52 protein-coding genes (1 of these 52 running past the window's edge) are annotated in these 56,126 nt (G+C 70.3%); 31 read left to right on the plus strand and 21 right to left on the minus strand.

Annotation, left to right across the window (positions count from 1 at the left end; translation table 11 throughout):
• Window positions 1–234: 234 nt before the first annotated feature.
• Complete coding sequence (locus tag KHC27_RS02775; protein ID WP_213334768.1) at window positions 235–438, minus strand: DUF1737 domain-containing protein; 204 nt, start codon at window positions 436–438, stop codon at window positions 235–237.
• An 11-nt stretch (window positions 439–449) separates the two neighbouring features.
• Entirely contained in the window at window positions 450–1,358 is a 909-nt protein-coding gene (locus KHC27_RS02780; protein WP_213334770.1) for an HpcH/HpaI aldolase/citrate lyase family protein, read from the minus strand.
• A gap of 200 nt (window positions 1,359–1,558) precedes the next feature.
• Between KHC27_RS02780 and KHC27_RS02785 the strand changes: the two genes are divergently transcribed.
• Window positions 1,559–2,296, plus strand: coding sequence for a DUF429 domain-containing protein (locus KHC27_RS02785; RefSeq protein ID WP_343210815.1), 738 nt, complete (start codon window positions 1,559–1,561; stop codon window positions 2,294–2,296).
• A 44-nt stretch (window positions 2,297–2,340) separates the two neighbouring features.
• Here KHC27_RS02785 and cysC read toward each other — a convergent pair whose 3' ends face one another.
• Window positions 2,341–4,272, minus strand: coding sequence for an adenylyl-sulfate kinase (gene cysC / locus KHC27_RS02790; RefSeq protein ID WP_213334774.1), 1,932 nt, complete (start codon window positions 4,270–4,272; stop codon window positions 2,341–2,343).
• Window positions 4,273–4,282: 10 nt separating this feature from the next.
• A complete protein-coding gene (gene cysD / locus KHC27_RS02795) occupies window positions 4,283–5,089 on the minus strand; it encodes a sulfate adenylyltransferase subunit CysD (protein WP_213334776.1) in 807 nt (268 codons plus the stop codon).
• A 148-nt stretch (window positions 5,090–5,237) separates the two neighbouring features.
• On the opposite strand from cysD, the gene KHC27_RS02800 reads away from it, so the two are divergent.
• The 7 genes from KHC27_RS02800 (at window position 5,238) to cysW (ending at window position 11,591) form a co-directional block, all read left to right on the plus strand.
• Window positions 5,238–5,546, plus strand: a complete 309-nt coding sequence (locus KHC27_RS02800) for a DUF2849 domain-containing protein (protein ID WP_213334778.1) — start codon at window positions 5,238–5,240, stop codon at window positions 5,544–5,546.
• A 33-nt stretch (window positions 5,547–5,579) separates the two neighbouring features.
• Entirely contained in the window at window positions 5,580–7,235 is a 1,656-nt protein-coding gene (locus tag KHC27_RS02805; RefSeq protein WP_213334780.1) for a nitrite/sulfite reductase, read from the plus strand.
• A complete protein-coding gene (locus tag KHC27_RS02810; RefSeq protein ID WP_213334782.1) occupies window positions 7,222–7,737 on the plus strand; it encodes a DUF934 domain-containing protein in 516 nt (171 codons plus the stop codon). Before KHC27_RS02805 ends, KHC27_RS02810 begins: the two co-directional genes overlap by 14 nt.
• Window positions 7,737–8,444 (plus strand): phosphoadenylyl-sulfate reductase, encoded by a 708-nt coding sequence (locus tag KHC27_RS02815; protein WP_213334784.1) that lies wholly within the window; start codon window positions 7,737–7,739, stop codon window positions 8,442–8,444. The genes KHC27_RS02810 and KHC27_RS02815 overlap by 1 nt, the downstream gene beginning before the upstream one ends.
• 158 nt (window positions 8,445–8,602) lie before the next feature.
• Entirely contained in the window at window positions 8,603–9,613 is a 1,011-nt protein-coding gene (locus tag KHC27_RS02820) for a sulfate ABC transporter substrate-binding protein (protein WP_213334786.1), read from the plus strand.
• A 155-nt stretch (window positions 9,614–9,768) separates the two neighbouring features.
• Entirely contained in the window at window positions 9,769–10,689 is a 921-nt protein-coding gene (gene cysT / locus KHC27_RS02825) for a sulfate ABC transporter permease subunit CysT (protein ID WP_213334788.1), read from the plus strand.
• The gene (cysW, locus tag KHC27_RS02830) at window positions 10,686–11,591 is read left to right on the plus strand and encodes a sulfate ABC transporter permease subunit CysW (protein ID WP_213334790.1); all 906 of its coding nucleotides are present in this window, start codon (window positions 10,686–10,688) and stop codon (window positions 11,589–11,591) included. The genes cysT and cysW overlap by 4 nt, the downstream gene beginning before the upstream one ends.
• Window positions 11,592–11,638: 47 nt before the next feature.
• Here cysW and KHC27_RS02835 read toward each other — a convergent pair whose 3' ends face one another.
• Both KHC27_RS02835 and hisE read right to left on the minus strand, forming a co-directional pair.
• Window positions 11,639–12,220 carry a YqaA family protein gene (locus KHC27_RS02835; protein ID WP_213334792.1) on the minus strand — a complete coding sequence of 194 codons (582 nt, stop codon included), beginning with the start codon at window positions 12,218–12,220 and terminating at the stop codon, window positions 11,639–11,641.
• 60 nt (window positions 12,221–12,280) lie between these two features.
• Entirely contained in the window at window positions 12,281–12,742 is a 462-nt protein-coding gene (gene hisE / locus KHC27_RS02840) for a phosphoribosyl-ATP diphosphatase (RefSeq protein ID WP_213334794.1), read from the minus strand.
• An 84-nt stretch (window positions 12,743–12,826) separates the two neighbouring features.
• Here hisE and KHC27_RS02845 point away from each other — a divergent pair, with 84 nt between their 5' ends.
• The 3 genes from KHC27_RS02845 to KHC27_RS02855 all read left to right on the plus strand — a co-directional run bounded on the left by KHC27_RS02845 (window position 12,827) and on the right by KHC27_RS02855 (window position 17,681).
• A complete protein-coding gene (locus KHC27_RS02845) occupies window positions 12,827–14,614 on the plus strand; it encodes a glucan ABC transporter ATP-binding protein/ permease (protein ID WP_213334797.1) in 1,788 nt (595 codons plus the stop codon).
• 139 nt (window positions 14,615–14,753) lie between these two features.
• Entirely contained in the window at window positions 14,754–16,283 is a 1,530-nt protein-coding gene (locus KHC27_RS02850) for a D-alanyl-D-alanine carboxypeptidase family protein (RefSeq protein ID WP_213334800.1), read from the plus strand.
• A gap of 276 nt (window positions 16,284–16,559) precedes the next feature.
• Window positions 16,560–17,681, plus strand: coding sequence for a CobW family GTP-binding protein (locus tag KHC27_RS02855; RefSeq protein ID WP_213334803.1), 1,122 nt, complete (start codon window positions 16,560–16,562; stop codon window positions 17,679–17,681).
• 20 nt (window positions 17,682–17,701) lie between these two features.
• Here the strand turns inward: KHC27_RS02855 and KHC27_RS02860 are convergent, their stop codons facing one another.
• The 3 genes from KHC27_RS02860 to KHC27_RS02870 all read right to left on the minus strand — a co-directional run bounded on the left by KHC27_RS02860 (window position 17,702) and on the right by KHC27_RS02870 (window position 21,785).
• Complete coding sequence (locus tag KHC27_RS02860) at window positions 17,702–18,340, minus strand: CAP domain-containing protein (protein ID WP_213334806.1); 639 nt, start codon at window positions 18,338–18,340, stop codon at window positions 17,702–17,704.
• Window positions 18,341–18,460: 120 nt separating this feature from the next.
• Window positions 18,461–21,025, minus strand: a complete 2,565-nt coding sequence (locus KHC27_RS02865) for a DUF3772 domain-containing protein (protein ID WP_246518770.1) — start codon at window positions 21,023–21,025, stop codon at window positions 18,461–18,463.
• A gap of 127 nt (window positions 21,026–21,152) precedes the next feature.
• Window positions 21,153–21,785: a GNAT family N-acetyltransferase gene (locus KHC27_RS02870; protein WP_213334812.1), complete on the minus strand. Its 633-nt coding sequence runs from the start codon at window positions 21,783–21,785 to the stop codon at window positions 21,153–21,155.
• A gap of 213 nt (window positions 21,786–21,998) precedes the next feature.
• On the opposite strand from KHC27_RS02870, the gene KHC27_RS02875 reads away from it, so the two are divergent.
• On the plus strand, window positions 21,999–22,652 hold the full coding sequence (locus tag KHC27_RS02875) for a glutathione S-transferase family protein (RefSeq protein ID WP_213334814.1): 654 nt from the start codon (window positions 21,999–22,001) through the stop codon (window positions 22,650–22,652).
• A 42-nt stretch (window positions 22,653–22,694) separates the two neighbouring features.
• On the opposite strand, the gene KHC27_RS02880 is transcribed toward KHC27_RS02875, so the two are convergent.
• Window positions 22,695–23,591: a S1 family peptidase gene (locus KHC27_RS02880; RefSeq protein WP_213334818.1), complete on the minus strand. Its 897-nt coding sequence runs from the start codon at window positions 23,589–23,591 to the stop codon at window positions 22,695–22,697.
• A 266-nt stretch (window positions 23,592–23,857) separates the two neighbouring features.
• Between KHC27_RS02880 and zapE the strand changes: the two genes are divergently transcribed.
• From zapE to lpdA, 8 genes are all read left to right on the plus strand, one after another.
• Complete coding sequence (gene zapE / locus KHC27_RS02885) at window positions 23,858–25,072, plus strand: cell division protein ZapE (RefSeq protein WP_213334820.1); 1,215 nt, start codon at window positions 23,858–23,860, stop codon at window positions 25,070–25,072.
• Between the two features lie 170 nt (window positions 25,073–25,242).
• A complete protein-coding gene (locus KHC27_RS02890) occupies window positions 25,243–26,031 on the plus strand; it encodes a DUF1003 domain-containing protein (RefSeq protein ID WP_213334824.1) in 789 nt (262 codons plus the stop codon).
• 231 nt (window positions 26,032–26,262) lie between these two features.
• A complete protein-coding gene (gene mdh / locus KHC27_RS02895; protein WP_213334825.1) occupies window positions 26,263–27,228 on the plus strand; it encodes a malate dehydrogenase in 966 nt (321 codons plus the stop codon).
• Between the two features lie 247 nt (window positions 27,229–27,475).
• Window positions 27,476–30,430 (plus strand): 2-oxoglutarate dehydrogenase E1 component, encoded by a 2,955-nt coding sequence (locus KHC27_RS02900; RefSeq protein ID WP_213334827.1) that lies wholly within the window; start codon window positions 27,476–27,478, stop codon window positions 30,428–30,430.
• 65 nt (window positions 30,431–30,495) lie between these two features.
• Complete coding sequence (gene odhB, locus KHC27_RS02905) at window positions 30,496–31,761, plus strand: 2-oxoglutarate dehydrogenase complex dihydrolipoyllysine-residue succinyltransferase (RefSeq protein WP_213334829.1); 1,266 nt, start codon at window positions 30,496–30,498, stop codon at window positions 31,759–31,761.
• 26 nt (window positions 31,762–31,787) lie between these two features.
• Entirely contained in the window at window positions 31,788–32,183 is a 396-nt protein-coding gene (locus tag KHC27_RS02910) for a hypothetical protein (protein ID WP_246518772.1), read from the plus strand.
• On the plus strand, window positions 32,183–32,497 hold the full coding sequence (locus tag KHC27_RS02915) for a pentapeptide repeat-containing protein (protein WP_213334830.1): 315 nt from the start codon (window positions 32,183–32,185) through the stop codon (window positions 32,495–32,497). The genes KHC27_RS02910 and KHC27_RS02915 overlap by 1 nt, the downstream gene beginning before the upstream one ends.
• A gap of 6 nt (window positions 32,498–32,503) precedes the next feature.
• Window positions 32,504–33,907: a dihydrolipoyl dehydrogenase gene (gene lpdA, locus KHC27_RS02920; protein WP_213334833.1), complete on the plus strand. Its 1,404-nt coding sequence runs from the start codon at window positions 32,504–32,506 to the stop codon at window positions 33,905–33,907.
• Window positions 33,908–34,222: 315 nt separating this feature from the next.
• Here lpdA and KHC27_RS21825 read toward each other — a convergent pair whose 3' ends face one another.
• Window positions 34,223–34,351, minus strand: a complete 129-nt coding sequence (locus KHC27_RS21825) for a hypothetical protein (protein ID WP_281416954.1) — start codon at window positions 34,349–34,351, stop codon at window positions 34,223–34,225.
• Between the two features lie 284 nt (window positions 34,352–34,635).
• Window positions 34,636–35,646 carry a tyrosine recombinase XerC gene (locus KHC27_RS02925; protein WP_343210817.1) on the minus strand — a complete coding sequence of 337 codons (1,011 nt, stop codon included), beginning with the start codon at window positions 35,644–35,646 and terminating at the stop codon, window positions 34,636–34,638.
• Between the two features lie 94 nt (window positions 35,647–35,740).
• Here KHC27_RS02925 and KHC27_RS02930 point away from each other — a divergent pair, with 94 nt between their 5' ends.
• Window positions 35,741–37,957, plus strand: a complete 2,217-nt coding sequence (locus KHC27_RS02930) for a primosomal protein N' (protein ID WP_213334838.1) — start codon at window positions 35,741–35,743, stop codon at window positions 37,955–37,957.
• Window positions 37,958–38,046: 89 nt separating this feature from the next.
• Here the strand turns inward: KHC27_RS02930 and KHC27_RS02935 are convergent, their stop codons facing one another.
• Window positions 38,047–38,247, minus strand: coding sequence for a hypothetical protein (locus tag KHC27_RS02935; protein WP_213334841.1), 201 nt, complete (start codon window positions 38,245–38,247; stop codon window positions 38,047–38,049).
• A gap of 585 nt (window positions 38,248–38,832) precedes the next feature.
• Here KHC27_RS02935 and KHC27_RS02940 point away from each other — a divergent pair.
• Window positions 38,833–39,156, plus strand: coding sequence for a hypothetical protein (locus tag KHC27_RS02940; protein ID WP_213334844.1), 324 nt, complete (start codon window positions 38,833–38,835; stop codon window positions 39,154–39,156).
• Window positions 39,157–39,162: 6 nt separating this feature from the next.
• Entirely contained in the window at window positions 39,163–40,107 is a 945-nt protein-coding gene (locus tag KHC27_RS02945) for an AEC family transporter (RefSeq protein ID WP_213334847.1), read from the plus strand.
• A gap of 8 nt (window positions 40,108–40,115) precedes the next feature.
• Here the strand turns inward: KHC27_RS02945 and gluQRS are convergent, their stop codons facing one another.
• The 5 genes from gluQRS to sdhC are packed head-to-tail and all read right to left on the minus strand — an operon-like array spanning window position 40,116 to window position 44,523.
• The gene (gene gluQRS, locus KHC27_RS02950; protein ID WP_425514854.1) at window positions 40,116–40,985 is read right to left on the minus strand and encodes a tRNA glutamyl-Q(34) synthetase GluQRS; all 870 of its coding nucleotides are present in this window, start codon (window positions 40,983–40,985) and stop codon (window positions 40,116–40,118) included.
• Between the two features lie 50 nt (window positions 40,986–41,035).
• A complete protein-coding gene (locus KHC27_RS02955) occupies window positions 41,036–41,818 on the minus strand; it encodes a succinate dehydrogenase iron-sulfur subunit (RefSeq protein ID WP_213334850.1) in 783 nt (260 codons plus the stop codon).
• Between the two features lie 44 nt (window positions 41,819–41,862).
• Window positions 41,863–43,707: a succinate dehydrogenase flavoprotein subunit gene (gene sdhA / locus KHC27_RS02960; protein ID WP_213334852.1), complete on the minus strand. Its 1,845-nt coding sequence runs from the start codon at window positions 43,705–43,707 to the stop codon at window positions 41,863–41,865.
• Window positions 43,708–43,712: 5 nt separating this feature from the next.
• Window positions 43,713–44,111 carry a succinate dehydrogenase, hydrophobic membrane anchor protein gene (sdhD, locus tag KHC27_RS02965; RefSeq protein WP_213334854.1) on the minus strand — a complete coding sequence of 133 codons (399 nt, stop codon included), beginning with the start codon at window positions 44,109–44,111 and terminating at the stop codon, window positions 43,713–43,715.
• 10 nt (window positions 44,112–44,121) lie between these two features.
• Complete coding sequence (gene sdhC, locus KHC27_RS02970) at window positions 44,122–44,523, minus strand: succinate dehydrogenase, cytochrome b556 subunit (protein ID WP_213334856.1); 402 nt, start codon at window positions 44,521–44,523, stop codon at window positions 44,122–44,124.
• 245 nt (window positions 44,524–44,768) lie between these two features.
• On the opposite strand from sdhC, the gene KHC27_RS02975 reads away from it, so the two are divergent.
• From KHC27_RS02975 to KHC27_RS02995, 5 genes are all read left to right on the plus strand, one after another.
• On the plus strand, window positions 44,769–45,938 hold the full coding sequence (locus KHC27_RS02975; protein WP_246518774.1) for a CE1 family esterase: 1,170 nt from the start codon (window positions 44,769–44,771) through the stop codon (window positions 45,936–45,938).
• Window positions 45,939–46,243: 305 nt separating this feature from the next.
• Complete coding sequence (locus KHC27_RS02980; RefSeq protein ID WP_213334858.1) at window positions 46,244–48,196, plus strand: M23 family metallopeptidase; 1,953 nt, start codon at window positions 46,244–46,246, stop codon at window positions 48,194–48,196.
• The gene (locus KHC27_RS02985; protein ID WP_213334860.1) at window positions 48,196–48,855 is read left to right on the plus strand and encodes a DNA-3-methyladenine glycosylase family protein; all 660 of its coding nucleotides are present in this window, start codon (window positions 48,196–48,198) and stop codon (window positions 48,853–48,855) included. The genes KHC27_RS02980 and KHC27_RS02985 overlap by 1 nt, the downstream gene beginning before the upstream one ends.
• Window positions 48,856–48,928: 73 nt before the next feature.
• Entirely contained in the window at window positions 48,929–49,594 is a 666-nt protein-coding gene (locus tag KHC27_RS02990) for an alpha/beta hydrolase (protein WP_213334862.1), read from the plus strand.
• Window positions 49,595–49,739: 145 nt separating this feature from the next.
• Complete coding sequence (locus tag KHC27_RS02995) at window positions 49,740–50,297, plus strand: HNH endonuclease (protein WP_213334864.1); 558 nt, start codon at window positions 49,740–49,742, stop codon at window positions 50,295–50,297.
• Here KHC27_RS02995 and KHC27_RS03000 read toward each other — a convergent pair.
• Window positions 50,270–50,797, minus strand: coding sequence for a disulfide bond formation protein B (locus tag KHC27_RS03000; RefSeq protein ID WP_213334867.1), 528 nt, complete (start codon window positions 50,795–50,797; stop codon window positions 50,270–50,272). The two genes, KHC27_RS02995 and KHC27_RS03000, sit on opposite strands and share 28 nt — an antisense overlap.
• 127 nt (window positions 50,798–50,924) lie before the next feature.
• On the opposite strand from KHC27_RS03000, the gene KHC27_RS03005 reads away from it, so the two are divergent.
• Complete coding sequence (locus KHC27_RS03005) at window positions 50,925–51,974, plus strand: esterase-like activity of phytase family protein (protein WP_213334870.1); 1,050 nt, start codon at window positions 50,925–50,927, stop codon at window positions 51,972–51,974.
• Window positions 51,975–52,079: 105 nt separating this feature from the next.
• On the opposite strand, the gene KHC27_RS03010 is transcribed toward KHC27_RS03005, so the two are convergent.
• Both KHC27_RS03010 and rpmB read right to left on the minus strand, forming a co-directional pair.
• Window positions 52,080–52,703 carry a queuosine precursor transporter gene (locus tag KHC27_RS03010; protein WP_213334873.1) on the minus strand — a complete coding sequence of 208 codons (624 nt, stop codon included), beginning with the start codon at window positions 52,701–52,703 and terminating at the stop codon, window positions 52,080–52,082.
• A gap of 14 nt (window positions 52,704–52,717) precedes the next feature.
• Window positions 52,718–53,017, minus strand: a complete 300-nt coding sequence (gene rpmB / locus KHC27_RS03015; protein WP_213334876.1) for a 50S ribosomal protein L28 — start codon at window positions 53,015–53,017, stop codon at window positions 52,718–52,720.
• Window positions 53,018–53,280: 263 nt separating this feature from the next.
• Here rpmB and KHC27_RS03020 point away from each other — a divergent pair, with 263 nt between their 5' ends.
• The gene (locus KHC27_RS03020; protein ID WP_213334878.1) at window positions 53,281–54,093 is read left to right on the plus strand and encodes a DUF3108 domain-containing protein; all 813 of its coding nucleotides are present in this window, start codon (window positions 53,281–53,283) and stop codon (window positions 54,091–54,093) included.
• A 66-nt stretch (window positions 54,094–54,159) separates the two neighbouring features.
• Window positions 54,160–56,126, plus strand: partial view of a helicase-related protein gene (locus KHC27_RS03025; RefSeq protein ID WP_213334879.1) — the 5' portion only. It continues 1,303 nt past the right edge of the window; the window shows 1,967 of its 3,270 coding nt (coding positions 1–1,967); its start codon is at window positions 54,160–54,162; its stop codon lies beyond the right edge, outside the window.

Genomic DNA, 56,126 nt, shown 5'->3' on the forward strand with positions numbered 1-56,126 from the left:
TATAGGAGCACCCCCCCAGCCCTGTCAACTCCGCTCGCAACAGAAAAATGACGGGGTCGGCGGGGCTGTTGATAAGCCCGCCGAAAATGGGCCTTTCGTCTTTTCAGATCAACGGGTTAGCTTTCGCCCTCCCGCCGCCGCCCGGGTGCCGCCGGGCCGCTTCCCGGCCGGATCGGCCGAAAACGCCCCGAATTTTTTGCGTTCGCCGCCGCGTCGCCGCCCGGCAGGCGCCCCTCAATAGTCTGACAGCACCACGTCCTCGTGCCACTCCCCCGGCACTTCCTTGACGATGGCCTGGCCGCAGATCACCCGCCCGCGGCTGGCGTCATAGGTCAGCGTCGGGTTGCCCTCGAGCCGCCAGCCCTTGTTCAGGGCGGCCGACACCCGCTTGCAGAAGGCGGAATCGTCCACCCCGGTGAGATAGCGGTAGAGTTTCATGCCTCGTCCTCCTATGCCGGCCCGCCTTCGGACCCGTGTTCCGGCGTGGCGATCGCGTCGGCGAGCGCCACGGTCCTGCGGGCGATGTCGGCGTGCATCCGCTCGACCATCCGCCCCTCTCGCTGCACCACGCCCTTGCCGGCATTCTCCGGCCGCTCGAACAGCGCGATCACCGCCCGGGCCTCCGCCACCTCGTCGGGCGGCGGGGTGAAGGCGGCGTTGCAGGGCGCGAGCTGGCCGGGATGGATGCAGGACTTGCCGTCGAAGCCCATCGCCGCCGCCTCTGCGCACTCCTGCGCGAAGCCCTCGACATCGCGGAAATCGTTCCACACCGCGTCGAGAATGCCGATGCCCGCCGCCCGCGCCGCCAGCACGCAGTGGCCGATCCAGCCCAGCATCGGGGCGCGGCCTGGCACCACCTTGGCCCCGGTCTCGCGGGCGAGGTCGTTGGTGCCGAGCACCAGCAGCGCCAGCCGGGTCGCGGGGTCGCGCGCCGCCGCGGCGATGTCGGCGGCCCGCAGCACCGCGGCGGCGGTCTCGATCATCGCCCACAGCGCCAGGCCCGGCGGGGCGCCGAGCGCCTCCAGCCGGCGGCCGATCACCCGCGCCGTCTCCGGGTCGGAGAGTTTGGGCACCAGCACGGCGTCCGGCCGGGCCGCGGCGGCGGCGGCAAGATCCTCGGCGAACCACGGGGTGTCGGGCGCATTGGTGCGGATCACCACCTCGCGGCGGCCGAAGCCCCCGGCGCGCACCGCCTCGGCCACCCGGGCGCGGGCCTGCGCCTTCGCCTCCGGCGCCACCGCGTCCTCGAGATCGAGGATGACGACGTCGGCATCCAGCGTGCGGGCCTTCTCGATGACACGGGGATTGGCGCCGGGCATGAACAGCGCGCTGCGGCGCGGGCGGATCGGGGCGGGCATCGGCTTCTCACGCGGTGGGCGCGGGCATCCCCGCGCGAACGGATGGGCACGTCGGGCCATGGGGCCCGGTTAGGTGCAGCCTAGCCCATTTGCGCCGCCCCGCCAGCGTGGCAGAGTCCCGCGGCGGGGTTTTCCCGGCCGGAGGCCGGCGAGCGCCCTGTTCAACAGGGCGGGGGCGTGGAAAGATGCGGGTCGCGGGGGTGGACGGGTGCCCGGGCGGCTGGGTCGCGGTCGTCCGCGAGATCGAGGGCCCGGTGGTCTTCATCGGCCGCATCGTCCACCTCACCGCACTGACCGACCAGCCCGATCCGCCGGCGATCCTCGCCGTCGACATGCCCATCGGCCTGCCCGAACGCACCGGGCCGGGAGGCCGCGCGCCGGAACGGCTGGTGCGCCCGCTGCTGGGGCCGCGGCAGTCCAGCGTGTTCTCGATTCCCGCCCGCGCCGCCGTCGAGGCCGGGGTCGCGCCGGGGGTGCCGGAGGCGGAGCGCTACCGCGCCGCCTGCGCGCTCGCCCGCGCCCGCTCGGCCCATGGCAGGGCGGTGTCGCGGCAGGGCTTCCACATTTTCCCGAAAATCGTCGAGATCGACGCGCTGCTGCGGGCACGGCCGGAGCTGGCGGGGAAAATCCACGAGTGCCACCCGGAAGTGAGCTTCCGCTTCATGCAGGGCGAGCCGGTGCCGGTGGCGAAGAAGATCGCCGGCCGGCCCAACCCCGAGGGGCTGGACCACCGGCGCAAGCTGCTGGCGGCGCAGGGTTTTCCGGCGGAGGCGATGAGCGGGGTGCGGGCCCGGGCGCTCGGCGTCGGCCCTGACGACCTGATCGACGCCTGCGCCGCCGCCTGGACCGCGCAGCGCATCGCGCGCGGGAGCGCGACCAGCTTCCCCTCCCCGCCCGAGCGCGACGGGCATGGCCTGCCGATCGCGATCTGGGCCTGACGGCGTGGCGTGGGACGAGCCACCACCCGCCCCACGTTCCGCCGTCAGATCACCGCGTCATCGGCGGAGGTGGCGGGCACGGCGAGCACGCCGGCATTGGCCAGCAGCAGCTCGACGCGGGCGACCCCCCCGGCGAGGTCGAGCCGGTCGGTCTCGATCAGCAGTTCCGGTGCCGCCGGGGCCTCATAAGGCGCGTCGATGCCGGTGAAGCCCTTGATTTCACCGGCCCGCGCCTTGGCATAGAGCCCCTTGGGGTCGCGCTGCTCGCATAGCTCCAGCGGCGCCGAGACATGCACCTCGAAGAAGTTCTCGCCGACGATCTCGCGCACCCGCGCCCGCGCCGCCGCCGAGGGGGAAACCGCCGCGACCAGCACGACATGCCCCAACCCCTTGAGGAATTTAGCGATTTCGCCGAGGCGCCGGTTGTTCTCGGCACGGTCCGCCTCGGAGAAGCCGAGATCGGCGTTCAGCCCGGTGCGCAGCGTGTCGCCATCCAGCAGGGTCGGCAGCCCGCCGGCGGCGAACAGCCGGCGCTCCAGCTCGGCGGCGATGGTCGACTTGCCCGAGCCGGACAGGCCGGTGAGCCACACCACCGCACCGTGGTGGCGATAGCGCGCCACCCGCTCCTGCGCCGCGACCGCGGAGGCCACCGCGGTGACGTTGCGCTCCACCCGCGCCGCCGCCTCGCGCTTGACGATGGAGATGACGAGCCCGCCGCCGGCGATGCGGCCGCCAAACTCCAGCGCCACCCGCCCGGTACGGGGGTTGACGCCATAAGGGTCGGCCGCGATGGGGCGGGAGAGGGTCAGCTCGATCTCGCCGACCTGGTTGCGCTCGATCCGCCGCCCCTCGAAGGCCGAGAGATGGCCGGGGTCGATGACGTCGTGGATCGCGGAGACGGTGGCCCGCACCTCGGAGGTCGCCAGCCGGGCGATCAGCACCGAGCCGATCTCCAGTGGCTCGTCGGCGAGCCAGAACACCCGGACCCGAAGCTGCCGCGCCGCATGCGGGCGCAGCGCCGGGGTGCTCAGCACCTCGCCGCGCTCCACGAAGATCTCGCGGTCGAGCGTGATCGCGGCGGGCTGGCCGGCGGCGAGCGACGTCGGCCCCTCGCCCGGCGCCGGGACCGGCCAGACCTCGATGGAGCGGACCCGCGCGGTCTTGCCGGAAGGCTGGAACACCACCTCGTCCCCGAGCGCGAGGGCGCCGGTCTCGATGCGGCCGGCGACGATGCGGCGGTCGTCGAACTTGTAGACCGCCTGAACCGGCAGGCGCAGCGCAATCTCCTGCGCCGCCCGGGCCGGCTGGAAATTGTCGAGCGCCGCCAGCACGGTCGGCCCGCGATACCACGGGGCGCGGGTGGAGGCCTGGGAGACGCCGTCGCCCTCCCGCGCGGAAATCGGGATCACCACCTCGACCCGCAGGCCGAGATCGCCGAGATAGGCGGTTATCTCGTTCTCGATGGCGCGGAAGCCGGCCTCGGCGAAGCCGATGCGGTCCATCTTGTTCACCACCACCGCGACCTGCTTCACCCCGAGCAGGTGCAGGAGATAGCCGTGGCGCCGGGTCTGGTCGCGCACGCCCTCGGCGGCGTCGATCAGCAGCAGCGCGGCATCGGCCTGGGCGGCACCGGTGATCATGTTGCGCAGGAATTCCGCATGGCCGGGCGCGTCGATCAGGATGATGTCGCGCGAGGGGGTGCGGAAGCGGATCTGGCTGGTGTCGATGGTGATGCCCTGGTCACGCTCGGCCTGGAGGCTGTCGAGCAGGAACGACCATTCGAAGGGCATGCCGCGGCGGGCGGAAATCTCCCGCAGCGATTCCAGCTTCTGCGGGGTGATGCCGCCGGTCTCGTGCAGCAGGCGGCCGATCAGGGTCGACTTGCCGTGATCGACATGGCCGACGATGACGATGCGCACCAGCGGGCGGTCGGCGGCGGCGACCGGCAGGGCGGTGACGTTGGAGGGGGCGCTCATCGGTGCTGCCTCACAGATAGCCGGCGACGCGCAGCCGCTCGAAGGAATCCTCGGATTCGTGGTCCATCGCCCGGCCGGAGCGCTCCGGCACCCTGGTGGTGGCGAGTTCGAGCAGGATGTCGTCGATGGTGGCCGCCTCGGACGCCACCGGGAAGGTGATGTCCTGGTCGCCGAGCGAGCGGTAGCGCTTGCCGTCCCTGGCGAAATAGAGCGGGATGACCGGGATGCCCTCGCGCTTGGTGTAGGCCCAGATGTCGAGCTCGGTCCAGTGCAGGATCGGGTGCACGCGCAGATGCGCGCCCTGCGGCAGGGTCGCGTTGAAGTGATCCCAGAACTCGGCCGGCTGCTCGCGCACGTTCCAGTCGCCTTCCAGCCCGCGCGGGGAGAAGACGCGCTCCTTGGCGCGGGTCGCCTCCTCGTCGCGGCGGATGCCGGCGATGAGGGCGTCGAAGCCGTATTTCTCCAGCGCCAGCTTCAGCCCCTCGGTCTTGCGGGCGGCCGAGCGGGTGGCCGGCGGCAGGGTGGGGTCCATCTGCTCCAGCGGCGGGCACGGGTCGACGCGCAGGTCGAGATTCCACGCGCGGCTGTAATGGTCGCGGAAATCGTACATTTCCCGGAACTTCTTGCCGGTGTCGACATGCAGGACCGGGAAGGGCACATGGCCGAGAAAGGCCTTGCGCGCCAGCCAGATCATGACGTTCGAATCCTTGCCGAGCGACCAGAGCAGCGCCACGCGCTTCATTCTGGCGAACGCCTCGCGCAATATGTAGATACTCTGGGCCTCAAGCTCATCGAGGCGCTGGTCGGCTGTCGACATGGCGGGACCTGGCTGTCTCGGGCGCGCCGTCGTTGCGGCGTGCCTCCGGTGTATTACACGTTAACTTCGTGCAATTATTTATTTTGCACGTTCTAATTTGGTGTTATGTAGGAATGCCCATGCCGTCAACAGGAAATTGGCTCCGCCCATGACCTCGCCGCTCCAGCAGAAGATCAAGGTGACCGGCCCGGTGGTCGTCACCGCGAACCGCCTGGCCGATGGCGTCGTGGTGTGGCGCACCGCCGGCAATACATGGTCGACGCAGCTCGCCGACGCCGCCGTCGTCACCAACGCCGCCGATGCGCTGGCGCTGCTCGAAGGCGCCCAGAAACGCGACACCGACGCCGTCGGGCCTTATATAGCCCCGGTGGAGCGCGACGCCGAGGGTCTCATCCACCCCGGCAATCTGCGCGAGCGCATCCGGGTGGCCGGCCCGACCTTCGACCTGCCCGCCTGAACGGCGGCACGCACTTCAGACCGAGAGCGCCTCATGTACGTCTATGACGAGTTCGACCGTACGTTCCTCGCGGAGCGGGTCGCCGAGTTCCGCGACCAGGTGGAACGCCGGCTGGCCGGCGCCCTGACCGAGGACGAATTCAAGCCGCTCCGGCTGATGAACGGCGTCTATCTGCAGCTTCACGCCTATATGCTGCGCGTCGCCATTCCCTATGGCACGCTCTCTTCCGACCAGCTGCGCCGGCTGGCCCATGTCGCGCGCACCTATGACCGCGGCTACGGCCACTTCACCACCCGGCAGAACATCCAGTTCAACTGGATCAAGCTGGAGGACCTGCCGGAGGCGATGGCGGCGCTGGCGGAGGTGGGTGTCCACGGCATCCAGACCTCCGGCAACTGCATCCGCAACGTGACCACCGACCAGTGGGCCGGCGCCACCCCCGAGGAGGTCGACGACCCCCGGCTGTGGGCGGAGATCCTGCGGCAATATTCCACCGCGCACCCGGAATTCTCCTACCTCCCGCGCAAGTTCAAGATCGCCATCACCGCGGCGGACCACGACCGCGCCGCCACCAAGGTGCACGACATCGGCCTCCGGCTGCACCGCAACGCGGAAGGCACGCTCGGCTTCGAGGTGCTGGTGGGCGGCGGGCTCGGGCGCACGCCCTTCATCGGCAAGCTGGTGAAGCCGTTCCTGCCGGCCGAGCACCTGCTGAGCTATGTCGAGGCGATCATGCGGGTCTACAACCGCTTCGGCCGCCGCGACAACATCTACAAGGCCCGCATCAAGATCCTGGTCCATGAGATCGGGGCCGAGGCCTTCGCCGCCGAGGTGGAGAAGGAGTGGGAGGCGATCCGCGAGGGCGTGCTGCACCTCGATTCCGACGTCGTCGCCGACATCCGCTCCCGCTTCGTCTATCCCGCGTTCGAAACGCTTGCCGACAACCCGCCGGAGCTGGCGGCGGCGCTGGAAAACCCGGCCTTCGCCACCTGGCACCGCAATTCCGTGCACCCCCACAAGGTGCCGGGCCATGCCATCGTCACCATCTCGCTTAAGCCGGTCGGCGCGCCTCCGGGCGACGCCACCGCCGACCAGATGGACGAGATCGCGGCGCTGGCCGATGCCTATGGCTTCCGCGAGATCCGGGTCGGCCACGAGCAGAATCTCTGCCTGCCCAATGTCGCGCAGAAGGACCTGCCGGCGCTGTGGCAGCGGCTTGAGGCGGCCGGGCTCGCCACCCCGAACGTCAATCTCGTCAACGACATCATCGCCTGCCCCGGGCTGGACTACTGCTCGCTCGCCAATGCCCGCGCCATTCCGGTGGCGCAGGAGATCGCCCGGCGCTTCGCCGATCTCGACCGCGCCCGCGGCGTCGGCCGGCTGCACATCAACATCTCCGGCTGCATCAATGCCTGCGGCCACCACCATGTCGGCCATATCGGCATTCTGGGCGTGGAGAAGAACGGCCAGGAATTCTACCAGATCACGGTGGGCGGCCGGGCGGACGAGCATGCCCAGCTCGGCACCCTGCTCGGACCAGCCGTGCCCTACGAGCAGGTCCCGGAGCTTATCGAGGACATCGTGGATGCCTATCTGGAGCTGAGGCAGAGCCCTAAGGAGCTTTTCGTGGACACGGTGGCACGGCTGGGGATCGACCCCTTCAAGGAGCGCGTCTATGCCGCTCATTGAGAACGGACGGATCGTCGAGGACCGTTTCCGCCGGCTTGCCGACGACGAGGCGGTGCCGGCCGAGGGCGCGGTGCTGCTGCCGGCCGAGCGCTTCCTGAAGGAAGCCGAGGCGCTGAAGGGCCGTGCCGCGCCGGTCGGCGTGCTGTGGCCGAACAACCGTCGGATCGAGGAGATCGCGCCGCATCTGCCGGCGCTGGCGCTGGTGGCGCTGCATTTCCCCATCTTCCGCGACGGCCGCGCCTACAGCCAGGCCCGTCTCCTGCGGGAGCGGCTCGGCTGGCGCGGGCCGCTGCGCGCCACCGGCAATGTGCTGCGCGACCAGTTCGTCTTCATGCTGCGGGCCGGCTTCGACCAGCTCGAGCCCAGCAAGGCAACCGATGCCGCCGCCTTCGCCGAGGAGGTTGGCAGCCATTCGGTGTTCTACCAGCCGACCGGCGACGGCCGGCCGAGCATCCTGCGCGCCCGGCTCGGCCGGGTGGCGCCGGCGGGGGCCGCCGGCTGATGAGCGCGCTCCTGGAGGATGTCGACATCGGACGGCTGGAGGCGGAGCTGGCGCAGGCAAGCCCGCAGGCGGTCATCCGCGCGGCGGCCGCGGCGGTGGCGCCGGGACGGCTGTGCGTGGTTTCCTCCTTCGGCACGGAATCGGCGGCGCTGCTCGCCTATGTGGCGGAGGTCGACCGCTCGATCCCCGTCGTGTTCCTCGACACCGGCTGGCTGTTCGAGGAGACGCTGGCCTATCGCGACGACATCGCCGCCCGTCTCGGCCTCACCGATGTGCGCTCGCTTCACCCGGAGCCGGCGGCGCTGGCGGCGCAGGACCCCGAGAAGGACCTGTGGTTCACCGATCCCGATGCCTGCTGCCGCATCCGCAAGGTGGAGCCGCTCGCCCGCGCCCTCGCCGGCTTCGACGGCTGGCTGAACGGGCGCAAGCGCTATCACGGCGGCACCCGGGCGGCGATCCCGGTGGTGGAGGCGGACGGCGCCCGGCTGAAGTTCAACCCGCTCGCCAATGCCGATCAGGCGGAGGTGGAAGGCGTGTATGACCGGCTGGGCCTGCCGCGCCACCCGCTGGTAGCGAAGGGTTTCTCTTCGGTGGGCTGCATGCCCTGCACCAGCCGCGCCGCCGCTGGGGAAGGTGTGCGCGACGGGCGCTGGCGCGGCCGCGCCAAGACCGAATGTGGCATCCACACCATGGCGCTGAAGGCGTGAGAGGCGGCTGCCACCGCGCGGCCGCAACCTTATTCCACAGCAGTTCTCTGGCGAATTGATATTGTCTATAGATTTTGTGTTTTTTAGATTGACACCCACCGGCCTGCCGTGAAAACTCCCTCCGACATCGCCGCGACGCTGCGGCAAGGGAGAGCACCATGTCCTTCAGTTTCCGCCGGCTGGCCTTCGCCGCCCTGGTCGCCGCCGTCGCCGCGCCGCTCCCGGTGCGGGCGGCCGACGTAAACCTGCTCAACGTCTCCTACGATCCCACGCGCGAGCTCTATGTCGCCGTGAACAAGGCGTTCGGCGAAAAATACAAGGCCGAGACCGGCAAGACCATCGAGTTCAAGCAGTCGCATGGCGGCTCGGGCAAGCAGGCCCGCTCGGTGATCGACGGGCTGGAGGCCGACGTCGTCACCCTCGCCCTCGCCTATGACATCGACGCCATCGCCGACAAGGGCCTGCTCTCGCCGGAATGGCAGAAGCGCCTGCCGGACAATTCCTCGCCCTACACCTCGACCATCGTGTTCCTGGTCCGCAAGGGCAATCCGAAGGGCATCAAGGACTGGAACGACCTGATCAAGCCGGGCGTCAAGGTCATCACCCCCAACCCGAAGACCTCGGGCGGCGCCCGCTGGAACTATCTCGCGGCCTGGGCCTATGCGCTGAAGCAGCCCGGCGGCTCGCCGGCGACCGCCAAGGCCTTCGTCGCCGACATCTACAAGAATGTGCCCGTGCTCGACACCGGCGCCCGCGGCTCCACCGTCACCTTCACCGAGCGCGGCGTCGGCGACGTGCTGCTGGCCTGGGAGAACGAGGCCTTCCTGTCGAAGAAGGAATTCGGCGACGACAAGTTCGACATCGTGGTGCCCAGCATCTCCATCCTCGCCGAGCCCCCGGTGGCGGTCGTGGACAAGGTGGTGGACCGCAAGGGCACCCGCGCGGTCGCCGAGAGCTACCTGAAGTTCCTCTACACCAAGGAAGGCCAGGAGATCGCGGCGCAGAACTTCTACCGCCCGCGCGACCCCGAGGTGGCGAAGAAGTACGACAACGTCTTCCCCAAGCTCGACCTCGTCACCGTCGACGACCCCGCCTTCGGCGGCTGGCGCAACGCCCAGAAGACCCATTTCGCCGATGGCGGCGTGTTCGACCAGATCTATTCCAACTGACCTCCTCCCGCGCACCCCGGGGTTCCTGGCGGGGCCGACGGGACGCGGACCCTGAAGCGCCGGGCCTCCTCGGGAGGGCCGGCGCTCTTTTTGATGACGGGATTCACCCGGCGATGGAGACTGGATGACAACCCTTCACCTGGGGAAGAGCTGAGATGACCCCCGCCCCCGCCGCCCCCGTCCTTGCCGGCGCCCCTGCCGCCCGCCCGCCCGCGGCGCCGCCGGCACCCGGCGCCCCCCGCCGCCACCCGCAGCGCCGCAGCGCCCTGCCCGGCTTCGGGCTGACGCTCGGCCTCACCGTCCTCTGGCTGTCGCTGATCGTGCTGCTGCCGCTGGGCGGCCTGTTCCTCAAGACCGCCGAGCTGACGCCCGAGCGCATCCTCGCCATCCTCACGGCGCCGCGCACGCTGCACGCGCTGCAGATCTCGTTCGGCCTCTCGCTGGCCGCGGCGGCGACCAACCTCGTCTTCGGCGCCGTCATCGTCTGGGCGCTGGTGCGCTACGAGTTCCCCGGCCGGCGGGTGCTGGACGCGCTGGTCGACATCCCCTTCGCGCTGCCCACCGCCGTGGCCGGCATCGCGCTGACCGATCTTTATTCCACCAATGGCTGGGTCGGCCGCTGGCTGGAGCCGCTCGGCATCACGGTGGCCTTCACCCCGCTCGGCATCTTCATCGCGCTGGTGTTCATCGGCCTGCCCTTCGTGGTCCGCACGGTGCAGCCGGTGATGGAGGACCTCGACCGCGACCTCGAAGAGGCCGCCGCCACGCTCGGCGCCGGCCGCCTCACCACCATACGCCGCGTCATCCTGCCGGCGGTGGTGCCCGCCTTCCTCACCGGCTTCGCCCTCGCCTTCGCGCGCGCGGTGGGGGAATACGGCTCCGTCATCTTCATCGCCGGCAACCTGCCCAACGTGTCGGAAATCGCGCCGCTGCTGATCGTGATCCGGCTGGAGGAGTTCCGCTACGCCGACGCCACCACCATCGCCTGCGCGATGCTGCTGGCGTCCTTCGCGCTGCTCTTCGTCATCAACGCCCTGCAGCGCTGGTCGCAGCACCACACCGGGAGGCTCGGATGAGCGTCATCGCCCCCACCGAAGGCGTGCCCTACGCCGTGGAGCACTTCCACGCCGCCACCGCGCCGCCGCCGCCGCTCGAGGACATCCATTCCGAGCCGCGCCTCGTGCGCGCCGTCGTCATCGCCCTCGCCATCCTGTTCATGGGCCTGTTCATCCTGCTGCCGCTGGCCAATGTCTTCGTGCAGGCCTTTTCGAAGGGCTGGGCCGCCTATGGCGCGGCGCTCGTCGACCCCGACGCGCTGGCCGCGGTGCGGCTCACCCTGCTGATCGCGGCGATCTCGGTCGCCACCAACACGGTGATGGGCCTCGTCATGGCCTGGGCCATCACCAAATTCGAGTTCACCGGCAAAAGCCTGCTGATCACGCTGGTGGACCTGCCCTTCTCGGTCTCGCCGGTCATCGCCGGCCTCGTCTTCGTGCTGCTGTTCGGCGCGCAGGGCTGGTTCGGGCCGTGGCTGATCGACCATGGCTGGAAAATCATCTTCGCCTGGCCGGGCATCGCGCTGGCGACGATCTTCGTCACCTTTCCCTTCGTCGCCCGCGAGCTCATCCCGCTGATGCAGGAGCAGGGCACCCAGGAGGAGGAGGCCGCCGTCACGCTCGGCGCCTCGGGCTGGCGCACCTTCCTGAAAGTGACGCTGCCCAACGTGAAGTGGGCGCTGCTCTATGGCGTGCTGCTGTGCAACGCCCGGGCGATGGGGGAATTCGGTGCGGTGTCGGTGGTGTCGGGCCATGTGCGCGGCGAGACCAACACCATGCCGCTGCACATCGAGATCCTCTACAACGAGTACCAGTTCCAGGCCTCCTTCGCGGTGGCCTCGCTGCTGGCGCTGCTCGCGGTGGTCACGCTGCTGGCCAAGACGCTGCTGGAGGCCCGGCTCGGCCGCAAGGGCGGGCACTGAAGCCGGAGGGGAGACGGGCGCAGCGCGCCCCGTCTCCCGCCACCCCGTCAGAACAGATAGAGCGCCGCGATAAAGCCGCCGATCACCAGCACGGCGAAGACCGCGGTGACGAGGCCGAGCCGCTTCTCGATGAAGTCGCGGGCGCTGGGGCCGATCCAGTACAGCAGCCCGGCCACCAGGAAGAAGCGCAGCCCCCGGGTGATGATCGACAGCACCACGAACCAGAACAGGTTGTAGTGCGCGAAGCCGGAGGTGATGGTCACCACCTTGAAGGGGATCGGCGTCAGCCCCTTCAGCAGGATGATCCAGTGGCCATAATGGTTGTAGGCGGCGGTGAAGGCGTCGACCTTGTCGCCATAGCCGTAGAGCTGGATGAGGAACAGGCCGACGCTCTCATAGAGCAGGGCGCCGATGGCATAGCCCACGAGCGCGCCCACCACCGAGGCGACGGTGCAGACCGTGGCGTACCACCATGCCTTCTTCGGCTGCGCCACGCACATCGGCACCATCATCACGTCCGGCGGCACCGGGAAGAAGGAGCTCTCGGCGAAGGAGACGGCCGCCAGGGCCCAGGTGGCGGAAGGGCGCTCGGCGAGAGCGATCACCCAGTCGTAGAGACGGCGCAGCATGGAAACTCCGGGGGCGGGCACGCGGCGGAAGGCCGGCCGCGCGGGAAGGGGTGAGGGGCCTCAGCCGCGGCGGGGGCGCAGCGGCGGCAGGGGGTGGTCGGGCGCGCGGTGCAGCTCCGGCGGCTCGACCTCGGCCAGCCCGCCGGCGAACGCGCGGGCAACGGCCGGCTCGTCGGCGGAAGGGACGGCGGCCCCCGCGGGGTCGCGCACCGCCTTGGGCAGCTTCTCGGCCATGCCGAGCAGTTCCTCGCGGCGGCGCATCTCCGCCCAGACGTCGTCCGGGCTGACGCCGGCATCGGCCCACAGCACGACGAGGTTGTAGATGAGGTCGGCGCTCTCGCAGATCACCGCGGCGCGGTTGCCCACCGTCGCGTCAAGCGCCACCTCGACCGCCTCTTCCGCCAGCTTCTTGGCGATGAAGGGCCGGCCCTTGTCGAACAGCCGGCGCGTGCGCGGCGAAAAGCCGGCGCCCTCGCGCGTCGCGATCACCGCATCGTAAAGCCGCTCGACCGAATCAACCATGCGACAACCTTAAGACCACAAGCATGAAGCTGCTATGGCAGCACGTCGCCGCATGCAAAGTGTGGGCCTGCGGAGGGTGACCCGATGGCTTTCCTACGTCTCTACGCCCGCGTGCTGGGCGCCCTTGGCCCGGAACGACGGCTGGCCGCGGTGCTGGCGGTCATCAATGCGGCGCTGGCCGTCGCGCTGTTCGCCGAGCCGATCCTGTTCGGCCGGGTGGTCGACACGCTGGTGCGGGCGCAGGCCGCGGCACAGGCGCCGTCCCTGGCCGCGCTGCTGCCCCAGCTCGCGGCGTGGACCGCCTTCGGCCTGTTCACCATCGCCGCCGGGGTCGCCATCGCGCTGCACGCCGACCGGCTGGCCCATCGCCGCCGGCTCGGCATCATGAGCGCCTATTTCGAGCATGTGCTGCAGCTCCCGCTCGGCTTTCACGGCCATGTCCATTCCGGCCGGCTGCTGAAGGTGATGCTGCAGGGCGCCGACGGGCTGTGGGGGCTGTGGCTGGCCTTCTTCCGCGAGCAGTGCGCCGGGCTGGTGGCGCTGGTGGTGCTGCTGCCGGTGGCGGTGTGGGTGAATGCCCGGCTCGGCCTGCTGCTGGTGGCGCTGCTGGCGCTGTTCGCCGGCCTCACCTGGTATGTGCTGGGCCGCACCCAGGCGATGCAGCGCCATGTCGAGGCGCTGCAGTCCGACCTTGCCGAGCGCAGCGCCGACGCGCTCGGCAATGTCGCGGTCATCCAGAGCTTCACCCGGGTCGAGGCCGAGGTGCGCGGCCTGCGCGAGACCATGGAGAACGTGCTCGCCGCGCAGATCCCGGTGCTGTCGTGGTGGGCGCTGGTCTCGGTGGCGACCCGCGCGGCGACGACGCTCACCATCCTCACCATCTTCCTCGTCGGCACCTGGCTGCACCTGCACGGAATGGCGAGCATCGGCGAGATCGTCACCTTCGTCGGCTTCGCCACCATGCTGGTGGGCCGGCTCGACCAGATGGTCGGCTTCGCCAACCGCCTGCTGCTGGACGCCCCGCGCCTCGCCGAATTCTTTTCCGTGCTCGACACCGTCGCCAATGTGCGCGACCGCCCCGACGCCGCCCCGCTCGGCCCGGTGGCGGGGGCGGTGGCGTTCGAGGACGTGTCGTTCTCCTATGACGGCCGCCGCAGCGCGCTGAACGGGGTGAGCTTTTCGGTGCGGCCGGGCGAGACGGTGGCGCTGGTGGGCGCCACCGGGGCCGGCAAGTCGACCGCGCTCGCCCTGCTGCACCGCGCCTTCGATCCCCAGTCCGGCCGCATCACGGTGGATGGGCGCGACATACGCGAGGTGCGCCTCGCCTCGCTGCGCCACGCCATCGGCGTGGTGTTTCAGGAGGCGATGCTGTTCAACCGCTCGATCGAGGAGAACCTGCGGGTCGGCCGGCCGGACGCCACCCCCGAGCAGATCGCCCGGGCGCTGGAACGGGCCCAGGCGGCCGATTTCGTCGCCCGCCAGAGCGAGGGGCTGGCCACCGTCGTCGGCGAGCGCGGCCGAGCCCTGTCCGGCGGCGAGCGCCAGCGCCTCGCCATCGCCCGCGCCCTGCTGAAGGACCCGCCCATCCTCATCCTCGACGAGGCCACCAGCGCGCTCGACGCCGGCACCGAGGCGAAGCTGCAGGCCGCGCTCGACGCGGTGATGAAGGGCCGCACCACCTTCGTCATCGCCCACCGGCTCGCCACCATCCGCAACGCCGACCGCATCCTCTTGTTCGACGAGGGACGGGTGGTGGAAGCCGGCCGGTTCGACGAGCTGGTGCGGCTCGGCGGGCGCTTCGCGGCGCTGGCGAAGGCGCAGTTCATGTCCGGCGGCTCCGCCACCGGGACGGCGCCCCCTGCGGAAACGTGATGCCGGCGGCCGGCCGGCTTTTCACAATTCCGCCGCCCGGACGGGGCAAACAGGGTTTTCTCCGGCGGGCGGCAGGGTGTAGCAATGAGGCTGTCGACGCCTCCCCGCCCGTCCTGTCTTGCGTTGAAACGGATATCGCGTGACGAGCAGCCCCTCCCTCCTCCGCCGCGCCCTTGCGCTTGCCCTCGTCACCCTCGCGACCGGGGCGGCGACGCTGGTCGCGCCGGCGCGCGCGCAGGCGACGCCCTCGCTGCTGATCGACGTCGAGAGCGGCAAGGTGCTGGAGGCGGAAGACGCCGGCAAGCCGTGGTACCCCGCCTCCGTCACCAAGCTGATGACCGCCTATGTGACGTTCGAGGCGATCCGCTCCGGCCGCGTCACCGGCGACACGCTCATCACCGTCTCGCCCTTCGCCGCCTCGCAGGCGCCCTCCAAGATGGGCTTCAAGCCCGGCACCCAGATCACCATCGACAACGCGCTGAAGATGATGCTGGTGAAGTCGGCCAACGACATCGCCGTGGTGCTGGCGGAAGGCATCGGCGGCACCCTGCCCGCCTTCGTCGACCAGATGAACGCCGCCGCGCGCGAGCTCGGGATGGACGGCACCCACTTCTCCAACCCGAACGGCCTGCCCGACCCGGACAACGTCACCACCGCGCGGGACCTCGCCATTCTCGCCCGCGCCATCATCCTGCAATATCCCGAGCACGAGCAGATCTTCCGCCTGCCGGGCATCAAGATCGGCAACCGGGTGATCCGCAACTACAACAAGCTGATCGACCGCTATCCCGGCGCAGACGGGATGAAGACCGGCTTCATCTGCGCCTCGGGCTTCAACCTCGTCGCCAGCGCCCATCGCGGCGACCGCCGGGTGCTCGCCGTGGTGCTGGGCACGCCCTCGGGCAAGGCCCGCACCGAGGCCGCCGCGCTGCTGATGGAGAAGGGCTTCCAGCAGTCGTGGTCGATCTTCGGCAAGGTCGCGCCGTCGGTGGAATCCATCAAGAACGAGGGCGGCCCGCCCACCGACATGAAGGCCTATGTCTGCGGCGCCAAGCGCAAGACCGTCGCCTCGGAGGACGACGACAGCCCGTCGCCCACCGGCTTCGCCGCCGCCGGCATGGGGTCGCTGCCGCCCGGCACCACCGGGGCGAGCCTGCTGTCCGAGCTGCCGCCCTCCATGCCGCCCGCGCCGGTCTGGGTCGGCCCCACCCCGGACGACGCCGCCCTCGCCGCCGCCTACGCGGTCGAACCCGCGCCGAAGAAGCCGGCCGCCAAGGGCAAGAAATCCACCGTGGTCGGCTCCAAGACCGTCGGCACCCAGCCGACCGGGGTGATCGACCCCTCGGCGACCGGCCCCGACGGCGTCGAGATCGCCCCCGCCGGCAGCGCCGCGGCAACCCCGGCCGCGAAGCCGGCCAAGCCGGCGGCCAAATCCTCCGCCAAGCCCGCTGCGCAGGCCGCCAAGCCGGCGGCGAAGCCGGCGACCCAGGCGGCAAAGCCGGCCGCCAAGCCGGCGCCGAAATCGACCGTTTCGGCCAATGATCCCTGGTCCGGCATCACCGCGACCCCGCCGGCCAAGCCCGCCACCTCCGCCGCCAAGCCCAAGCCGGCGCCCAAGCCGGCGGCGGCGCCCGCGGAACCGGCCGCCGCCACCAGCGACGCCAACTGACGGGCAACGCCGCGCCGGGCGCGTGACCGGCACCGGCCAGCCACGCTCCAAGCCGGCCTCGGCCCGCCGTGTGGCGGGCTCTTGGGCCGGGCTCTTGGGCCGGGCTCTTGGGCCGGGCTCTTGGGCCGGGCGCCCGACGCACTCTCTCCCTGCATCCGCCCGTTTTCACCGCGGCTTCTGGTGGCGGGACCCGACGGTTCCCATTATCTGGACGCGGCGTCGCCCGGCGCCGTGCCTCCGCCGTTCCCGCAGCGTCTTACCGAGCCCGCGCACGCCATGACCGAGGACCGCCCCGCCGCCCCGCCCGCGCCCATCCCCGTCACGCTGCTCACCGGCTTCCTCGGCGCCGGCAAGACCACGCTGCTCAACCGGCTGCTGTCCGACCCCGGCCTGAAGGACACCGCCGTGCTCATCAACGAGTTCGGCGAGATCGGACTCGACCACCTGCTGGTGCAGCATTTCGACGACGCCACCGTGCTGCTGTCCTCCGGCTGCCTGTGCTGCACCGTGCGCGGCGACCTCGTCGAGGCGCTGGAGGCGCTGCTGCGGCGGATGGACAACGGCGCCATCCCGCCCTTCCGCCGCATCGTGATCGAGACCACCGGCCTCGCCGACCCCGCGCCGATCCTGCATGTGCTGATGATGCACCCCTATCTGCTGCTGCGGCTGCGGCTCGACGGGGTGGTGACGGTGGTGGACGCGGTGAATGGCGACGCCACGCTCGACGCCCACCCCGAAAGCGTGCGGCAGGTCGCCATTTCCGACCGGCTGGTGCTGACCAAGACCGACCTGATCGACACCCCCGAGCGCGTCGCCGGCCTCGCCCGGCTGCGCGCCCGGCTCGCCGCCCTCGCCCCCGCCGCCCCGGTGCTCGACGCCGCCGCCGGCGAGGCGACGCCGCCGGCGCTGCTGAATGCCGGGCTCTACGACCCCGCCAGCAAGATTCCCGACGTCGCCCGCTGGCTCGCGGACGAGCGCGTCGCCGCGGCGGAGAGCGCCGGCGGCCACGACCCCAACCGCCATGACGACCGCATCCGCGCCTTCACCCTGGCCACCGACGCGCCAGTGGGGGCGGTCGCGCTCGACCTGTTCCTGGAGCTGGTGCGCGGCACCCACGGATCCAAGCTGCTGCGGCTCAAGGGCATCGTGAAGCTGGCTGAGGACCCGGACCGCCCGCTGGTGCTGCACGGCGTGCAGCATGTGATGCACCCGCCGAGCCAGCTTCCCGCCTGGCCCGACGAGGACCGCCGCACCCGGCTGGTGATGATCGTGCGCGATGTCGAGCCGGCGGTGATCCGCCGGCTGTTCGACGCCTTCATGGGCCTGCCGGCGGTGGACCGGCCGGACCCGCTGGTGGTGCACGACAATCCGCTCGCCCCCGCCACGCTGCGGCGCTGAGCCGGCCGCGCCGCGAGGCCTCAGCGGCCGAGGGTGGCGCCGTTGACCGTCACCGTGGTGCCGCCCGGCGCGGCGCCGGTGGCCGGCGCGGGATCGAAGGCGGGGCCGCCCTGGGCGGGCGGGGCCGGGGTCTGGCCGGCGCGCGGATCGGGAGCGGCCAGCACCAGCGCCCAGTAGACCTTGTACTTGCTGTTCGGCGCCAGCGCGGTGGCGATGCCGATCCGGGTCACGCCGGGCATCAGCATGTTCTTGTTGTGCGAGGGCGAGTCGCGCCAGCCGGAGAAGGCCTCGGCGAGGGTGTGGTAGCCGGCGCCGACATTCTCCGCCGCCTTCAGCCCGTCGAAGCCGGCCGCCTTCAGCCGCATGGTGAAGGTGCGCCCGCCCACCGAATGCGACAGCTCGTCCTTCGAGGCCATCAGCTTCGCCTGCTTCTGCGCGACCTCGGTGAGGATGGGGTCGACGGTGACGGCGGAGAGGCCGCGGGCGCGACGGTAATCGGAGATCATCTCCGCCGCCGCCTGCGAATCGACCTGGCCGCCCCGCGAGAGGTTGTCATAGAAGGCCGGGCTGTCCGGCACCGGCACCGGCGCGGCGGCGCAGCCCCCGAGCGCGAGCGCAGCGAGCAGGCCACAGACGAAGACGGGAGCGGAGATGCGCATGCGGGCCTCTCGGAACGGGGACTGCCGGATCGACGCAGCCTTCTTAGGCCGCAAACGTTAGGCAAGCGTTAGGGATGATCGCCGGCCCCGGCGAAAACCGGCCGCTCCCCGCCGGGGCGTTCAGTCGCCGGCCGCCGCGGGGGGAAGGGCGGCTTCGCCGCGGTAGATGCTCCACGGCGTGTAGGGAATGCCGATCCGGTTGGCCTTCAGCCGGTCGAACACGGCGAAATGCAGGTCGCTCTTCACCGTCAGCGCGTAGTCGACATTCGCCACCACGCAGCGCAGCTCGAACTGGAGGTAGCTGTCGCCGAACTTCATCAGGAACACGCGCGGCGGCGGGCTGCGCAGCACCTGCGGGTGATCGCAGGCGCAGTCGATCAGCAGGTCGCGGACCTGCTCGATGTCGCTGTCATAGGACACGTTCACCTGCACGATGACGCGCCCGGTGGTGTTGGCGTGGGTGAAGTTCTTCACCATGCCGGTGATGAGATCGGAATTGGGGATCAGCACCATGGCGCGGTCGAAGGTCTCGATCTCGGTGGCGCGCACGCTGATGCGGCGGACATAGCCCTCCTCGCCCTTCACCAGGATCATGTCGCCGACCCGGATCGGGCGTTCGGCGAGCAGGATGAGGCCGGAGACGAAGTTCGACACGATCGACTGCAGGCCGAAGCCGATACCCACCGAGAGCGCGCCGGCGACCAGGGCGATGTTTTCGAGGTTGATGCCGAGCTGGCCCATCGCCACCGCCACCACGGTGATGGAACCGACATAGCCGATGATGGTGGCGATGGAGTTCTGAAGCCCCGACTCCAGCGAGGTGCGCGGCAGGATTGCCGACGCGATCCAGCGCTGGATGGCGCGGGCGATGACGAAGCCGATGATGAGGAACATCACCGCGCCCATCACGTCGCCCAGCGTGATGGTGGAATTGCCGATGGTGAAGCCGAAGGTGATGCGGTTGAAGAGGTCGCGCATGTCGGCGGTGGAGGTGCCGAAGGTGCCGAACGCCACCACCAGCGTCACCACGATCGCGATCAGCTTCAGCACCCCGGCCACCAGCACCCCGAACAGCTCGAGGCTGGCCGGCCGCACGCCCAGCGTCTTGGCGAGGGTGCGGGTGCGGTGGGCCGACTGCAGGCTGTCGATGAAGACGGCGTTGATCAGCACCACCGTCAGCATGAAGGTGTTGAGCATGACCACGAAGGTCAGCGCCCGCGACGACAGGAAGGCCGCGAACGCGACGTAGCCGGCGGCCAGCGCCACAAAGACGGCGGTGTTGATGAGCCAGAACGGCAGCCGCACCCATTGCAGCGCCGCCGCGACGACGCCGGCGGCCCCGCCGGCCGCGGGCGCGGGCGCGGACGTGGCGACGCCGTCGCCATCCTCCGCCTCCGCCACCGCGAACTGACGCAGCGTGCGCGCCGCCACCAGCGCCAGCATCGCCGACATCAGCGCGCTGGTCGCCACCGTCAGCGGCACCGGCACCACCAGCGTGCTGTGCAGCCCGTAGAGGAAGATCGACACGCCGAGGATGGTCACCGAGACGAGGCAGGCGCGGTACAGCAGCCGCGCGGTGTCGTCGGTCATGACCGAATGGGTGTCGTCGGCGATCTCGACGGCGAAGCCGAAGCCGGAGAGCACGCGCCGGCGCGGCGAATCCGGCGCCAGCGCGGCGCGGGCGAGCCCGCGCCCGCAGCACACCACCGTGACCGCCAGCAGCAGCGCGTTCGACAGTTCGTTGATCCGCGGCGGCACCAGGTCGAACGCATTGGCGAGCGCCAGCGCCCCGATCGTCGCCGCCGGCACCGGCAGCGAGCTGACGAGGCCGTCCAGCACGCACAGCGCCGCCGCCCGCAGCCGCGACACCGGCTCGTCCGCCGGCTCGTGGGCGAAGTGGCGCAGAGGGCGCGCCGCGGCCCGCGCCAGAAGATGGGCGACGGCGAACAGGCCGATCACCCCCGCCAGCACCGCGAGCTGGGCGCCGAGCGGCCGTCGGGCATTGGCATAGGCCGCCCAGTCGCTGAGGAGATAGCTGATGCCGCGCATCTCGACCGGGATCGCCGCCACCGCCTGGATCCAGAGCTGCGGGTCCAGCACGCTGTAGGAGCGGGCGAACAGCATGTCGGTGAACAGCGCCCGCCGCTTGCCGATGATGCGGTCGGAAAGCTGGTCGGCCCGCACGCTCAGCAGCCGGGCCTGCTTCAGCACGCCGTCGGTCTCCGCCAGCCGGGCGTTGAGCTGCTCGCGCTCGGCGGTGACGGAGGGGTTCTCGGGCGGTGCGTCCGCCGCGGGCTTCGGCCCGATCTCGGCGATGCGCTTGTGCAGCTCGGCGACCCGGGGGTCGAGGTCGGCAATGGCGTTGGAGAGCGCCTCGCGCACCGGGTCGAGCCGGGCGCGCAATTCGTCGAGGTCGATGGAGCGCAGACCGTCGCGGCCGAGCGCCGCCTCGACGCTGTCGACCACCGCGCGCTGGCCTTCCATCTGGTCCTTGACGCCGGGGGCCGTCGTGTCCTGCGCGAAGGCGGGGCCGGCGCCGGGCAGCGCCGCAGCGAAGGCCAGCAGGAAGGCGACCAGCAGGGTCGCGAGCCCGGCGCCAAGGCGCGCAAAGCCTCTGCCGGGCACGGCGGGGCGGCGCGGCCGGGCCGGGCGAACGGGCGCGGCGCAGGCGTCGGGCCGGGACATGTCGGGCATCATCGGTGTCTTCCAGCGCGAAACGGGTATCCCAAACGGGTGCCCTGTCTCTTGTCGGAAGACGGCAGCCTCAAGGCAAGAAAAACCCACACCCGCCGGCGCGCGCGCCGCCGCGCGATCACCAGCCGCGGTGGGAGGGCGGCAGCATCCGGGCCTGAAGGTCGATCGCGCCGTCCACCACGGCGAGCGAGGCGGTGACGAGCTGGCGCACCCACGACATCGGGCTCTGCCGCCGCGGCGGGCGGACATGGCCGATCATCTCGTCCTCGGCCCGGGTCAGCTCGCCGAAGTGGTTGACGACGATCCGCTGCATCCGGCCGTTTATGGCGAGGAACATGATGGTGAGATCGACGATGCCGCGCTGCTCGGCGAGCTTCACGATGCGGTCCATCAGCGCCGAGCCGACGCCCTTGCCCTGCCAGGCCCGCTCCACGCTGAAGGCCGCCTCGGCGCTGTCGGCGACGCCGGGCAGGCCGTGCAGCTCGCCGACGCCGCGCAGCACGCCGTCGACGAAATAACCCACGAGGTGCAGGTCGCTGCCGCGCAGCCGCTCGACATGGGCCTTCACCACCTCATCGGAGGCGGGGCCGCCGAAGCGGGTGAAGCGGCTGTGGGGGTCGAGCCGCAGCAGGTGTTCGCCGTACTGGTCGAATTCGCCGGCGGTCAGCTCGCGGAAATAGCCGGGCAGCACCGCCTCGGCGTGATGCCGGGTGGCGCGGGAGGTGGCGAGGCTGGAGGCGGCGGCGGGCATGGCGGTATCTTCGGCCTTGTGGCTAGCTGCAGGCGGACCCTCGGGCTGCGGCGATTCCGGCCGCTCGTCGTCGGGGGGAGAGTCTTGCGCGTCGGGATGCCGAGGCATCATTGTGCGCTGCAGCAGAAATAATGCATCCCACCGGCCCGGCAAGCCGGGGGGGCGCATGGCTCGCATGCACACACCGCTCGCCGGATGACGGAAAGGATTTCCATGACAGACTTTCGCCTCCGCTGCTTCGCCCAGTCCGGCAACGCCTACAAGGCCGCGCTCATGCTCGAGCTCTGCGGCCTCGACTGGGAACCGGTCTTCGTCGACTACTTCAACGGCGAGACGCGTCGTGAGGACTGGCGCGCCGAGGTCAACCCGATGGGCGAGGTGCCGGTCCTGCACCACGGCGATCTCACTATCGCACAGTCCGGCGTCATCCTCGACTATCTCGCGGGGCTCACCGGCCGGTTCGGTGCGGAGAACGAGGCGGAACGGCGCGAGATCCTCGGCTGGATCCTGTTCGACAACCACAAATTCACCAGCTACTACGCCACGCTGCGCTTTCTGGTCGGGCTCGCCGGGCAGCCGGAGGGGCCGGTGACCGAGTTCCTGCGCACCCGGGTGACCGGCGCCTACGGGGTGGTGGAGAAGCGGCTCGCCCGCCATCCCTTCCTGGTGGGGGACCGGCCGACCATCGCCGACCTCTCGCTCGCCGGCTATGTCTACATGCCCGAGCCGCCCGGCGTGGACCCGGCCGCCTGGCCCGCCATCGCGGCCTGGAAGGAACGCATCGCCGCCCTGCCGGGCTGGCGCCACCCTTATGACCTGCTGCCGGGCGCGCCGGAGAGCTGGCGCGGCGCGGCGGCGGCTGGCTGAACCGCCGGGATCGGGGCGCGGCCGCCCGAGGGGCGGCCCGCCTCAGCGGGCGGCGCTGAGGGTCTGGCCGCGCGCGGCGGCGCCGGCCGCGACCTTGGCGATGGCGCCGTGCAGCGCCCCGTCGGCAGTGACGCCGAAATTATAGTGGCTCATGGAGAACGGCCCGGGCTGGCCGGGATGGGCCGAGCGGAAGCCGACATAGATGCCGACGAAGCCGCCGGTCGGCGTGAGCAGCGCCGCGCCGGAGGTGCCGCCCTCGGCGTCGCAGTCCAGCGCCACCTCGCGGGTGCCGCTCGGGCTGCGTTCCGTCACCAGCCGGGCCGTGCACAGCTCCAGCGAGCGGCTCTCCACCCCGCCGGAGCGGGCGGCGCTGGACAGCACCACCTTGCCCGGCACGGCGAGGGAGCCGGCGAGCGGATAGGGCCGCGCCCCGATCACCGGCCGTTCGAGCGGCAGCACCGCCCAGTCGCGGATGGCCGGCTTGGCATAGGGCTCGGTGGAGCCGCAGACGACGCCGGAGACGTCGATGGGGATGATCTGGCGGCGCCCGCCGGCGTCGATCTGGAAGGTGCAGGAACTGCCCTGCCCGCGCGGCCGGCCGCCCGGCTCGAAGATGACATGGGCCGCGGTCACCAGCACCCCGCTGGAGCCGACGATCTGCCCGGTGCCGACCGCCGCGCCACAGCGCACCACGCCGGTGGCGCCGAAGCGGGCGGCGAGCACGGCGGGGCCGATGCCGTGGGCCTTGCCATAATCGGCGAAGGACATCCGGTCGTCGGTGTCGATCACGATGGTGGAGGGAGCGAGCGAGCTGGCCCGGCCATCCCCGGCGCGGGCGCTGCCGGCGGGAAGGGCGATTCCGGCGGCGGCCAGGGCGCATCCCCCCAGGGTGAGGGAGAGTGCGGCCTTCCGGCCGATCCGTCGACGCGCAGTGGCCATGTCCGGCGGCTCCGCTTCCGGGCCCCATGACGGGGCCGTGAACAAGAAGGGACGTTGCCGCCGGAGCATGGCAAGGTCAAGACCGGACTGGGGCGAGCGTGAGGGCGCGCAGACCCCCGGGTGACCCGGAAACGTTCTGCACCGCGAAAGGTTCCACCCGCCTTTCGGCCTGCCGCGCGTCAGCACTTCGTCGCAGGAGCCTTGCCGCTGCCGGGCCCCGCGTTTAAGCGTGCACTGCAACGAAGGTCGCGACAGGAGCGTGGCACATGGAGCTTGCGGCGGAAGCCGGCGGCTCGGTTCTGGCGGCGCGCTATGTGGCGCGCATGGCGGCCGGCGACATCCAGCCCGATCCGGGCCAGGCCCGCATCGTCGCGGCGCTGGCCCAGCTCGAGCAGCGCATCGCGGCGCGGCGGCTGGCGCGCAAATCCTCGGCGCTCGGCTGGCTGTTCGCCCGCAAGGAGAACGAGGCGCCGCCGCTGCGCGGGCTCTACATCCACGGCTCGGTCGGCCGCGGCAAGACCATGCTGGTCGACCTGTTCTATGAGAGCGTCGCGGTGCGCAAGCGCAAGCGCCGCGCCCATTTCCACGAGTTCATGGCCGACGTCCACGCCCGCATCTTCAAGATCCGCGCCGACATCAAGGCCGGCCGGATCAAGGAGGCCGACCCGATCGCGCTGGTCGGCGCCGCGCTGGCGGAGGAGGCGTGGCTGCTCTGCTTCGACGAGTTCCACGTCACCGACATCACCGACGCGATGATCCTCGGCCGGCTGTTTGAGAAGCTGTTCGCGCTCGGCGTGGTGGTGGTCGCGACCTCCAACGTCGCCCCGGAGGACCTCTACAAGGGCGGGCTCAACCGCGCCTTGTTCCTGCCCTTCATCGCCATGATCCAGCAGCACATGGAGGTGGTCCGCATCGATTCGCCGACCGACTACCGCATGGAGAAGCTCGACGGCGTGCGGAGCTGGTATGTGCCGTGGGCGGGGGAGACCCGCGCCGATATCGACCGCGAGATCGACAAGGTGTGGCGCCGCCTCGCCGGGCAGGATGGCGGCGTGCCGCAGAAGGTGGAGAACCAGGGCCGGGTGATCCCGGTGCCGCTCGCCGGGGGCGGCGCGGCGCGCTTCGGCTTCGCCGATCTGTGCGGCGTCCCGCTCGGCGCCTCGGACTATCTCAGGATCGCCCGCACCTATCACACCCTCGTGATCGAGCACATCCCGGTCATGGACCAGGACCACCGCAACGAGGCCAAGCGCTTCATCACCCTGATCGACGAACTGTACGAGAAGGGCGTGAAGATCCTCGCCTCCGCCGAGGCCGACCCGGAGGAGCTCTATCTCGGCACCGAGGGCGCGGAAGCCTTCGAGTGGGCCCGCACCGTCTCCCGCCTGCACGAGATGCGCTCGACCGACTACCTCGCCCGCTCCCATGGCCGCGGCGATTCCGAGGCGAGCGGCTGGACCACCGGGCTGGTCGAGACCTGACGCGCGGCACGCCTTTCCCCAAACGCGGCACCGCCGGCGGCGCCGGCGCCCCCGCCGCGCCCGGCATGAGCCAGAGCAAAGTTCCGCCCGACGGGGCGGCTATGCTGCGCCCGCTTCCCACCCGGACGGTCCCCGCCCCGGGAGGAAGGCGCGCCTGCCAGGGAGCCGCCATGGACAAGCCTCGCTCATCCCGCCCGACACCGGACCATCCGCGGGCCGGCCACGCCAGGGGCCGCGCCGGCCGCACCGGCCCCGGCCGGCCGGGGGAGCCGCCGCTCGCCTGCGCCCTCACCGGCCGGGAGGTGGCGGCGGAAGACGGCACCCGGCTCGACCTCGTCCGCCCGGCGCTGGCCGAGAGCATCCGCGGCGCCCATCCCGACCTCGCCCCCGACGCCTTCATCTCCCGCGAGGCGCTGGTGCGCGAGCGCGCCCGCTATGTCGCCGAGACGCTGCAGGCCGAGCGCGGCGACCTCGGCGCGCTGGAGCGCGACGTCATCGCCAGCCTCGCCGCCGACGAGACGCTGGCCCAGGACGTGGAGGCCGGCTTCGACCGCCAGCGCAGCTTCGGCGAGCGCGCCGCCGACACCATCGCCAGCTTCGGCGGAAGCTGGACCTTCATCATCCTGTTCGGGGTGTTCATCGCGATCTGGACCGCGATCAACGCGTCGCTGGCGCCGGCGCAGGAGTTCGACCCCTACCCCTTCATCCTGCTGAACCTCTTGCTGTCCTGCATCGCCGCGCTTCAGGCGCCTGTCATCATGATGAGCCAGAAACGCCAGGAGGCGAAGGACCGCCGCCGCTCGGAGAACGACTACCGGGTGAACCTCAAGGCCGAGCTGGAGATCCGCCACCTCCACGAGAAGATCGACCACATGCTGAACCGGCAATGGGAGCGGCTGGCGGAGATACAGGCCATCCAGATCGAGCTGATGGAAGACCTCGCGCGGCAGCGGCACTAGCGGGCGCTGCGTCGATCCCATGGATCGGGGCGAGACGAGGCGGCTCCCGGCGGCAGAAAAGCCGGCGCCGGCCGGCTCCAAGAAGGTATTCAATATGCCAATACGCATTCACGGAAAGTCGTAGCCTCAAAGCCTTGCCGCACAGCCGTCTTTTCTTGAACGCCACGACGAGACGGGCTATCGGAAGCCGGCGCGGCAGCCCGCCGCACCTCCATTGATGCAGGAACTCTCATGGCTCGAGCAAAGATTGCACTGGTTGGCGCCGGCCAGATCGGCGGCACGCTGGCCCTGCTCGCGGGTCTCAAGGAACTCGGTGACGTCGTGCTGTTCGACGTCGTGGAAGGCGTGCCGCAGGGCAAGAGCCTCGACATCGCCGAGGCCGCCCCGGTGCTCGGCTTCGACGCGAAGCTGGTCGGCACCAACAGCTACGAGGCGCTGGAAGGCGCGGACGTGGTGATCGTCACCGCGGGCGTGCCCCGCAAGCCCGGCATGAGCCGCTCGGACCTGCTCGGCATCAACCTCAAGGTCATGGAACAGGTCGGCGCGGGCATCGCCAAATTCGCCCCCGACGCGTTCGTGATCTGCATCACCAACCCGCTCGACGCCATGGTGTGGGCGCTGCAGCAGGCCTCGGGCCTGCCGACCTCCAAGGTGGTCGGCATGGCCGGCGTGCTCGACAGCGCCCGCTTCCGCTATTTCCTCGCCGACGAGTTCAACGTCTCGGTGGAGGACGTCACCGCCTTCGTGCTGGGCGGCCATGGCGACGACATGGTGCCGCTGGTGCGCTATTCCGGCGTCGCCGGCATCCCGCTGCCGGACCTCGTCAAGATGGGCTGGACCTCGCAGGCCAAGGTCGACGCCATCGTCGAGCGCACCCGCAAGGGCGGCGGCGAGATCGTCAACCTGCTGAAGACCGGCTCGGCCTTCTACGCCCCGGCCGCCTCGGCGATCGAGATGGCGACCTCCTACCTGCGCGACAAGAAGCGCCTGCTGCCGGCGGCCGCCTTCCTCTCCGGCCAGTACGGCGTGAGCGACCTCTATCTCGGGGTGCCGGTGGTGATCGGCGCGGCCGGCGTCGAGCGCGTCGTCGAGATCGAGCTGGACGGCGCCGAGCAGGCCATGCTGGACAAGTCGATCGCCTCGGTGCGCGAGCTCGTGGCCGAGTGCCGCAAGATCGCCCCCGATCTCGGGGCGTGATCCGACGAAAGTCGGCCGGCACCGGCCGCCGGCTGGTGCCGTTCTTGCTTCGACGGACCAGGAAAAATGCAGATCAGGGACGCGTCCGCGCCCCTTCATGATGTGAACACGCGATCTAGATAGAGGTAGGTCAGAGCTTTCGTCCCGGAGAACCGGGACAACCGGGAAGGGCGGCGTCCTGCGCCCCCCTTCCGCAGGTCGGGAAAGCGCCTCCACCGGACCGGCGACGGTCCATCGGGAGCCTTGGATGTCACGCGCTGCTGCGAACGAAACCCTCCTCAACACCTCCTTCCTCTACGGCGCCAACGCGGCCTGGATCGAAGACCTCTACGCCCGCTTCGAGGCCGACCCGGCCTCGGTCGACGCGGAATGGCAGAGCTTCTTCGCCGCGCTGAAGGACAACGCCGCCGATGTCGAGAAGAGCGCCCGCGGCGCCTCGTGGAAGCGGGACAACTGGCCGATCCACGCCAATGGCGAGCTGGTCTCGGCCATGGACGGCAACTGGATCGAGGTCGAGAAGACCGTTCGCGAGAAGGTGAAGGAAAAGGCGGCGGCCAAGGGCGTCGAGATTTCCGCCACCGACGTGCAGCAGGCCACCCGCGATTCCGTGAAGGCGCTGATGATGATCCGCGCCTACCGGATGCGCGGCCATCTCCACGCCAATCTCGACCCGCTCGGCATCGAGCCCAAGCGCTCCGCCCCCGAGCTCGACCCCGCCTCCTACGGCTTCCGCGAGGCCGACCTCGACCGCCCGATCTTCATCGACCACGTGCTGGGCATGGAGTTCGCCACCGTCCGCCAGATGGTCGCCATCCTGCGCCGCACCTACTGCAACACGCTCGGCGTCGAGTTCATGCACATCTCCTCGCCCGAGGAGAAGGCGTGGATCCAGGAGCGGATCGAGGGGCCGGACAAGGAGATCACCTTCACCCGCGAGGGCAAGCGCGCCATCCTCAACAAGCTGGTGGAGGCCGAGGGCTTCGAGAAGTTCCTCGACGTGCGCTACACCGGCACCAAGCGCTTCGGCCTCGACGGCAGCGAGAGCCTGATCCCGGCGCTGGAGCAGATCATCAAGCGCGGCGGCAATCTCGGCGTGAAGGAGATCGTGCTGGGCATGGCCCATCGCGGCCGCCTCAACGTGCTGACCCAGGTGATGGGCAAGCCGCACCGCGCGCTGTTCCACGAGTTCAAGGGCGGCTCCTGGGCCCCGGACGAGGTGGAAGGCTCCGGCGACGTGAAGTACCACCTCGGCGCCTCCTCGGACCGCGAGTTCGACGGCAACCAGGTTCACCTCTCGCTGACCGCCAATCCCTCGCATCTGGAAATCGTCGACCCGGTGGTGCTGGGCAAGTGCCGCGCCAAGCAGGACCTGCTCGGCGACACCGAGCGCAGCGCGGTCATGCCGCTGCTGCTGCACGGCGATGCCGCCTTCGCCGGCCAGGGCGTGGTGGCGGAGTGCCTCGGCCTGTCCGGGCTGAAGGGCCACCGCACCGGCGGCTCGCTGCACTTCATCATCAACAACCAGATCGGCTTCACCACCTATCCCCGCTTCTCGCGCTCCTCGCCCTACCCCTCCGACGTCGCCAAGACCATCGAGGCGCCGATCTTCCACGTGAACGGCGACGACCCCGAGGCCGTGGTGTTCGCCGCCAAGATCGCGACCGAGTTCCGCCAGCGCTTCCGCAAGCCGGTGGTGGTGGACATGTTCTGCTACCGCCGCTTCGGCCACAATGAGGGCGACGAGCCGGCCTTCACCCAGCCGCTGATGTACAAGCTGATCAAGCAGCATCCCTCGACGCTGGAGATTTACTTCAAGAAGCTCGAAGCCGAAGGCGTGATCGACGCCCCCGAATTCGAGAAGATGAAGGCGGACTGGCGCGCCCGGCTGGATGGCGAATACGACGCCGGCCAGGCCTACAAGCCGAACAAGGCGGACTGGCTGGACGGCCGCTGGGCCGGGCTGCGCTCCGCCGAGGAAGAGGAAGACATCCGCCGCCGCGGCAACACCGGCGTGTCCGAGGACACGCTGCGCGACATCGCCCGCTCGATCACCAAGGTGCCGGAGGGCTTCCACCTCCACCGCACCATCCAGCGCTTCCTCGACGCCCGCGCCAAGAGCGTGATCGAGGACGGCGCCGGCATCGACTGGTCGACCGCCGAGGCGCTGGCCTTCTGCAGCCTGCTGCTGGAAGGCCACCCGGTGCGGCTCTCCGGCCAGGACTGCGAGCGCGGCACCTTCTCGCAGCGCCATTCGGTGCTGATCGACCAGGAGAACGAGGAGCGCCACACCCCGTTCAACTATCTGCGCGAGGGCCAGGCCCGCTACGAGGTCATCAACTCGATGCTCTCGGAAGAGGCCGTGCTCGGCTTCGAGTACGGCTACTCGCTGTCGGAGCCCAACGCGCTGACCATGTGGGAAGCCCAGTTCGGCGACTTCGCCAACGGCGCCCAGGTCATCTTCGACCAGTTCCTGTCCTCGGGCGAGCGCAAGTGGCTGCGCATGTCCGGCCTCGTCTGCCTGCTGCCCCACGGCTATGAGGGCCAGGGGCCGGAGCATTCCTCCGCCCGTCTGGAGCGCTATCTCCAGATGTGCGCCGAGGACAACATGCAGGTCGCCAACTGCTCGACCCCGGCGAACTACTTCCACATCCTGCGCCGGCAGCTGAAGCGCGACTTCCGCAAGCCGCTGATCCTGATGACGCCGAAGAGCCTGCTGCGCCACAAGCGGGCGGTCTCCTCGCTCGCCGATTTCGGCGCCGGCACCACCTTCCACCGCCTGCTGTGGGACGACGCGCAGAAGGGCGGCGAGGGCATCGCCCTGAAGCCGGACGCGCAGATCCGCCGCGTCGTGCTCTGCTCGGGCAAGGTCTATTACGACCTGTTCGAGGAGCGCGAGCGCCGCGGCATCGACGACATCTACCTGCTGCGCGTCGAACAGCTGTTCCCCTTCCCGCTGAAGTCGATGGTGCAGGAGCTTTCGCGCTTCAAGCAGGCGGAGATCGTGTGGTGCCAGGAGGAGCCGAAGAACCAGGGCGCCTGGGCCTTCGTGCAGCCCTATCTGGAATGGGTGCTGGAACAGACCGGCTCGGCGGCGCAGCGGCCGCGCTATGCCGGCCGCCCGGCTTCCGCCGCCACGGCCACGGGCCTGATGTCGAAGCATCTCGCGCAGCTCAAGGCGTTCCTGCAGGACGCGCTCGGCTGACAATCGAAACGGTCGCCGGGCGGGGCGCGCCACGGCACCACCGGCAAAGGTAAGGACGAACGAGCATGGCCACCGAGATCCGCGTTCCGACGCTGGGCGAATCGGTCACCGAAGCGACCATCGGCAAGTGGTTCAAGAAGGCGGGCGACACCGTCGCCGCCGACGAGCCGATCGTGGAGCTGGAGACCGACAAGGTCACCATCGAGGTGCCGGCCCCGGCGGCCGGCGTGCTCTCGGAGATCATCGCCCGCGACGGCGAGACCGTGGGCGTCGGCGCGCTGCTCGGCTCCATCGGCGGCGCGGCCGCCGCGCCCGCTCCCAAGGCCGAAGCCCCGAAGGCCGAGCCGGCCAAGGCGGAAGCCCCCAAGGTCGAGGCGCCCAAGGTCGAGGCGCCGAAGCCCGCCCCGGCGGCGCCCGCCGCGGCCCCGGCCGGCGCCAATGGCCCGGCGGTGGCCCGCATCGCCGCCGAGAGCGGGGTCGATCCCGCCAGCCTCGCCGGTTCCGGCAAGGACGGCCGGGTGACCAAGGGCGACATGCTGGCGGCCATCGCCGCCGGCGCCGCCGCTCCGGCGGCCGCTCCCGCCCCGGCGGCCCCGGTCGCCGCCCGCGCGCCCTCCGCGCCGGACGATGCCTCCCGCGAAGAGCGGGTGAAGATGACCAAGCTGCGCCAGACCATCGCCCGCCGGCTGAAGGACGCGCAGAACACCGCCGCCATGCTCACGACGTTCAACGACGTCGACATGACCGCGGTGATGCAGCTTCGCGCGCAGTACAAGGACGTGTTCGAGAAGAAGCACGGCGCCAAGCTCGGCTTCATGGGCTTCTTCACCAAGGCCGTCATCCAGGCCCTGAAGGACGTGCCGGAGGTGAACGCCGAGATCGACGGCACCGACCTCGTCTACAAGAACTATTACCACATCGGCATCGCGGTCGGCACCGACAAGGGCCTCGTGGTTCCGGTGGTGCGCGACGCCGACCAGCTCTCCATCGCCGGCATCGAGAAGGCGATCTCCGGCCTCGGCCGCAAGGCCCGCGACGGCAAGCTCGGCATCGAGGACCTCCAGGGCGGCACCTTCACCATCACCAATGGCGGCATCTACGGCTCGCTGATGTCGACCCCCATCCTCAACGCGCCGCAGTCCGGCATTCTCGGCATGCACCGCATCGAGGAGCGCCCGGTGGTGGTGAAGGGCCAGATCGTCGCCCGCCCGATGATGTACCTCGCCCTGAGCTACGACCACCGCATCGTCGACGGCAAGGGCGCGGTCACCTTCCTCGTCCGCGTCAAGGAAGCGCTGGAGGACCCGACCCGGCTCGTGCTGGATCTGTGAGCGGCGAATAGCTGCGGATGATCTCGATGAGCATCTGGATCGCGCTCTCCGAGATCATCCGCAACGTCGCTCTGGCCATTGCCGCCTTTGTCGGCGCCTATCTGGCCTGGCGGCAACTGTCCCCGGCGGCATCACAGGCACGCGCCGCCCGCACCCAGGCCGACCTTGCCCGGCGCACCCATGTCACCGAGCTCTTCAACCGCGCTGCCGGCCAGTTGCGCGATCCGAAGCTGGAAGTACGCCTCGCCGCCATCTACACGCTTCGCGAAGTCGCGAAAGACTTTCCAGACCTGTCCGATCCTATCTTTGAGCTGCTGCAATCCTATCTAAGGGCCGGCGAGATCGATTATGGTGACGACGAGCCTCCGATCGACGTCCGTGAAATCGTGAAAACGCTCCGCAGCAAACTGGGAGAGTCCTGATGCTCAGACACGGAGAGGACACCGCGCGCAGGCTGGACATTCACGGTGCCTTCGTGCGGCGAACCGACCTCAGCGGCACGTCGCTGCGAGGCGCCAACATGGCCGGCGCGGATGCAACCAACGCGGTGTTTCGCCATGCCGATTTCGCCGGGGCCCATCTTCGCGGCACGATTTTGCGCGGCGCCGACCTGACCGGCGCCAAGAACCTGACCGTCGAGCAACTGGCGGAAGCCGTCATCGACGACAGTACCATCCTTCCCAGCTACATCGATCGCGACCAGATCAACGCGATCCATCTTCGCGAGCAGAAGTAAACCGCCATGTCCTCCTACGACCTGATCGTCATCGGCACCGGCCCCGGCGGCTATGTGTGCGCCATCCGCGCGGCCCAGCTCGGGCTCAAGGTCGCGGTGGTCGAGAAGCGCGCCACCTTCGGCGGCACCTGCCTCAACATCGGCTGCATCCCTTCCAAGGCGCTGCTGCACGCCTCCGAGCTGTTCGAGGAGGCCGGCCATTCCTTCGCCGAGATGGGCATCGGCGTCCCCGCCCCCACCCTCGACCTCAAGGCGATGATGGGCTTCAAGGACAAGGCGGTCGAGGGCAACACCAAGGGCGTCGACTTCCTCATCAAGAAGAACAAGATCACCCCCTATCTCGGCACCGGCACCATCACCGCCCCCGGCAAGGTCGCGGTGGCGCAGGAGAACGGCACCACCACCGAGCTGGAGACGAAGGCGATCGTCATCGCCACCGGCTCCGACGTCGCCCGCCTGCCGGGCATCGAGATCGACGAGAAGCAGGTGGTCTCCTCCACCGGCGCCCTGACGCTTGAGAAGGTGCCGGGCAAGCTGATCGTGGTCGGCGCCGGCGTGATCGGGCTGGAGCTCGGCAGCGTGTGGCGCCGGCTCGGCGCCGAGGTCACGGTGGTCGAATTCCTCGACCGCATCCTGCCGGGCATGGACCTCGACGTCGCCAAGAGCTTCCAGCGGATCCTGCAGAAGCAGGGTTTCGCCTTCAGGCTGGGCTCCAAGGTCACCGGCGTGACGAAGACCGGGGCCGGGCTCTCGGTCTCGGTCGAGCCCGCGGCCGGCGGCGCCGCCGAGACGCTGGAGGCCGACGTGGTGCTGGTCGCCATCGGCCGGGTGCCCTACACCGCCGGGCTGGGGCTGGAGGCGCTGGGCGTGGCGCTCGACCCGCGCGGCCGCGTCGTCACCGACGCGCATTACCAGACCAACGTCGCCGGCATCTTCGCCATCGGCGACGCCATTGCCGGCCCGATGCTGGCGCACAAGGCGGAAGACGAGGGCGTGGCGGTGGCCGAGCTGCTGGCGGGCCATGCTGGCCACGTGAATTACGACGTCATTCCCGGGGTGGTCTACACCTCGCCGGAGGTCGCCTCGGTCGGCAAGACCGAGGAGGAGCTGAAGGCGGCGGGCGTCGCGTACAAGGTCGGCAAGTTCCCCTTCCTCGCCAATGGCCGGGCCAAGGCCAACAACCAGACCGAGGGTTTCGTGAAGGTTCTGGCCGACGCCGCCACCGACAAGGTGCTGGGCGTCCACATCATCGGCATGGAAGCCGGCGAGCTGATCCACGAATGCGCGGTGCTGATGGAGTTCGGCGGCTCCTCGGAGGATCTCGCCCGCACCTGCCACGCCCACCCCACCCGCTCGGAGGCGGTGAAGGAGGCGGCGATGGCGGTGGAGAAGCGCTCCATCCACATGTGAGCCGCCGGCACGGCCGGGGCACGCGCAGCAGCGAAGGGCGGCCCCGGGGCCGCCCTTTTTGCATGGGAAGCCGTTTCCGGGTGGCACGGCAGCGGCAGGCACGGCAGCGGCAGGCTCGTGAGGCCCAGCGGCCCGCGCCCTGGCGAAGCCTCCCGGCCGCCCGGCGCGAAGCCCGGCCGGCGAGCCACCGGCAGCGGGCGCGCTCCCCGACACCCAGACGAGAGACGGCCCGGCGGGGATGGCGCCGGGCCGCTCGTCAGGCGTCTGTTGCCGGGCGTGGGGGAATCGCCCGGCAGCCGGCCATGGGAAGGAGGGTCAGCTCCCCTGCGTCGGGGTGCTGGTCTGCGGCTTGGCCGCGGCGTGAGCGGGGCAGTCGGCCAGCGCCGCCCCCGAAAGCGCCACGGTGAAGGACAGCGCGCACAGCGCGGCGGCGAAACGCTTCATGTCACCTTCTCCTCGTCTGGCTTCGATGACCCAAGGGTAGCGGAGACGGCGCGGATTGAAAGCGCGAAGTGACGCAGCGGAAGTCACGCCGGCGCGAGGTCACGCGGCCGTGTAGCGCCGCACATGCCAGCCCACCGCGCCGCCGGCTTCAGGGGCCGGAGCGGCGGCCGCGATGGTGGCCGCGCGATCCTCCGGCGGGGAGGGCCGGACGCCGCACACGTCTTCTGTATAATATTACCCAACTGCGGGAATGATCGGCCGCATCGTCCACCTCACCGCACGGATCATCCACCCTCCGAGCGGGGCTTGGCCGGAACCTCCGGCAGCCGCGCGCGGGGGTGGGCGGAGCGCCAGCTCGCCATCAGCGCCGCGGCATCGACGGCGGTGTAGACCTGCGTCGTCGACAGCGAGGCGTGGCCCAGCAGCTCCTGGATCGAACGCAGGTCGCCGCCCCCCGCCAGCAGATGGGTGGCGAAGGAATGCCGCAGCGCATGGGGCGTGGCACTGTCCGGCAGGCCGAGCGCGCCGCGCATCCGCTCCACCGCCTGCTGCACGATGCGCGGCGACAGCGGCCCGCCCCGGGTGCCGCGAAACAGCGCCTCCGCTGGCGGAAGATCGAACGGACACAAGGACTTGTAGGCCGCGATCCGCTCCAGCACGGTGCGCAGCACCGGCACCATGCGGGTGCGCCCGCCCTTGCCGGTGACCGTCACATGGTCGCCGGCGCCGGGGGCGGGCACCTCGCCGGCGGTGAGGCCGAGCGCCTCCGAAATGCGCAGGCCGGAGCCGTAGAGCAGCGCGATCACCGCCGCATCGCGGGCGAGGACCCAGTCCTCCCGCGCCTCGCCCGCCCGCGTCGCCGGATCGGCCAGCGCCCGCGCATCGCCGATGCCGACCGGGCGCGGCAGGCTCGCCGCCACCTTGGGCGCGCGCACCGCCGCCAGCGCCGCCACCTTGCCGATTCCCTCCCGCTCCAGATGCCGGGCGAAGGAGCGGGCGGCGGCGAGAAAGCGCACCAGCGTGCGCGGCTCGATGCCCTCCGCCCGCCGCGCCGCGATCACCGCCCGCACGTCGCGGGGCGCCAGTGCCGCCAGCGCCGGCAGGGTCGGGCGCTCGCCGAGATGCCGCCCGAGCAGCGTCAAAAACCCTGTCATGTCACGGGCATAGGCCTCCCGCGTCTTGGCCGAGAGCCGCCGCTCATGGGCCAGCCGGTCGAGCCAGCCACGCAGCGCCGGCTCCAGCGGCGGGCCGGCGGCGGCCATCAGCGTCAGCTCCGCCCGCGCCGCCTTCTGGATGTCGGTGCTCGCCATGGCCGGGTCCACCGCTGCAATGCTTGCCACTGGGAGAGGTCGGGAGCATCTTGCCCGGCCATCCGTTCCCCGAGCCTTAATGCCCGATTCCACCCCCGCCAGTCCCCTGCTGTTCCCGGTCACGCCGCCACGGATCGTCGACGTGCTGCTGCCCGTCGCGATCGGCTCGGCCTATTCCTACCGCGTGCCGGAAGGCATGGAGGTGGCGCCGGGCGACATCGTGGTGGTTCCGCTCGGGCCGCGCCAGATGCTCGGCTGCGTCTGGCCGAGCCCGGGGGAGCGCGCGCCCCTCGACCCGGCAAAGCTGAAGCCCATCCTGCGGCGGTGCGCGGTGCCGCCGCTGCGCCCGGACCTCCTCGCTCTCATCCGCTGGATCGCCGACTACACCGTGACGCCGCCGGGCATGGTGCTGCGCCTTGCGCTGCGCCACGACGAGAACGCGGAGACCGGGCGCGAGCGCACCGGGGTCCGGCTGGGAAGCAAGCGTCCTCAACGCCTTACGCCGGCCCGCGCCCGGCTGATCGAGGCGCTCGGCGACGGGCAGCTGCGGGCCAAGGCCGAGGCGGCGCGGGACGCCGGCGTTTCCGCCTCGGTGGTCGACGGGCTGGTGGACGAGGGGGTGCTGGAAACCGCCGTGCTCGCCCCGGAGCCCGCCGCCGAACCGCCCGACCCCGACCATGCCGCCCCCGAGCTCGCCCCCGCGCAGGCGGAGGCCGCGGCGGCGCTCTGCGCCGCGGTGGAATCGCGGAGCTTCAGGGTCCACCTGCTCGACGGCGTCACCGGCTCGGGCAAGACCGAGACCTATTTCGAGGCGGTGGCGAGCGCGATCCGGCAGGGTCGGCAAACCTTGATCCTGATGCCGGAAATCGCGCTGACACAGGCTTTTCTCGACCGTTTCGCCCGCCGCTTCGGGGTGCGCCCGGCGCAGTGGCACTCCGCCGTCGCCAGCCGCCGCCGGGCGAAGGTGTTCCGCGGCGTGGCGGAGGGCGAGGTCAGCGTGGTGGCGGGCGCCCGCTCCGCGCTGTTCCTGCCGTTCCGCGACCTCGGGCTCATCATTGTCGACGAGGAGCACGACACCGCCTACAAGCAGGAGGACGGGGTGCACTACCACGCCCGCGACATGGCGGTGGTGCGGGGCCATCTCGCCGGCGCGCCCGTCGTGCTGGCCTCGGCGACGCCCTCGCTTGAAACCGAGGTGAACGCCCGGCGCGGGCGCTACCGCCGCCTCACCCTGCCGACCCGCTTCAGCGGGGCGCTGGTGCCGCGGCTGGAGCCGATCGACCTGCGCCGCGAAGGGCCGCCCAAGGGGCGCTGGATCGCCCCCCGGCTGGCCGAGGAAATGGCGAAGACCCTGGAGGCCGGGGGCCAGGCGCTGCTGTTCCTCAACCGCCGCGGCTATGCCCCCCTCACCCTCTGCCGCTCCTGCGGCCACCGCATCCGCTGCCCCTCCTGCTCCTCCTGGCTGGTGGAACACCGCTTCCGCCGCCGGCTGGAATGCCACCAGTGCGGCTATGCCATGCCGGTTCCGGCCGAATGCCCGCACTGCCACGAACCCAACAGCCTCATTCCCTGCGGGCCGGGGGTGGAGCGGCTGCAGGAAGAGGTGCAGGCCCTGCTGCCGCAGGCCCGCACGCAGGTGCTCTCCAGCGACCTCAGCGGCGGGGTGGAGCGGCTGCGTCTCGAGCTGGAGGCGGTGGCGCGCGGCGAGGTGGACATCGTCATCGGCACCCAGCTCGTCGCCAAGGGCCACAATTTCCCCGGCCTCGCCATGGTCGGCGTGGTGGATGCCGATGTCGGGCTCGGCTATGGCGACCCCCGGGCGGCGGAGCGCACCTTCCAGATGCTGCATCAGGTCGCCGGCCGCGCCGGGCGCGCCCACGTCGCCGGCCGGGCCTATCTCCAGAGCTACATGCCCGAACACCCGGTGATGCAGGCCCTGGTCGCGGGCGACCGCGACGCCTTCTACGACCGGGAGATCGCCGCGCGCGAAGAGGCCTTCCTGCCGCCCTTCGCCCGGCTCTGCGCCCTCATCGTGTCGGGCACCGACGCCCACGCGGCGCAGGTCCATGCGCGGGCGCTGGCGGCCTGCTCGCCCTTCACCGCCGAGGTGCGGGTGATGGGCCCGGCCGAGGCGCCGCTCGCCATGCTGCGCGGGCGCCACCGCTTCCGCCTGCTGGCGCGCTCGGCCCGGAATTTCGATCTTTCCTCCTATGTCCGGGCATGGATGGCCGCCGCCCCGCGCGCCACCGGCAGCCTCAAGGTCGAGATCGACATCGACCCGCAGAGCTTCGTCTAGGGCTCTCCCCGCGAAAACGGGCTCCACGGGCGCCCCAGCGCCTGCGGGGGATGGAGGCGCGCCGGGACGGCGCGCCCCCTTCTACCGGGTCACTCCTTGGCGCAGACCAGCACCATGGCCGGCCGCTTGCCGTCGACGTCGCGCGGGGTGAAGTGGGCCTCGCGTTCGGAGAGCAGCCGAACCTCGCCGCTCGCCGGGGCGAGATAGGCGTTCACGATGACCTCCCCCGGCTCGCAGTAATGATCGCAGCCGCCGGGCGAGAAACACTCGCGCCGCACCAGCACGCGCACGCCGCCCGCCGCGGCGGAGGCCGTAGCAGCCGCACCGGCAGGCCCCTGCGGTCCGGGAGGGCCGGCCTCGCCCTGCGGGCCGGCAGGACCGGCGGGACCCGCGGGACCGGCCGGGCCGGCGGCACCGACGGGGCCGGCTGGACCGGCAGGCCCCACCGCACCGGGAGGGCCGGCCTGACCCTGCGGCCCGGCAGGACCGGCAGGTCCCGCAGGACCGGCGGGGCCCTGCGGGCCCGGCGCGGGCTCACCGCAGGCGGCCACCAGCAGGCCGAGAACGGCGACGATCGAAACGGCACAAAACTTCATGTCCCAAGCCTCCAGTGACACCGACGGCCAAGGCCGCCGGCGCGGTATCCCACAGCGCCAGCGTGCCTGCGGCTTCCAGCAACATCAACGCATCGCGGCACATCCCGCCACGCTGCGGCATTGACGTGAGAAGGGGCCGCGCGTAGCGTGACGGCACCATGACGACCACGGAAAAGACAGCGCGTCGACTTAGCGCGACCCGGCGAATTCGCCGCCCGGCCGATACGTTCGGCCGGGAGTCCTGATCGCGCCTGCCTGTCCCTTTTCCGGATTCATGCCATGTCCTGCGACTATCCCCGTCATCGCCTCGCGGTGGAGGCTGACGCCCATCCCAATGCGCTGCTGCGGGTGCTGGAGCCCTTCGCCATCCATGACGTGTTGCCGTTCCGCATCCGCGTCGACGGCGCCGCGGCGACCCGCCCGGCCCTGATCGCACCGGCCGCGCTGCACGCCGAAATCGGCTTTGCCGCCCCGGTGGAGGTGGCCGAACGGTTGTGCGCACGGCTGGCCTCGATGCCGGTGGTGCGGGAGGTCCGGCTGCTGTCCACCCCCGCCCACGACACGGCGCCCGCCAATGTCGCGGCCGTGGATGTGGCGGCCTGACGGCGCATGTTGCTCCAGCTCGGCGCCATCGCCTTCATCGTGGCGCCCGTTTTCGGCCTGGTCGGCCTCGGCTATCTCGTCAGCCGAACCGGCCATCTGACCGAGCGGGCAGCCGACGGCCTGTCCGAATATGTCTTCGGCCTCGCCGTTCCCGTGCTCATCTTCAAGACGCTGGCCGAGGCCGGGTTGCCGCGCGAAGGCCAGCCCTGGGGCTACTGGATCGCCTATTTCACCGGCGCGTTCATCGCCTTCGGTCTCGGCATGACGGCAGCGCGCCGGCTGTTCGGCCGCAGCCACACCGAGTGCGTGGTGCAGGGCTTTGCCGCCGGACAGGCCAACACCGTCTTCGTCGGCGTGCCGCTGATCCTGCAGGCGTTCGGGCCGGAGGGGGCGGTGCCGCTGTTTCTGCTGATCGCCGTGCACCTGCCGATCATGATGGTGGTGGCGACGGTGCTGACGGAGGGCGCGGCAACCGGGCTGAGCGGCGCTGGCCTGCGCAAGCTGGCGCGCACGTTGGCGCTGAATCCCATCCTGCTGGGCATCTATGCCGGCGGAATCGCCAAGCTGGCGGGCTATGTGCCCACCGGCGTGCTGAAGCAGACGTTGGACATGCTCGCCGCGTCCGCCGTGCCCTGTGCGCTGGTCTCGCTCGGGCTCGCCCTGCACCGCTATCCGCTGCGCGGCGATTTCGGCCCGGCGGCCGTGATCACGGCGCTCAAGCTCGGGCTGCACCCGCTGCTGGTGTTCGGGCTGGTGCAGGTGCTGCCCATGCCGACGGTCTGGGCGAAGGTGGCGGTTGCCTTCGCCGCCATGCCCTGCGGGATCAACGCCTATCTGCTGGCCCAACGCTATGGCGCCGGCGTCGCCGCCACCGCCGGCGCGGTGTCGCTGTCCACCGCGCTGAGCCTGCTCACGGTGACCTTCTGGTTCCTGATGCTCGGGGTCGGCTGAGCACGGCCTCACCCTTCCAGCGCGCGGCGCCGGATCTCCCCGGCCGACAGGCCCGCCGCCCTCAGCTCGGCGAGGGCGGTGGAGCCGCGGCTCTTGGCGAGCTTGCGGCCTTCTGCGTCGAGAACGAGGCCGTGGTGGCGGTAAAGCGGGGCCGGCAGCCCCAGCAAGGCCTGCAGCACACGGTGGATCGCCGTCGCCGCCTTGAGGTCGCTGCCGCGGATGACATGGGTCACCCCCTGCAGCGCATCGTCCACCACCACGGCGAGGTGATAGCTGGTCGGCACCTCCTTGCGGGCGAGCACCACGTCGCCCCAGGCCGCCGGATCGGCCGCAACATGGGCAATCCCGTCCTCGCCCTGTTCGGACCAGAACAGCGGTGGCAGGCGGGCCAGCGCCGCCTTCATGTCGAGCCGCAGCGCGAACGGCTCTCCGGCGGCGCGGCCGGCCCGGGCGGCGGCGGACGCACGCTCGAAAGGGAAGATCGGTGCTCCGTCGGGATCGCGCGGCCAATCCGGCCGCTTCGCCACCGCAGCGGCGATCTCGGCGCGGGTCTCGAAGCTGGGATAGACCAGCCCCATCGCCTCCAGCCGGGCGAGAGCCTCGGCATACTCCGCCATATGCTCCGATTGCCGCCGGACCGGACGCTCCCAGTCGAGACCGAGCCAGGCGAGATCGGCGAGAATGGCGGCCTCGTGCTCCGGGCGGCAGCGGGCAGGGTCGATGTTTTCGATCCGCAGGAGAAACCTGCCGCGCTCGCGTCGGGCCGCCTCCGCATTCAGCAGGGCCGAGCGGACATGGCCGAGATGCAGCCGGCCGTTCGGGGTCGGCGCGAAGCGGAAGACGGGGCGCGGATCGGCGGGCATTATGGGAGGAGACATTGCCGGCGCAGACCTGTCGAGGGTCCCGCCTGCTGAAAGCCCGGTGCGGCTCAGAACTGGCGCGTCACCATCATCTTCTTGATCTCGGCGATCGCCTTGGCCGGGTTCAGCCCCTTCGGGCAGGCCTTGGCGCAGTTCATGATGGTGTGGCAGCGATACAGGCGGAACGGGTCCTCGAGATGGTCCAGCCGGTCGCCGGTGGATTCGTCGCGGGAATCGATCAGCCAGCGATAGGCCTGCAGCAGAGCGGCGGGACCGAGATAGCGGTCGCCGTTCCACCAGTAGCTCGGGCACGAGGTCGAGCAGCAGGCGCACAGGATGCACTCATAGAGGCCGTCGAGCTTCTCGCGGTCCTCACGGGACTGCGGCCATTCGTGCTCCGGCGCCGGGGTCTGGGTGTGGAGCCACGGCTCGATCGAGGCGTGCTGGGCGTAGAACTGGGTGAGATCCGGCACCAGGTCCTTCACCACCGGCATGTGCGGCAGGGGGTAGACTTTCACGGTCGAGCCGCGCACGTCATCCATGCTCTTGAGGCAGGCCAGCGTGTTGGTGCCGTCGATGTTCATCGCGCAGGAACCGCAGATGCCCTCGCGGCAGGAGCGGCGGAAGGTGAGCGAGGGGTCGACCTTGTTCTTGATCCAGATGAGCCCGTCGAGAACCATCGGCCCGCAATCCTCGCGGTCGACGTAATAGGTGTCGATGCGCGGGTTCTTCCCGTCGTCGGGGTTCCAGCGGTAGATGCGGTATTCCGTCAGCCGGTTGGCCCCGCCCGGCTTCGGCCAGGCCGTGCCTTCGGTGATCTGGGAGTTCTTCGGAAGGGTCAGCTGGACCATGGCGGCATTCATCCTCTAGCGCCCGGAAGCGCGGAGCGGCGGGCTCAATACACCCGCTTGCGGGGCTCGATGTACTGGATGTCGTTGCTCATCGTGTAGGTGTGCACCGGCCGGTCGTCGAGCCGCACCGAGCGCGTCTCGAAATCCACGAAGGCGAGGGTGTGCTTCATCCAGCCGGCGTCGTCGCGCTCCGGGTAGTCCTCGCGGGCATGGGCGCCGCGGCTCTCGGTGCGGTTGGCGGCACCTTCCATGGTGACGGCGGCAAGGCCGATGAGGTTGTCGTATTCCAGCGTCTCGATGAGATCGGAGTTCCACACCAGAGAACGGTCGGACACGCGGATGTCGTCGGTGCCGGCGAACACCTCGGCGATGAGGTGGCGGCCTTCCTCCAGCACCTCGCCGGTGCGGTACACCGCGCAGTTGTTCTGCATGACCTTCTGCATGGCGAGGCGCAGCTCGGCGGTCGGGGTGCCGCCATCGGCGGTGCGGAAGCGGTCCAGCCGCGCCAGCGCCGCATCGGCCGAGCCCGCCGGCAGCTCGCGCTGCTTGTCGCCCGGGGTCAGCAGCTCGGCGCAGCGCAGCGCCGCGGCCCGGCCGAACACCACGAGGTCGGTCAGGGAGTTGGAACCGAGCCGGTTGGCGCCGTGGATCGAGACGCAGGCGCATTCGCCCACCGCCATCAGCCCCGGCACGACATGGTCGGGATTGCCGTGCTTCTTGGTCACGACCTCGCCGTGGAAGTTCGTGGGAATGCCGCCCATATTGTAGTGCACGGTCGGCAGCACCGGGATCGGCTCCTTGGTCACATCGACGCCGGCGAAGATGCGGGCGCTCTCGGAAATGCCGGGGAGCCGCTCGTGGAGGATCGCCGGGTCGAGATGGTCGAGGTGCAGGTAGATGTGGTCCTTGTTCTTGCCGACGCCGCGCCCCTCACGGATCTCCATGGTCATCGAGCGGGAAACGACGTCGCGCGAGGCCAGATCCTTGGCAGAGGGGGCGTAGCGCTCCATGAAGCGCTCGCCTTCGGAATTGGTGAGATAGCCACCCTCGCCGCGCGCACCCTCGGTGATGAGGCAACCCGAGCCGTAGATGCCGGTGGGATGGAACTGCACGAACTCCATGTCCTGCAGCGGCAGGCCGGCACGCAGCACCATGGCGTTGCCGTCGCCGGTACAGGTGTGGGCGGAGGTCGCGGAGAAATAGGCCCGGCCATAGCCGCCGGTGGCGAGAATGGTGGTCTGGGCGCGGAAGCGGTGGATGGTGCCGTCGTCCATCTTCAGGGCGATGAGGCCCCGACAGCGGCCGTCCTCGTCCATGATGAGGTCGAGGGCGAAATACTCGATGTAGAATTCGGCGTTGTGCTTCAGCGCCGCGCCATACAGCGTGTGCAGCATGGCGTGACCGGTGCGGTCGGCCGCGGCGCAGGTGCGCTGCGCGGTGCCCTTGCCGTAGTCGGTGGTCATGCCACCGAAGGGGCGCTGGTAGATCTTGCCCGCCTCGGTGCGGGAAAACGGCACGCCCCAATGCTCGAGCTCATACACGGCCGAGGGAGCCTGACGCACCAGATATTCGATGGCGTCCTGGTCGCCGAGCCAGTCGGAGCCCTTCACCGTGTCGTACATGTGGAAGCGCCAGTCATCCGCGCTCATATTGCCCAGCGCGGCGGCGATGCCGCCCTGCGCCGCCACCGTGTGCGAGCGGGTCGGGAAGACCTTGGAAACGCAGGCCGTGCGCAGCCCCGCCTCGGAGCAGCCCACCACCGCGCGAAGGCCGGCGCCACCGGCGCCCACGACCACCACGTCATAGGTATGGTCGACAATCGGGTAGGCCGAGGCGACGCCCGCCGCGCCGTTGGTCCGTGCACCGCTCGCGGTGTTGAGCTCTGCCATGGCCATCAGCCTCCGAAGCCGATCTTGAGAACAGCGAACACGCCGGCGAGACCGACCGCGGCGCAGAAGAAGATGTTGCCGATGAGCGCGACCACCTTGGGGCCTTCCGCGTGCACGTAGTCCTCGATCACCACCTGCATGCCTATACGCATGTGATTGGTCACCGAGATCAGCGCCAGCGCCATCACGATGGCGACAAACGGGCGGCCGAGCAGCGCATGGGCCTCCTCATAGGTCGAGCCGGCGACGGCGATGAGAATGCCGAGAAAGACGAGCAGCAGCGGGATGTTGGCCAGCGCCGTCACCCGCTGCATCCAGAAATGCTCCGTACCGGAGCGGGCGGAACCGAGGCCGGAGACCCGGCGGCGGGCGGTGCGCATGGACGTGCCGGAAGGCGTGCTCATGGGGGCGTCCTCAGCTCTTCACGATCCAGATCACGACCCAGAGCAGCACGGTGAGCGCCACCGAACCGCCGATCGTCGCCTTGGCCATCACCTCGCGCCACTCGGGCCCAAGCCCATGGCCGGTATCCCAGATGAAATGGCGGATGCCGCCGAGCGTGTGGTGGATCAGCGTCCAGCTATAGCCGAACAGCACGACAAGCCCGAGGAAACTGCCTGAAATGGCGCTGGCGAGGCGGTAGGCCTCGGGCGAGGTCGCGGCGGCCACCAGCCACAGCACCAGCAGCAGGGTTCCGAAATACAGCGCCACGCCCGTGATGCGGTGCACGATGGACATCATCATCGTGAGCATGGGCCGGTAGATCTGGAGATGCGGCGACAGGGGCCGGTCGATGGACCGCGGCGTCTGGGACATTTTCTGACCCTTCAATCACTTGGGAGTGCGTAAAGTAAACGATCGGAGTTCGCAATCATTCCAAAGGCGATATCTATCACGTCGCGCTGCGCTGCAGCGCGCCACCTATGGCATAGGCCGGGGCTTCCCGCACCCCCCTCGCCCTGTCGCAGGTCGCTGCGGTAACGTGGCCCGGCTGCTTCGCGGCAGCAACCGCCCTTTTTCGTCCTTCTAATACAGCGTCCTTGCCGAGGATTGCCTGACGTATGCGTGGCGCGAAGCCCAGTTACCCTTTCCGCGCAATGGTCGTCGCGCTGGCCGCCCTGCTCATGCCGCTCCCGCTCTCGGCCCAGCCGGGGGTCGTGCCGGAGGCGTCGGAGCCGGAGGCCGGCATATCCATGCCGCCGCCACCCGATGCCGAATCGGTGCCGCTGCCGGCGGGCCGCGGCGAGATCATTACCATCACGTCCGGCGGCCGCCGCCGCGAATTCATCCTGCGCATGCCGGGCCATGCCGGACCGGGCCCGTGGCCGCTGGTCATCGCGCTGCACGGCGCCTGGCAGCCCGCCCGAGTCTTCCAGTCCTATCTCGATCTCGACGACATCGCCGACCAGGAGGGCTTCGTCGTCGCCTACCCCAAGGGGCTGAACCTGCTGTGGAACGACGGGAGGGGATCGGTGGCGGGCATCATGCCGATCCTGCAATCCCGCGACGACGGCGCCTTCATCCTGGGCGTGAAGAACCTGCTGGTGGCGCAGGGAATCGCCGATCCCGGCCGCTCCTATCTCATGGGGTTTTCGAATGGCGGGTTCCTCACGGCCTATATCGCCTGCCGCTATGCCGACAGCTTCGCCGCCTTCGCGACCATGATGATGACCGCGCCCAAGGTCTATGCCGAGACGTGCCGGCCCTCCCGGCCGGTGCCCATCCTGCTCATGAACGGCACGTACGACCCCATTGTTCCGATGTTCGGCCGGCCCACACCGGGTGCCGAGCTGATGTCGGCGCATGAGAGCGCCGAGCTGTTCGCGCGGCTGGACGGCTGCAATCCGCCCTCCCTCACCCGCACCGCCGGCGCGAGCATCACCCGGTGGGACAGCTGCGCCGGGGGCACGCGCGTGGCGTTCTACGAGATCGAGGGCGGCCACCAGCCGCCGGCCCGCTCGGTCGGACCGATGGACACGCTCGCCTCGCTGGTGCTCGGCCCGCGCCGCTCGGGAATGGATGCGCCGCAGGAGATCTGGAATTTCTTCCGCCAGTATGGCGACTGGCCGCCGCCGGCCGGGGAGACGGCTCCAGGCGGCGAGGCTGCGGCAACCGACGCTTCATCTTCGGGAGCTGCGCCGCATGGACCGTCTGCCCATGCCACCACGCCCCCGCCCGGCGGCATTCCGCTGCCCCCGCCGTCGCCGCTCCGCCGGCCCGGCGCGCCTTGACGCGGTGCCTGGCGCGAAGACCGCCCGGCCGATGAGATGGCCGCCATGGTTTCGCCGCGGGCGGGGTCTTTACATCACCGCTTCCGACCGGGGCCGCCGGGATTCGCCGACCCGGTCGCCGTGCGGGTTGACGCAGGCGGCACGCGACGGCATCGTCTGCCGCCCCCGCGGGAGGTAACAGGTAACGATCACGGTGCCGGACAACGGCGCCACGACGGGTTCGACGCCAGCGGCACGCGCGGAAAAGCGGGCAGGCGCCGGGAAAGTGGGGATGGCTCTTGGAGAACCGGCGCGGACCGAACGGCATGCGGCGTCACGGCGCCGGCGCCATCGATCTCGGCGAAGAGCCGCCGCTCGGCGTCGATGGCGATGCCGAGGAGCCGATCGACCGCCGCAGGATATCCATCCGCTGGCTGATGGCCACCCTTCTCACCGGCATCTGCGGTGCCGCGCTCATGGGCGGGGCGGTCTATGCCGCGCTGGACGGCGAATATCGTTTCGCGCAGCTGCCCGAGACCGTGCGCTCCTCCCTGCGCGGCGCGCTCGCGGCGGGTGAGCGCCCGTCGAACTCCGCCCGCAAGGGCGACCGGATGTCGGTGCTCACCGAAACCTTCAGCGCCAAGCAGACTCTCCGGCTGTCCTCCACCAGCAAGGTGGACGGGCGCGAGGTCATCAAGGTCCGCGCCATCAACAAGGTGAGCGCCAACCTCGCCATGTCGGTGACGTCGGCTTCGGTCGACGTGCCCCGCTTCAACCCGGCGAAGCTGATCGCCGAGACCATGGACAGCAAGGACGACGAGGACGCCCCGCAGGCCGAGCCCACCGGCGAGGTCACCATCGTGCTGCGCGACCTCACCCAGCTGCCACCCAGCGCCAAGCTCGCCGCCGAGCTGCCGATGGAAGACGTGCTGATGAAGGTGCGCGAGGCCGCCGAGTTCGACGCGCCAACGCTCGACCCGCGCACGCCGACACTTGCTTCCTTCGGCGGGGGGCTTGCCTATGCCCCGGCGGGGCCGGCAGACCCGAACAACGGTCTCTCCGCGCCGGACAACGTCTCCTCCATCACCAAGACCGGCACCGATGCCACCGGCGGCAATGAGTGGTCGGAGCGCGCGGTTGTCGTCCGCAAGGGCGACACGGTGGTCTCGATCCTGAAAGGCCTCGGCGTACCGGATGTCTCGGCGAAAGCGGCGGCAGCCGCCTTTGCCGGCGGCGTGGCCGACGGCAAGCTCGCCGAGGGCGTCCGCCTGAAGGTTCTGCTCGACCCCAGCGGCAACTCGCCGATCCCCCTGCGCGTCAGCCTGTTCAACGACGACGGCCATCTCGGGACGGTGGCACTCTCGGACATGGGCAAATACCTGCCGGTGCAGGATGTCGGCGACACCCAGCTCGCCGATGTGGGACCCGACGACGCCGATGACGACGGCGGCGGGCGCGGCGGCATCACGCTGTATGACAGCCTGTGGGAGACCGGCCTGCGGCACGAGATGCCGCGCGAGGTGATCTCCAGCCTGGTGCGGATCTACTCCTTCGACGTCGATCTCCAGCGCAGCGTGCGTCCGGGCGATTCGCTCGAGGTGCTGTACGAGCCGGACGAGAGCGGCGGCGCCGGCGGCGTGCTCTATGCCGGGCTGACGGTGGGCGGCGAGGAGCGTCGCTATTACCGCTACCAGACCGCCGATGACGGCGTGGTCGACTTCTACGACGAGACCGGCAAGAGCGCGAAGAAGTTCCTCGTCCGCAAGCCGGTGCTGGGCGGCACGCTGCGCTCCGGCTTCGGCATGCGCCGCCACCCCATTCTCGGCTTCACCCGCATGCATTCCGGCGTCGACTGGGCCGATCGGGTCGGCACGCCGATCTATGCCGCGGGCAATGGCGTGATCACCAAGGCGGCCTGGACCTCGGGCTATGGCCGCCGCACCGAAATCCAGCACGCCAACGGCTACACCACCACCTATTCGCACCAGTCCGGCTTCGCCAAGGGCATACGCGAGGGTGTGCGGGTGCGGCAGGGTCAGCTCATCGGCTATATCGGCTCCACCGGCCTCTCGACGGGCCCGCATCTGCACTATGAAGTGCTGGTGAACGGCCGCTTCGTCGACCCCATGCGCATCCGGCTGCCGCGCGGCCGGGCCCTGGACGGCAAGGTGCTGGCCGACTTCACCGACAATCGCACCAAGATCGACACGCTGCTGAATCACACGACCCCGCCCAAGGTCGCGGGCAAGGCCGTGCGCCTCGACGACGCCACCGACTGATGCCGCCGGCCGGCTGGAACGGGCGGCTGGACGACCAGCCGGCCCTTGACCGGGCGGTCGAGATCCTCGCCGGGCGCGATCCGCTGCTGGCCGGGCTGTATGCACGCCATGGCATGCCGGCGCTGCGGCGCCGACCTCCCGGCTTTGCCGGCCTCGTCGACATCATCCTCGCCCAGCAGGTTTCCACCGCCGCGGCGCGCGGCTTCTCCGCCCGGCTGGAGGCCGAACTCGGCGGGGCGGCGACGCCGGAGAGCGTCCGCCGTGCGGGTGAGGAGGGGCTGCGCCGGGCCGGGCTGTCGCGCCCCAAGATCCGCGCCCTGCTGGGAATCATCGATCGGCTGCCGACGGGCGCCGGGCTCGACGCCATCGACCGGCTGGAGGCCGAACCGGCGCGGGCCGCCCTGCTGGCGCTGCCCGGCGTGGGGCCCTGGACGGCGGAGGTGTATCTGCTGTTCGGCCTCGGTTGGGCCGACGCCTTTCCCGCCGGCGATCTCGCGCTGCAGGTGGCGGCGGCCGAGGCGCTGGGCCATCCGGTCCGGCTGTCGGCGGCCGAACTCGCGACCCTGGCGCAGCCGTGGCGGCCGTGGCGGGGGGCGGCGGCGCATCTGCTCTGGGCGGCCTATGCCGCCCGGCGGGGGCGCCCGGCAAGCCCGGTTTGAGCCTCGAATCAAATCAAGGATTGCGCCGCCGTCCGAATTCGCGATGATCCCCCGCCATTCCCGGGAGACTGCCATGCTCGACGGCCCGCGCCTTCCGCCCCGCTCCGGCGGGGCGCCCGATTCGCTGGTCGTGCTGCTGCACGGCTATGGCGCTGACGGGCGCGACCTCATCGATCTCGGAAGCTATTGGGCGGAACGGCTGCCGGGCACCGCCTTCGTGTCTCCCCATGCCCCCGAGCCCTGCGGCATGGCGCCCGTCGGCCGGCAATGGTTCGGCTATGTCGAGCGCAACGACCGCGAGCGCTGGATTGGGGTGCAGGCCGCCCACCCTGCGCTGGAGACCTTTATTGACGCGGAACTGAACCGCCACGACCTGCCGGCGTCGCGACTGGCGCTGGTCGGCTTCAGCCAGGGCGCGATGATGGCGCTCCACACGGGGCTGCGCCGGGCCGAGGCGCCCGCCGGCATCGTCGCCCTCTCCGGCGTGCACGCCCAGCCCTCCGAACGGGAGGCGGAAGCCGCGGGCGCGCAGCCGCGCGCCCGCCCGCCCGTGCTGCTCATCCATGGCGATCGCGACGAGGTGATTCCGGTCGGCGCCCTCAGCCGGGCACGGGTGAGCCTCGCCGCCGGCGGCATCACGCCGGAGTGGCACGTCATCCGCGGGCTCGGCCATGGCATCGACGAGGAAGGGCTAGAGCTGGCCGGCGACTTCCTGGTGCGGGTTCTCGCGCCACGCTGAATCACCGGCGGGGCACCGAACGACCGGCGGAAGCGCCCCCCGCACGGCCGGCCCGCTTCACAAGACTGACATGCTCCCTGTAGACTATCCCAGTGCGTCGCTCGGCGCCGTCGCCGAGTGGATGCTCTAGGCAGGGAGCAAGTGCTTGTCGGCGCCGTTGTCTCCGGGTTCATGGCCTGCCCTCGTGCTCAATGCGGATTACCGCCCGCTGAGCTATTACCCCCTCTCGGTCTGGGCGTGGCAGGATGTGATCAAGGCGGTGTTCCTCGATCGCGTGAACATCGTCGAATACTACGAGCGGCAGGTCTCCAGCGCCAATTTCCAGATGCGGCTGCCGAGCGTGGTGTCGCTCAAGACCTTCATCCGCCCGGCGCGCCAGCCGGCCTTTACCCGGTTCAACGTCTTCCTGCGCGACCGCTTCACCTGCCAGTACTGCGATTCGCGTGACGACCTGACCTTCGACCACGTCATTCCGCGCTCGCAGGGTGGCCAGACCACGTGGGAGAACGTGGTCGCGGCCTGTTCGCCCTGCAATCTGCGCAAGGGCAGCCTGCTGCCCCGGGAAGCCCAGATGTGGCCGCGACAGAAGCCCTTCCAGCCTTCGGTGCAGGACCTGCACCAGAACGGCCGCCATTTTCCGCCCAACTATCTCCACGATAGCTGGATGGACTATCTCTACTGGGACACCGAGCTGGACCCGTGACCCCGGGCCACCACGCCGCTAAGCGCAACGAGGGCCAGCGTCGTGGCGATCAGTACGTTGTAGCCGGCCAGCGACACCCCGAACAGCCGCCACGGGGCCTCGTCGCAACGGACGACGCGGGCTTTCTGCATGTCGAGCAGGATGTTGGTGGACTGCACCGGGCCGGCACCGGAACATTCGGTCGGGCCCTGCCACCACTTCCACTCCACCCCGGTGTGGTAAAGCGCCAGCGCCGCGCCGACCACCATGAGCAGCCCCGCCAGCAGCAAGACCCAGCGCGCCAGCGGCGAGCCCCGCCGGGCCAGCAGAAGGGCCAGCAGCGCTACGGGAACCGCGGCATAATAGGGAATGCGCTGTTCGAGGCAGAGCGGGCAGGGTGCGAGCCCGACCACGAGCTGGAAGAACCAGGCCCCTGCCAGCGTTGCCGCGCCACCGGCCGCGACGATGGCGGCGGCAAGGGCGGGCAGGCGAAAGGCATTCGTTCCCGTGTGCGCGACCATCGCCGTCTCCCCTTCATGGCATCGCCGCCCTCGACTAGACCGGCAACGGCGGGCATGTCCATGGGCCCCTGGTCACAAGGCCGGCACGATCCCAACCCGCCGCGCCCTCCTCACGCAAGGTAACCGGATGAAGCCCGCTCTGACCCGCCTCGCGGCCTCCACCCTCGCGCTCGCCGTGCTCGCTTGGGCGGCGCCCGTGATGGCGACTTCATCGGCGCCGGCCGCAGCGGTTACAGCGGCGCAGCCGCTCACGGTGGTCGCCACGCCTATCCCCGCCTTCTCAGCGGGAGATCTGGCCGGCCGCCGCTATGGCCGACTGGAATTCCGGGGCGGCATCGAGCTGCGCTCGGCCAATCCACGCTTTGGCGGGCTGTCGTCCCTCATACTGGAACTGGATGGGCGGCATTTCCTCACCCTCTCCGACCATGGCGACTGGTTCGCCGGCGAGCTGCTGACCGAGGGGGACCGACCGACGGGCATGGCCAACGTGACCACCGGGCCGCTGCGCGACCAGCGCGGGCGCACGCTGGCCTCGTTCGGCCGGGGCGACACCGAATCGCTGGCCCGCCTGCCCGGGGGTTTCGCCGTCGGCATCGAGCGGGTGCAGGAAATCTGGTTCTTTCCCGGGTCGCGACTTGCGGGCGCCGGCGGGCGGCCATGGCCGACCGATGGCCAGCTGAAACGCCTCGCCTACAACAACGGGATCGAGGCCCTGATGGCGGCGCCGCTGCCCGGCCTCGGCGAGCCGGCGCTGATCGCGGTCGGCGAAAGCGACCCCACCGCGGTCGACAGCCTGCCGGGCTTCATCTTCGCCCCGCGCTTCCGCGGCAGCTTCAGCATCGCCCGCAGCGAGGGCTTCGACGCCACCGATATGGCGCTCGGGCCGGACGGCATGGTCTATCTGCTGGAGCGGCGGTTTTCCTGGCTCACCGGCGTTGGCATGCGGTTGAGGCGCTTCCCGCTGGCGGAGATCCGGCCCGGCGCCCGGATCGAGGGCGACGTGCTCATCACCGCCGGCCCGACCAGCGCCATCGACAACATGGAAGGGCTGGCCGTGACGCGAAACGCGGCGGGCGAGATCATCCTCACCCTGATCTCCGACGACAATTTCAACCACCAGCTTCAGCGAACCGTGCTGCTGCGCTTCGCCGTTATCGCGCCGCAGGCGGCGCCCTGAGGAAGGGCACGGGAAGCGCGGTCGACCTCCTCAGGCGGGAAGGCGGCGCCCAACAGAAAAGCCGCCCGATCGGGCGGCTTTGACCGAGATGCAGAAGGGATAGCCTCAGCGGGAGGCGGCGGCAGGCTGCCAGGGCCGCAGCCAGCCCATCACCGCGCCGTAAGGCACCAGTGCCAGCAGCGCGCAGCTCAGCTTGACCAGGAAATCGAAGAAGGCGAGCCCGACCCACAGCGGCACGGTGACCGAGGTGGCGAACAGCCCGTAGGCCACGGGGTCCGACATGGAAGGATCGCCCGCGAAGGCAAGCGAGAAGAACACCACCGTGTCGAGCGCCGAGCCGAGCAGGCTTCCGGCCAGCGGCGCCCGCCACCACGCCAGGCGGCGCAGCCGGTTGAACACGCCGATGTCGAGCAGCTGGCCGACCAGGAAAGCGGTTCCGGAGGCCAGCGCGATGCGCGACGTGGCCAGCCACACCGAGAGCGCCACCGCCAGCGCGAAGCCGACATAGACCACCCGCCGGGTGACCGCGGGGCCGAAACGGCGGTTGGTCAGGTCGTTGACGAGAAACGCCACGGGATAGGAGAACGCCCCCCAGGTGAGGACCTCCTGGAGCCCGAACATCTGCACGGGGTACTGAACGAGAACGTTGGACGCCGCGACCACCGCCATCATGGCGGCGATCGGCAGAGCCAGCCTCGTCAGGGGAACGTGCTCGTCGTTCGCTCGCATGGCCGCGGCAGGGCTCACGCCGCCGCCGGCGCCGCGACCTTGGCCTTCTCGACGGCGCGCTTCAGCTCGGCAGCCTTCTGCGACAGCTCGTCGACCTTGGCCTTCAGCAGGAACGCGTCGAGACCACCGCGGTGGTCGACCGACTTGAGGGCATTGGCGCTCACGCGCAGCTTCACGGAACGCTGAAGGGCATCGCTCGTGAGCGTCACATTCACCAGGTTCGGCAGAAAACGCCGACGGGTCTTGCGGTTGGAGTGGCTCACGAGATTGCCGGTCAGAACCGCCTTCCCGGTAAGTTCGCACCGACGGGACATCGTGGACTTCCTTAAGTTTTCACAGCCGCGGCGCCGGAGGCCATGCATTGGCCCCTCGATCAAGCCGATGGCATCGATCCAAAGAGTGCGCTCCTATAGGCAAGAGGCCACGACACGTCAAGCCGGAGGGTGGCCGCCGGCTCGTGGAGGGGCAAGGAGGCCTCGCCGCCCGGGCCACAGTTCCGCCGCCTTCCCACGCGATCCTATTGTAGGGGCACGAGTTCCCGCGCGATTCCGGCGCGGGCACGCAGAATCCGGCTCGCATGCGACGCAACCTGTTTACGGCGACACTGGCGCTGGCTGCAATGACCGTGGCGAGCGGGCCCGGCCATGCGGATGGTCGCGTGGATGCCCGCTACCGCATTTCCATCGCCGGGCTGGAGCTCGGCCGCGCGAGCCTGCTGATCGAGGTGGCGTCCTCGTCCTATGTCGCTTCCGGCAGCGCGCGCATCACCGGCGTGCTGCAGGCGGTCTCCCAGGGCCGCGGCACCGCCGGCGCCCGCGGAGCGCTGGGACGCGAGAGGCTCTCGCCGCAGGCCTTCACCATGGAAGCCGTCAGCGACCGCAAGGTCGAGGCCATCCGCCTCGTGCTGGCGGCCAACGCCGTGAAGGATGTCGCCGTCGAACCTCCGGTCAAGGAATCGAGCGACCGCGTGCCCGTCAGCGATGCCGACAAGAAGGGCGTGCTGGACCCGATGACCGGCTCGCTGATCCTGGTGCCGGGCAAGGGCGACCTGCTGGCCGCCGATTCCTGCGACCGCACCATTCCGATCTTCGACGGCCGTCAGCGCTATGACCTCGCCCTGTCCTATGTCCGCACCGAAGCGGTGAAGGCGGAGAACGGCTATGCCGGCGACGCGCTGGTGTGCCGCATCGCCTACCAGCCCGTCTCCGGCCACCGGCCCGACCGCAGCGCGGTCAAATACATGATGAAGAACAAGGACATTTATGTGTGGCTGGTGCCGATCCCCGGAACGCGGCTGCTCATGCCGTTCCGCGCCTCGGTGGCCACCGCCATCGGCACCGCGCAGCTCGAGGCGGTGAGCTTCGAGGCCTCGGACAGCCGGGGCAAATAGCGTCGGCACGCGGCGAAAGCCTGTGATATAACGGCCTCCCTTTCGGCCCGATGGACTGATCGGCCCATGAACATTGCAACACCCCCGGCGGGCGGCCGGATATTGCCGCCCGCCGGGCGGGCTCGCGGCGTCACTGCCGTGCTCGGCCCTACCAATACCGGGAAGACGCATCTCGCCATCGAGCGGATGCTCGGCCATTCCAGCGGGCTCATTGGACTGCCGCTGCGGCTGCTCGCGCGCGAGGTGTATCAGCGCCTGGTGGAACGGGCGGGCAGCGACCAGGTGGCCCTCATCACCGGCGAGGAACGCATCAAGCCGAAGAACCCGCGCTACTGGGTGGCGACGGTGGAGGCGATGCCGCGCGACCTCGACGTCGCCTTCGTGGCGCTGGACGAAATACAGATCGCCGCCGATCTCGACCGCGGCCACGTCTTCACCGACCGGCTGCTGAACCGGCGGGGGCGCGAGGAAACCCTGCTGCTCGGCGCCGCCACCATGCGCCCGCTGGTGGAGAAGCTGCTGCCGGGCGTGAACATTCTGGTGCGGCCCCGGCTGTCGAACCTCACCTTCGCCGGCGAGAAGAAGATCACCCGGCTGCCGCGCCGCTCGGCCATCGTCGCCTTCTCCACCGAGGAGGTCTACGCCATTGCCGAGCTGATAAGGCGGCAGCGGGGCGGCGCGGCGGTCGTGCTGGGCGCGCTGTCGCCGCGCACCCGCAACGCCCAGGTACAAATGTACCAGAACGGCGATGTCGACTACCTCGTCGCCACCGACGCGATCGGCATGGGGCTCAATCTCGATGTCGACCACGTCGCTTTCGCCGGGGATGTGAAGTTCGACGGCTGGCAGTTCCGCCGGCTCAACCCGGGCGAGCTCGCGCAGATCGCCGGCCGCGCGGGCCGGGCGCAGCGGGACGGCACCTTCGGCACCACCGGGCGCTGCCCGCCCTTCGACGCCGAGATGGTGGAGCGGCTGGAAGCCCACAGCTTCGACGCCCACCGCGTCCTGCAGTGGCGCAACGCGGCGCTGGACTACCGCACGATTCCCGCGCTGCTGCGCTCCCTTGGAGAGCCGCCGCGGGAGGAAGGCCTCACCCGCGCTCCCACCGCCGACGATGTGCGCGTGCTGGAAGTGGCCGCCCGCGACGAGGTGGTCCAGCGCTACGCGACCGACCGTCCCGGCATCGAGCGGCTGTGGGAGGCCTGCCAGCTTCCCGACTACCGGAAGGTGTCGCCCGCATCCCACAGCGACCTCGTCATCACCGTCTATGGCGACCTGATGCGGCAGGGCCGCATCTCCACCGACTGGTTTGCCAAACAAGTGGCCTTGGCGGACCGAGCGGAAGGTGACATAGACACGCTGTCGGGTCGCATAGCCCAGGTCCGCACCTGGACCTTTGCGGCGAACCGACCGGATTGGCTCGAAGACCCGGAGCACTGGCAAGGTGTCACACGGCGTGTGGAAGATCGACTTTCGGACGCGCTGCACGAGCGGCTGGCCCACCGTTTCGTCGATCGCCGTACCAGCGTCCTGATGCGACGCCTGCGAGAAAACACAATGCTCGAAACTGAAATCACCAAGACTGGCGACGTGGTCGTCGAAGGCCATGTGATCGGCCACCTCCTCGGCTTCCAGTTCGCCGCCGATCCATCGGCCGGCGGCCCGGAGGCCAAGGCGCTGCGCGCGACGGCGCAGAAGGCGCTGTCCGGGGAGATCGAGGCCCGCGCGGCCAAGCTCGCCGAGGCCGGCGACGACGCCTTCGTGCTGTCGAGCGATGGCACCGTGCGCTGGATCGGCGAGCCGGTGGCGAAGCTGATTTCGGGTGAGGAAGTGCTCGAGCCCCGGCTGAAGATCATCGCCGACGAGCACCTGACGGGCTCCGCCCGCGACGCTGTGCAGGCCCGGCTCGACCTCTGGCTGAAGAGCCACATCGAGAAGCTGCTCGGCCCGCTGCTGGCGCTCGGCCGTGCCGAGGACCTCACCGGCATCGCGCGCGGCATCGCCTTCCAGATCGTGGAAGCCCTCGGCGTGCT

The organism is Ancylobacter lacus, assembly GCF_018390635.1.
Classification (GTDB): Bacteria; Pseudomonadota; Alphaproteobacteria; order Rhizobiales; family Xanthobacteraceae; genus Ancylobacter; species Ancylobacter lacus.

Bases quoted from the DNA above. Each gene is read 5' to 3' on its own strand.
- KHC27_RS02800 (WP_213334778.1), top strand. From the start codon at position 5,238: ATGACCTCGCCGCTCCAGCAGAAGATCAAGGTGACCGGCCCGGTGGTC.
- cysC (WP_213334774.1), bottom strand. From the start codon at position 4,272: ATGAGCGCCCCCTCCAACGTCACCGCCCTGCCGGTCGCCGCCGCCGAC.
- KHC27_RS03010 (WP_213334873.1), bottom strand. From the start codon at position 52,703: ATGCGAGCGAACGACGAGCACGTTCCCCTGACGAGGCTGGCTCTGCCG.
- lpdA (WP_213334833.1), top strand. From the start codon at position 32,504: ATGTCCTCCTACGACCTGATCGTCATCGGCACCGGCCCCGGCGGCTAT.
- KHC27_RS02855 (WP_213334803.1), top strand. From the start codon at position 16,560: ATGACCGAGGACCGCCCCGCCGCCCCGCCCGCGCCCATCCCCGTCACG.
- KHC27_RS02890 (WP_213334824.1), top strand. From the start codon at position 25,243: ATGGACAAGCCTCGCTCATCCCGCCCGACACCGGACCATCCGCGGGCC.
- KHC27_RS02990 (WP_213334862.1), top strand. From the start codon at position 48,929: ATGCTCGACGGCCCGCGCCTTCCGCCCCGCTCCGGCGGGGCGCCCGAT.
- gluQRS (WP_425514854.1), bottom strand. From the start codon at position 40,985: ATGTCTCCTCCCATAATGCCCGCCGATCCGCGCCCCGTCTTCCGCTTC.
- mdh (WP_213334825.1), top strand. From the start codon at position 26,263: ATGGCTCGAGCAAAGATTGCACTGGTTGGCGCCGGCCAGATCGGCGGC.
- zapE (WP_213334820.1), top strand. From the start codon at position 23,858: ATGGAGCTTGCGGCGGAAGCCGGCGGCTCGGTTCTGGCGGCGCGCTAT.
- KHC27_RS02870 (WP_213334812.1), bottom strand. From the start codon at position 21,785: ATGCCCGCCGCCGCCTCCAGCCTCGCCACCTCCCGCGCCACCCGGCAT.
- KHC27_RS02910 (WP_246518772.1), top strand. From the start codon at position 31,788: ATGAGCATCTGGATCGCGCTCTCCGAGATCATCCGCAACGTCGCTCTG.
- odhB (WP_213334829.1), top strand. From the start codon at position 30,496: ATGGCCACCGAGATCCGCGTTCCGACGCTGGGCGAATCGGTCACCGAA.
- KHC27_RS02865 (WP_246518770.1), bottom strand. From the start codon at position 21,025: ATGTCCCGGCCCGACGCCTGCGCCGCGCCCGTTCGCCCGGCCCGGCCG.
- KHC27_RS02815 (WP_213334784.1), top strand. From the start codon at position 7,737: ATGAGCGCGCTCCTGGAGGATGTCGACATCGGACGGCTGGAGGCGGAG.
- KHC27_RS02845 (WP_213334797.1), top strand. From the start codon at position 12,827: ATGGCTTTCCTACGTCTCTACGCCCGCGTGCTGGGCGCCCTTGGCCCG.
- KHC27_RS02835 (WP_213334792.1), bottom strand. From the start codon at position 12,220: ATGCTGCGCCGTCTCTACGACTGGGTGATCGCTCTCGCCGAGCGCCCT.
- KHC27_RS02930 (WP_213334838.1), top strand. From the start codon at position 35,741: ATGCCCGATTCCACCCCCGCCAGTCCCCTGCTGTTCCCGGTCACGCCG.
- KHC27_RS02975 (WP_246518774.1), top strand. From the start codon at position 44,769: ATGCGTGGCGCGAAGCCCAGTTACCCTTTCCGCGCAATGGTCGTCGCG.
- KHC27_RS02945 (WP_213334847.1), top strand. From the start codon at position 39,163: ATGTTGCTCCAGCTCGGCGCCATCGCCTTCATCGTGGCGCCCGTTTTC.
- KHC27_RS02875 (WP_213334814.1), top strand. From the start codon at position 21,999: ATGACAGACTTTCGCCTCCGCTGCTTCGCCCAGTCCGGCAACGCCTAC.
- KHC27_RS02980 (WP_213334858.1), top strand. From the start codon at position 46,244: ATGCGGCGTCACGGCGCCGGCGCCATCGATCTCGGCGAAGAGCCGCCG.
- KHC27_RS02820 (WP_213334786.1), top strand. From the start codon at position 8,603: ATGTCCTTCAGTTTCCGCCGGCTGGCCTTCGCCGCCCTGGTCGCCGCC.
- sdhD (WP_213334854.1), bottom strand. From the start codon at position 44,111: ATGAGCACGCCTTCCGGCACGTCCATGCGCACCGCCCGCCGCCGGGTC.
- KHC27_RS02880 (WP_213334818.1), bottom strand. From the start codon at position 23,591: ATGGCCACTGCGCGTCGACGGATCGGCCGGAAGGCCGCACTCTCCCTC.
- KHC27_RS02810 (WP_213334782.1), top strand. From the start codon at position 7,222: ATGCCGCTCATTGAGAACGGACGGATCGTCGAGGACCGTTTCCGCCGG.
- KHC27_RS21825 (WP_281416954.1), bottom strand. From the start codon at position 34,351: ATGAAGCGTTTCGCCGCCGCGCTGTGCGCGCTGTCCTTCACCGTGGCG.
- sdhC (WP_213334856.1), bottom strand. From the start codon at position 44,523: ATGTCCCAGACGCCGCGGTCCATCGACCGGCCCCTGTCGCCGCATCTC.
- KHC27_RS02780 (WP_213334770.1), bottom strand. From the start codon at position 1,358: ATGCCCGCCCCGATCCGCCCGCGCCGCAGCGCGCTGTTCATGCCCGGC.
- KHC27_RS02985 (WP_213334860.1), top strand. From the start codon at position 48,196: ATGCCGCCGGCCGGCTGGAACGGGCGGCTGGACGACCAGCCGGCCCTT.
- rpmB (WP_213334876.1), bottom strand. From the start codon at position 53,017: ATGTCCCGTCGGTGCGAACTTACCGGGAAGGCGGTTCTGACCGGCAAT.
- KHC27_RS02860 (WP_213334806.1), bottom strand. From the start codon at position 18,340: ATGCGCATCTCCGCTCCCGTCTTCGTCTGTGGCCTGCTCGCTGCGCTC.
- cysT (WP_213334788.1), top strand. From the start codon at position 9,769: ATGACCCCCGCCCCCGCCGCCCCCGTCCTTGCCGGCGCCCCTGCCGCC.
- KHC27_RS02805 (WP_213334780.1), top strand. From the start codon at position 5,580: ATGTACGTCTATGACGAGTTCGACCGTACGTTCCTCGCGGAGCGGGTC.
- KHC27_RS02955 (WP_213334850.1), bottom strand. From the start codon at position 41,818: ATGGTCCAGCTGACCCTTCCGAAGAACTCCCAGATCACCGAAGGCACG.
- KHC27_RS02775 (WP_213334768.1), bottom strand. From the start codon at position 438: ATGAAACTCTACCGCTATCTCACCGGGGTGGACGATTCCGCCTTCTGC.
- KHC27_RS03005 (WP_213334870.1), top strand. From the start codon at position 50,925: ATGAAGCCCGCTCTGACCCGCCTCGCGGCCTCCACCCTCGCGCTCGCC.
- KHC27_RS03000 (WP_213334867.1), bottom strand. From the start codon at position 50,797: ATGGTCGCGCACACGGGAACGAATGCCTTTCGCCTGCCCGCCCTTGCC.
- KHC27_RS02940 (WP_213334844.1), top strand. From the start codon at position 38,833: ATGTCCTGCGACTATCCCCGTCATCGCCTCGCGGTGGAGGCTGACGCC.
- hisE (WP_213334794.1), bottom strand. From the start codon at position 12,742: ATGGTTGATTCGGTCGAGCGGCTTTACGATGCGGTGATCGCGACGCGC.
- cysD (WP_213334776.1), bottom strand. From the start codon at position 5,089: ATGTCGACAGCCGACCAGCGCCTCGATGAGCTTGAGGCCCAGAGTATC.
- KHC27_RS02900 (WP_213334827.1), top strand. From the start codon at position 27,476: ATGTCACGCGCTGCTGCGAACGAAACCCTCCTCAACACCTCCTTCCTC.
- KHC27_RS02915 (WP_213334830.1), top strand. From the start codon at position 32,183: ATGCTCAGACACGGAGAGGACACCGCGCGCAGGCTGGACATTCACGGT.
- KHC27_RS03020 (WP_213334878.1), top strand. From the start codon at position 53,281: ATGCGACGCAACCTGTTTACGGCGACACTGGCGCTGGCTGCAATGACC.
- sdhA (WP_213334852.1), bottom strand. From the start codon at position 43,707: ATGGCAGAGCTCAACACCGCGAGCGGTGCACGGACCAACGGCGCGGCG.
- cysW (WP_213334790.1), top strand. From the start codon at position 10,686: ATGAGCGTCATCGCCCCCACCGAAGGCGTGCCCTACGCCGTGGAGCAC.